The organism is Exiguobacterium sp. s150 (assembly GCF_018618435.1).
Lineage (GTDB): Bacteria > Bacillota > Bacilli > Exiguobacteriales > Exiguobacteriaceae > Exiguobacterium > Exiguobacterium alkaliphilum.
In genome coordinates, this window is record NZ_JACSMC010000017.1 from 1 (window position 1) to 54,233 (window position 54,233).

General features: G+C 53.4%; 62 protein-coding genes and 1 riboswitch. Of the genes, 33 read left to right on the top strand and 29 right to left on the bottom strand.

The window, feature by feature from the left end; genetic code table 11:
• Nucleotides 1-194 precede the first annotated feature (194 nt).
• On the top strand, nt 195-701 hold the full coding sequence (locus tag KNP76_RS09370) for a flavodoxin domain-containing protein (RefSeq protein WP_034816827.1): 507 nt from the start codon (nt 195-197) through the stop codon (nt 699-701).
• On the opposite strand, the gene KNP76_RS09375 is transcribed toward KNP76_RS09370, so the two are convergent.
• On the bottom strand, nt 665-2,260 hold the full coding sequence (locus tag KNP76_RS09375) for a glycoside hydrolase family 55 protein (RefSeq protein WP_211780108.1): 1,596 nt from the start codon (nt 2,258-2,260) through the stop codon (nt 665-667). The two genes, KNP76_RS09370 and KNP76_RS09375, sit on opposite strands and share 37 nt — an antisense overlap.
• A gap of 267 nt (nt 2,261-2,527) precedes the next feature.
• On the opposite strand from KNP76_RS09375, the gene KNP76_RS09380 reads away from it, so the two are divergent.
• From KNP76_RS09380 to KNP76_RS09395, 4 genes are all read left to right on the top strand, one after another.
• A complete protein-coding gene (locus tag KNP76_RS09380; protein WP_016507985.1) occupies nt 2,528-2,728 on the top strand; it encodes a cold-shock protein in 201 nt (66 codons plus the stop codon).
• 120 nt (nt 2,729-2,848) lie between these two features.
• Nucleotides 2,849-3,262: a pyridoxamine 5'-phosphate oxidase family protein gene (locus KNP76_RS09385; protein ID WP_034805259.1), complete on the top strand. Its 414-nt coding sequence runs from the start codon at nt 2,849-2,851 to the stop codon at nt 3,260-3,262.
• Between the two features lie 185 nt (nt 3,263-3,447).
• Nucleotides 3,448-3,951 (top strand): DoxX family membrane protein, encoded by a 504-nt coding sequence (locus KNP76_RS09390; RefSeq protein WP_034805257.1) that lies wholly within the window; start codon nt 3,448-3,450, stop codon nt 3,949-3,951.
• Nucleotides 3,952-4,033: 82 nt separating this feature from the next.
• Complete coding sequence (locus tag KNP76_RS09395) at nt 4,034-4,330, top strand: DUF3817 domain-containing protein (protein WP_034816822.1); 297 nt, start codon at nt 4,034-4,036, stop codon at nt 4,328-4,330.
• A gap of 22 nt (nt 4,331-4,352) precedes the next feature.
• Here the strand turns inward: KNP76_RS09395 and KNP76_RS09400 are convergent, their stop codons facing one another.
• Entirely contained in the window at nt 4,353-5,603 is a 1,251-nt protein-coding gene (locus tag KNP76_RS09400) for an MFS transporter (protein WP_246514280.1), read from the bottom strand.
• 61 nt (nt 5,604-5,664) lie between these two features.
• On the opposite strand from KNP76_RS09400, the gene KNP76_RS09405 reads away from it, so the two are divergent.
• Entirely contained in the window at nt 5,665-6,855 is a 1,191-nt protein-coding gene (locus tag KNP76_RS09405; RefSeq protein ID WP_211780107.1) for a helix-turn-helix domain-containing protein, read from the top strand.
• 4 nt (nt 6,856-6,859) lie between these two features.
• Here KNP76_RS09405 and KNP76_RS09410 read toward each other — a convergent pair whose 3' ends face one another.
• Both KNP76_RS09410 and KNP76_RS09415 read right to left on the bottom strand, forming a co-directional pair.
• Nucleotides 6,860-7,867, bottom strand: coding sequence for a S66 family peptidase (locus KNP76_RS09410; RefSeq protein WP_214844403.1), 1,008 nt, complete (start codon nt 7,865-7,867; stop codon nt 6,860-6,862).
• A 64-nt stretch (nt 7,868-7,931) separates the two neighbouring features.
• Nucleotides 7,932-8,258: a winged helix-turn-helix transcriptional regulator gene (locus KNP76_RS09415; RefSeq protein WP_034805242.1), complete on the bottom strand. Its 327-nt coding sequence runs from the start codon at nt 8,256-8,258 to the stop codon at nt 7,932-7,934.
• 104 nt (nt 8,259-8,362) lie between these two features.
• On the opposite strand from KNP76_RS09415, the gene KNP76_RS09420 reads away from it, so the two are divergent.
• The gene (locus KNP76_RS09420) at nt 8,363-9,163 is read left to right on the top strand and encodes a VOC family protein (protein ID WP_214844411.1); all 801 of its coding nucleotides are present in this window, start codon (nt 8,363-8,365) and stop codon (nt 9,161-9,163) included.
• Between the two features lie 12 nt (nt 9,164-9,175).
• Here the strand turns inward: KNP76_RS09420 and KNP76_RS09425 are convergent, their stop codons facing one another.
• On the bottom strand, nt 9,176-10,168 hold the full coding sequence (locus tag KNP76_RS09425; protein ID WP_034805239.1) for a 5'-3' exonuclease: 993 nt from the start codon (nt 10,166-10,168) through the stop codon (nt 9,176-9,178).
• A gap of 192 nt (nt 10,169-10,360) precedes the next feature.
• A complete protein-coding gene (locus tag KNP76_RS09430) occupies nt 10,361-11,683 on the bottom strand; it encodes a hemolysin family protein (RefSeq protein ID WP_251137425.1) in 1,323 nt (440 codons plus the stop codon).
• A 189-nt stretch (nt 11,684-11,872) separates the two neighbouring features.
• On the opposite strand from KNP76_RS09430, the gene KNP76_RS09435 reads away from it, so the two are divergent.
• Nucleotides 11,873-12,670, top strand: a complete 798-nt coding sequence (locus KNP76_RS09435; RefSeq protein WP_034816812.1) for a glucose 1-dehydrogenase — start codon at nt 11,873-11,875, stop codon at nt 12,668-12,670.
• A 39-nt stretch (nt 12,671-12,709) separates the two neighbouring features.
• On the opposite strand, the gene KNP76_RS09440 is transcribed toward KNP76_RS09435, so the two are convergent.
• Entirely contained in the window at nt 12,710-14,662 is a 1,953-nt protein-coding gene (locus tag KNP76_RS09440) for an ATP-binding protein (protein WP_214844415.1), read from the bottom strand.
• Between the two features lie 190 nt (nt 14,663-14,852).
• On the opposite strand from KNP76_RS09440, the gene KNP76_RS09445 reads away from it, so the two are divergent.
• A complete protein-coding gene (locus tag KNP76_RS09445) occupies nt 14,853-15,173 on the top strand; it encodes a PadR family transcriptional regulator (RefSeq protein WP_034805234.1) in 321 nt (106 codons plus the stop codon).
• On the top strand, nt 15,170-16,204 hold the full coding sequence (locus KNP76_RS09450) for a DUF4097 family beta strand repeat-containing protein (RefSeq protein ID WP_214844416.1): 1,035 nt from the start codon (nt 15,170-15,172) through the stop codon (nt 16,202-16,204). The genes KNP76_RS09445 and KNP76_RS09450 overlap by 4 nt, the downstream gene beginning before the upstream one ends.
• A gap of 42 nt (nt 16,205-16,246) precedes the next feature.
• Here KNP76_RS09450 and KNP76_RS09455 read toward each other — a convergent pair whose 3' ends face one another.
• The 4 genes from KNP76_RS09455 to KNP76_RS09470 form a co-directional block, all read right to left on the bottom strand.
• Entirely contained in the window at nt 16,247-16,942 is a 696-nt protein-coding gene (locus KNP76_RS09455) for a LutC/YkgG family protein (RefSeq protein ID WP_034816808.1), read from the bottom strand.
• The gene (locus tag KNP76_RS09460) at nt 16,939-18,342 is read right to left on the bottom strand and encodes a LutB/LldF family L-lactate oxidation iron-sulfur protein (RefSeq protein WP_371816206.1); all 1,404 of its coding nucleotides are present in this window, start codon (nt 18,340-18,342) and stop codon (nt 16,939-16,941) included. Before KNP76_RS09460 ends, KNP76_RS09455 begins: the two co-directional genes overlap by 4 nt.
• 2 nt (nt 18,343-18,344) lie before the next feature.
• Nucleotides 18,345-19,082 carry a (Fe-S)-binding protein gene (locus tag KNP76_RS09465; RefSeq protein WP_214844418.1) on the bottom strand — a complete coding sequence of 246 codons (738 nt, stop codon included), beginning with the start codon at nt 19,080-19,082 and terminating at the stop codon, nt 18,345-18,347.
• A 234-nt stretch (nt 19,083-19,316) separates the two neighbouring features.
• A complete protein-coding gene (locus KNP76_RS09470) occupies nt 19,317-20,606 on the bottom strand; it encodes an NCS2 family permease (protein ID WP_214844419.1) in 1,290 nt (429 codons plus the stop codon).
• Nucleotides 20,607-20,844: 238 nt separating this feature from the next.
• Between KNP76_RS09470 and KNP76_RS09475 the strand changes: the two genes are divergently transcribed.
• The 6 genes from KNP76_RS09475 to KNP76_RS09495 all read left to right on the top strand — a co-directional run bounded on the left by KNP76_RS09475 (nt 20,845) and on the right by KNP76_RS09495 (nt 24,262).
• Entirely contained in the window at nt 20,845-21,078 is a 234-nt protein-coding gene (locus KNP76_RS09475) for a hypothetical protein (protein WP_034805217.1), read from the top strand.
• Nucleotides 21,079-21,089: 11 nt separating this feature from the next.
• Entirely contained in the window at nt 21,090-22,049 is a 960-nt protein-coding gene (locus KNP76_RS09480; protein ID WP_214844420.1) for a LacI family DNA-binding transcriptional regulator, read from the top strand.
• A gap of 67 nt (nt 22,050-22,116) precedes the next feature.
• Nucleotides 22,117-22,398: a HesB/YadR/YfhF family protein gene (locus KNP76_RS09485; RefSeq protein ID WP_029333828.1), complete on the top strand. Its 282-nt coding sequence runs from the start codon at nt 22,117-22,119 to the stop codon at nt 22,396-22,398.
• Nucleotides 22,399-22,493: 95 nt separating this feature from the next.
• Nucleotides 22,494-22,628 carry a hypothetical protein gene (locus KNP76_RS15960; protein ID WP_255344253.1) on the top strand — a complete coding sequence of 45 codons (135 nt, stop codon included), beginning with the start codon at nt 22,494-22,496 and terminating at the stop codon, nt 22,626-22,628.
• Between the two features lie 94 nt (nt 22,629-22,722).
• Complete coding sequence (locus KNP76_RS09490) at nt 22,723-23,652, top strand: manganese-dependent inorganic pyrophosphatase (protein ID WP_034805211.1); 930 nt, start codon at nt 22,723-22,725, stop codon at nt 23,650-23,652.
• A 118-nt stretch (nt 23,653-23,770) separates the two neighbouring features.
• The gene (locus KNP76_RS09495; RefSeq protein WP_214844421.1) at nt 23,771-24,262 is read left to right on the top strand and encodes a hypothetical protein; all 492 of its coding nucleotides are present in this window, start codon (nt 23,771-23,773) and stop codon (nt 24,260-24,262) included.
• A gap of 46 nt (nt 24,263-24,308) precedes the next feature.
• Here KNP76_RS09495 and KNP76_RS09500 read toward each other — a convergent pair whose 3' ends face one another.
• Genes KNP76_RS09500 through KNP76_RS09510 form a run of 3 tightly spaced genes read right to left on the bottom strand, consistent with a single transcriptional unit; the run spans nt 24,309 to nt 27,675 of the window.
• Nucleotides 24,309-25,433, bottom strand: coding sequence for a DUF418 domain-containing protein (locus KNP76_RS09500; RefSeq protein ID WP_214844422.1), 1,125 nt, complete (start codon nt 25,431-25,433; stop codon nt 24,309-24,311).
• A 19-nt stretch (nt 25,434-25,452) separates the two neighbouring features.
• Nucleotides 25,453-27,006 carry an ABC-F family ATP-binding cassette domain-containing protein gene (locus KNP76_RS09505; protein ID WP_034805204.1) on the bottom strand — a complete coding sequence of 518 codons (1,554 nt, stop codon included), beginning with the start codon at nt 27,004-27,006 and terminating at the stop codon, nt 25,453-25,455.
• Between the two features lie 60 nt (nt 27,007-27,066).
• The gene (locus KNP76_RS09510) at nt 27,067-27,675 is read right to left on the bottom strand and encodes an NAD(P)-dependent oxidoreductase (protein WP_034816796.1); all 609 of its coding nucleotides are present in this window, start codon (nt 27,673-27,675) and stop codon (nt 27,067-27,069) included.
• Nucleotides 27,676-27,803: 128 nt separating this feature from the next.
• A riboswitch (purine riboswitch) is annotated at nt 27,804-27,905 on the top strand.
• Nucleotides 27,906-27,983: 78 nt separating this feature from the next.
• On the opposite strand from KNP76_RS09510, the gene KNP76_RS09515 reads away from it, so the two are divergent.
• From KNP76_RS09515 to KNP76_RS09530, 4 genes are read left to right on the top strand one after another with little or no spacing between them, the layout of a single operon-like run.
• A complete protein-coding gene (locus KNP76_RS09515; protein WP_034816795.1) occupies nt 27,984-28,565 on the top strand; it encodes a xanthine phosphoribosyltransferase in 582 nt (193 codons plus the stop codon).
• On the top strand, nt 28,562-29,866 hold the full coding sequence (locus tag KNP76_RS09520) for a nucleobase:cation symporter-2 family protein (protein ID WP_211780098.1): 1,305 nt from the start codon (nt 28,562-28,564) through the stop codon (nt 29,864-29,866). Before KNP76_RS09515 ends, KNP76_RS09520 begins: the two co-directional genes overlap by 4 nt.
• A 34-nt stretch (nt 29,867-29,900) precedes the next feature.
• Nucleotides 29,901-30,548, top strand: a complete 648-nt coding sequence (locus tag KNP76_RS09525; protein WP_214844423.1) for an NAD(P)H-binding protein — start codon at nt 29,901-29,903, stop codon at nt 30,546-30,548.
• On the top strand, nt 30,545-30,937 hold the full coding sequence (locus tag KNP76_RS09530; RefSeq protein WP_214844424.1) for an RDD family protein: 393 nt from the start codon (nt 30,545-30,547) through the stop codon (nt 30,935-30,937). Before KNP76_RS09525 ends, KNP76_RS09530 begins: the two co-directional genes overlap by 4 nt.
• A gap of 22 nt (nt 30,938-30,959) precedes the next feature.
• On the opposite strand, the gene KNP76_RS09535 is transcribed toward KNP76_RS09530, so the two are convergent.
• Complete coding sequence (locus tag KNP76_RS09535; protein WP_214844425.1) at nt 30,960-32,225, bottom strand: purine/pyrimidine permease; 1,266 nt, start codon at nt 32,223-32,225, stop codon at nt 30,960-30,962.
• Between the two features lie 76 nt (nt 32,226-32,301).
• Between KNP76_RS09535 and KNP76_RS09540 the strand changes: the two genes are divergently transcribed.
• On the top strand, nt 32,302-33,006 hold the full coding sequence (locus KNP76_RS09540; protein ID WP_214844426.1) for an alpha/beta hydrolase: 705 nt from the start codon (nt 32,302-32,304) through the stop codon (nt 33,004-33,006).
• Nucleotides 33,007-33,036: 30 nt separating this feature from the next.
• Here the strand turns inward: KNP76_RS09540 and KNP76_RS09545 are convergent, their stop codons facing one another.
• The 3 genes from KNP76_RS09545 to KNP76_RS09555 form a co-directional block, all read right to left on the bottom strand.
• Entirely contained in the window at nt 33,037-34,218 is a 1,182-nt protein-coding gene (locus KNP76_RS09545) for an MFS transporter (RefSeq protein ID WP_034805191.1), read from the bottom strand.
• Between the two features lie 114 nt (nt 34,219-34,332).
• Nucleotides 34,333-35,124, bottom strand: a complete 792-nt coding sequence (locus KNP76_RS09550; protein WP_034805189.1) for an endonuclease/exonuclease/phosphatase family protein — start codon at nt 35,122-35,124, stop codon at nt 34,333-34,335.
• 52 nt (nt 35,125-35,176) lie between these two features.
• Nucleotides 35,177-36,805 (bottom strand): PTS transporter subunit IIBC, encoded by a 1,629-nt coding sequence (locus KNP76_RS09555; RefSeq protein ID WP_034805186.1) that lies wholly within the window; start codon nt 36,803-36,805, stop codon nt 35,177-35,179.
• A gap of 220 nt (nt 36,806-37,025) precedes the next feature.
• On the opposite strand from KNP76_RS09555, the gene KNP76_RS09560 reads away from it, so the two are divergent.
• The 3 genes from KNP76_RS09560 to KNP76_RS09570 all read left to right on the top strand — a co-directional run bounded on the left by KNP76_RS09560 (nt 37,026) and on the right by KNP76_RS09570 (nt 38,893).
• Nucleotides 37,026-37,790 (top strand): TrmH family RNA methyltransferase, encoded by a 765-nt coding sequence (locus KNP76_RS09560; RefSeq protein ID WP_034816786.1) that lies wholly within the window; start codon nt 37,026-37,028, stop codon nt 37,788-37,790.
• Nucleotides 37,791-37,846: 56 nt separating this feature from the next.
• Nucleotides 37,847-38,302 (top strand): GNAT family N-acetyltransferase, encoded by a 456-nt coding sequence (locus KNP76_RS09565; RefSeq protein ID WP_246514274.1) that lies wholly within the window; start codon nt 37,847-37,849, stop codon nt 38,300-38,302.
• Between the two features lie 93 nt (nt 38,303-38,395).
• A complete protein-coding gene (locus KNP76_RS09570) occupies nt 38,396-38,893 on the top strand; it encodes a hypothetical protein (protein WP_214844427.1) in 498 nt (165 codons plus the stop codon).
• Between the two features lie 188 nt (nt 38,894-39,081).
• On the opposite strand, the gene KNP76_RS09575 is transcribed toward KNP76_RS09570, so the two are convergent.
• The gene (locus tag KNP76_RS09575) at nt 39,082-39,591 is read right to left on the bottom strand and encodes a hypothetical protein (protein WP_034805178.1); all 510 of its coding nucleotides are present in this window, start codon (nt 39,589-39,591) and stop codon (nt 39,082-39,084) included.
• Nucleotides 39,592-39,707: 116 nt separating this feature from the next.
• Here KNP76_RS09575 and KNP76_RS09580 point away from each other — a divergent pair, with 116 nt between their 5' ends.
• The gene (locus KNP76_RS09580) at nt 39,708-40,364 is read left to right on the top strand and encodes a TVP38/TMEM64 family protein (protein ID WP_214844428.1); all 657 of its coding nucleotides are present in this window, start codon (nt 39,708-39,710) and stop codon (nt 40,362-40,364) included.
• A 26-nt stretch (nt 40,365-40,390) separates the two neighbouring features.
• Here KNP76_RS09580 and queF read toward each other — a convergent pair whose 3' ends face one another.
• From queF to queC, 4 genes are read right to left on the bottom strand one after another with little or no spacing between them, the layout of a single operon-like run.
• Entirely contained in the window at nt 40,391-40,879 is a 489-nt protein-coding gene (gene queF, locus KNP76_RS09585; protein ID WP_029333812.1) for a preQ(1) synthase, read from the bottom strand.
• Nucleotides 40,880-40,890: 11 nt separating this feature from the next.
• Nucleotides 40,891-41,586: a 7-carboxy-7-deazaguanine synthase QueE gene (queE, locus tag KNP76_RS09590; RefSeq protein ID WP_214844429.1), complete on the bottom strand. Its 696-nt coding sequence runs from the start codon at nt 41,584-41,586 to the stop codon at nt 40,891-40,893.
• Nucleotides 41,586-42,041, bottom strand: a complete 456-nt coding sequence (gene queD / locus KNP76_RS09595) for a 6-carboxytetrahydropterin synthase QueD (RefSeq protein WP_029333810.1) — start codon at nt 42,039-42,041, stop codon at nt 41,586-41,588. The genes queE and queD overlap by 1 nt, the downstream gene beginning before the upstream one ends.
• Nucleotides 42,038-42,682 (bottom strand): 7-cyano-7-deazaguanine synthase QueC, encoded by a 645-nt coding sequence (queC, locus tag KNP76_RS09600; protein WP_034805173.1) that lies wholly within the window; start codon nt 42,680-42,682, stop codon nt 42,038-42,040. The genes queD and queC overlap by 4 nt, the downstream gene beginning before the upstream one ends.
• A 211-nt stretch (nt 42,683-42,893) precedes the next feature.
• On the opposite strand from queC, the gene nhaC reads away from it, so the two are divergent.
• The 5 genes from nhaC to KNP76_RS09625 all read left to right on the top strand — a co-directional run bounded on the left by nhaC (nt 42,894) and on the right by KNP76_RS09625 (nt 47,914).
• Entirely contained in the window at nt 42,894-44,270 is a 1,377-nt protein-coding gene (gene nhaC, locus KNP76_RS09605) for a Na+/H+ antiporter NhaC (RefSeq protein WP_214844430.1), read from the top strand.
• Nucleotides 44,271-44,528: 258 nt separating this feature from the next.
• The gene (locus KNP76_RS09610; protein ID WP_034816780.1) at nt 44,529-45,119 is read left to right on the top strand and encodes a DNA-3-methyladenine glycosylase; all 591 of its coding nucleotides are present in this window, start codon (nt 44,529-44,531) and stop codon (nt 45,117-45,119) included.
• A 70-nt stretch (nt 45,120-45,189) separates the two neighbouring features.
• A complete protein-coding gene (locus KNP76_RS09615) occupies nt 45,190-45,702 on the top strand; it encodes a type 1 glutamine amidotransferase domain-containing protein (protein ID WP_034816779.1) in 513 nt (170 codons plus the stop codon).
• A gap of 133 nt (nt 45,703-45,835) precedes the next feature.
• The gene (locus tag KNP76_RS09620) at nt 45,836-46,939 is read left to right on the top strand and encodes an MFS transporter (RefSeq protein ID WP_214844431.1); all 1,104 of its coding nucleotides are present in this window, start codon (nt 45,836-45,838) and stop codon (nt 46,937-46,939) included.
• A 144-nt stretch (nt 46,940-47,083) separates the two neighbouring features.
• The gene (locus KNP76_RS09625) at nt 47,084-47,914 is read left to right on the top strand and encodes an undecaprenyl-diphosphate phosphatase (protein WP_034816778.1); all 831 of its coding nucleotides are present in this window, start codon (nt 47,084-47,086) and stop codon (nt 47,912-47,914) included.
• A gap of 163 nt (nt 47,915-48,077) precedes the next feature.
• On the opposite strand, the gene bshB2 is transcribed toward KNP76_RS09625, so the two are convergent.
• The 3 genes from bshB2 to pdxK are packed head-to-tail and all read right to left on the bottom strand — an operon-like array spanning nt 48,078 to nt 49,979.
• On the bottom strand, nt 48,078-48,731 hold the full coding sequence (bshB2, locus tag KNP76_RS09630) for a bacillithiol biosynthesis deacetylase BshB2 (RefSeq protein WP_211780086.1): 654 nt from the start codon (nt 48,729-48,731) through the stop codon (nt 48,078-48,080).
• A complete protein-coding gene (locus KNP76_RS09635; RefSeq protein ID WP_034816776.1) occupies nt 48,728-49,099 on the bottom strand; it encodes a YojF family protein in 372 nt (123 codons plus the stop codon). Before KNP76_RS09635 ends, bshB2 begins: the two co-directional genes overlap by 4 nt.
• Nucleotides 49,100-49,154: 55 nt before the next feature.
• On the bottom strand, nt 49,155-49,979 hold the full coding sequence (gene pdxK / locus KNP76_RS09640; protein WP_034816775.1) for a pyridoxine/pyridoxal/pyridoxamine kinase: 825 nt from the start codon (nt 49,977-49,979) through the stop codon (nt 49,155-49,157).
• Between the two features lie 187 nt (nt 49,980-50,166).
• Here pdxK and cbpA point away from each other — a divergent pair, with 187 nt between their 5' ends.
• Nucleotides 50,167-50,802, top strand: coding sequence for a cyclic di-AMP binding protein CbpA (gene cbpA / locus KNP76_RS09645; protein WP_034805156.1), 636 nt, complete (start codon nt 50,167-50,169; stop codon nt 50,800-50,802).
• Between the two features lie 33 nt (nt 50,803-50,835).
• Here the strand turns inward: cbpA and KNP76_RS09650 are convergent, their stop codons facing one another.
• The 3 genes from KNP76_RS09650 to KNP76_RS09660 all read right to left on the bottom strand — a co-directional run bounded on the left by KNP76_RS09650 (nt 50,836) and on the right by KNP76_RS09660 (nt 52,772).
• Nucleotides 50,836-51,387, bottom strand: a complete 552-nt coding sequence (locus tag KNP76_RS09650; protein ID WP_251137427.1) for a GNAT family N-acetyltransferase — start codon at nt 51,385-51,387, stop codon at nt 50,836-50,838.
• 32 nt (nt 51,388-51,419) lie between these two features.
• A complete protein-coding gene (locus KNP76_RS09655) occupies nt 51,420-52,307 on the bottom strand; it encodes a diacylglycerol/lipid kinase family protein (RefSeq protein WP_034808629.1) in 888 nt (295 codons plus the stop codon).
• Nucleotides 52,308-52,397: 90 nt separating this feature from the next.
• Complete coding sequence (locus tag KNP76_RS09660; protein ID WP_034808627.1) at nt 52,398-52,772, bottom strand: hypothetical protein; 375 nt, start codon at nt 52,770-52,772, stop codon at nt 52,398-52,400.
• Between the two features lie 159 nt (nt 52,773-52,931).
• Here KNP76_RS09660 and KNP76_RS09665 point away from each other — a divergent pair, with 159 nt between their 5' ends.
• Together KNP76_RS09665 and KNP76_RS09670 are read left to right on the top strand one after the other, a co-directional pair.
• Nucleotides 52,932-53,363 (top strand): MarR family winged helix-turn-helix transcriptional regulator, encoded by a 432-nt coding sequence (locus tag KNP76_RS09665; protein ID WP_034816773.1) that lies wholly within the window; start codon nt 52,932-52,934, stop codon nt 53,361-53,363.
• A gap of 125 nt (nt 53,364-53,488) precedes the next feature.
• Nucleotides 53,489-54,124, top strand: a complete 636-nt coding sequence (locus KNP76_RS09670) for an FMN-dependent NADH-azoreductase (protein ID WP_034816771.1) — start codon at nt 53,489-53,491, stop codon at nt 54,122-54,124.
• The last annotated feature ends 109 nt before the right edge of the window (nt 54,125-54,233 follow it).

The following is a 54,233-nucleotide window of genomic DNA, read 5'->3' on the forward strand; positions in this document are numbered from 1 at the left end:
TCGCGATGCGGCTCCCTGCTTGCCCCCAGAAAAGCGAGCTGTGCCCGGTCGGGCAAATAAAAAAGACTGCAGACAATGTTTTGTCTACAGTCTGAAAAAACTCGCCTTTAGAGGCGAGTTTTTTTGATGCTGCTACGTCTCGCGCGTTCTTTCGGGAATAGGATACTATGACCTGACCGAAATGGGGAAACGAGATGAAGACATTGATCACCTATTCAAGCCGCTACGGGACGAGCGAAAAGGTCGCACGTCTATTGGCGGACCGATTACCGGGGGACGTCCACGTTCAGGATGTGGTCGAACGGCCTGACGTAGACTGGGCGGGCGTGGATCACGTCATCGTCGGCAGCTCAATCCGAATGGGGAAAATCCAAGACGAGATGACCGCTTGGCTTCACATCAACGAGTCGGAACTGTTGAAACGCCCGCTCGGACTCTATTTGTGTGCCGGCACCCCGACCGCCGCGGAACGCAAACGGGAACTTGAAGCGGCTTATCGGGACGCGTTACGGGCGCATGCCTATTTCGTCGAAGTCGTGGGCAGCGGGTATGACTTTGAACGCATGGGCTTCCTCGACAAGGCGATCGTCCGGATGATGGCGAAACAAACAGTAAGTTCGCTCAATTTGGACGAAGCGATGCTCGACGAGCTCGTCGAATCGGCTCAAGCGTCGCTCCGCACCCGTTCTGAGAATCCGTAAGCGAACACGTCGTGGGTGTCGAGTGGACTTTGGGAGGAGATGAGTGCATCTCCTCCTTTTTGTTCGCCCTCGATTCGATGAAGCGAGACCGTCGAAAGCCGTCCTCCGATTTTAATGGCGATCGGAGCCGAGTGACGGCAGGACACGTCTTCAATCGAGACACGGTCCGTATGGTTCGCCCCGCCGAACAGTTCGATGTCGGCACGGGCCGATGTGAATCCGCTCGCCGTGATCCGCTTCAAACGCACGTTACGCGATTTGTATTGAATCGCGAGTGCCGGTTGGGCCTCGTAGTCGTATGCCGTGTCTCCGAGTGCGGTGAACCCGTTGATGAACACATCTTGATAAGCGGAGATGACGAGACTGCGAGGCGAGGACTTTTCGTATAAGCCGGACCGGACCGGTTCAATGGAGACGAGGTTCGTCCCGGAGAGGAACCGGGCCGTCTTCGAGTCCGGGTCGTCCGCCAAATGGTGGCCGATGTGGCGGAAGTTATACGAACGGTTGTCGTGATACGACACGTGCCCGAAAATGTGGACGTCATGGGCGGCCGAGGACGTGGCGTGCGCCTTCACCTCGATCCCGCCGAAACAGCCTTCGGTCAAATTATTGACGAGGACGACGTGACGTGAGCCGTCATCGACCTCAATCCCGTTCGAATTCGAAAAACCGGCCGTGTGCGTTCGACCGTGCGGGTGGTGGCAATAACAGTTCGTGATATAGATGGCGTCGCTGTGATGGGTCGTGATCCCATCGTCCCCGTAATGGGTCGCCTCGCATCGGTCGAGCCAAACGTAACGGCTCCCGTTCGCCGCCCGTAGGCCGTCCCCGAGATAGTGGTAGTGGGGCGCCGTGATGTCGAACGCGTGCAAGCCGGCATTCTTCGCCGTCACATGGTGAATCCAGCCGAACGTGACATGGGCGAACGTCAACGCACTCGACGCCGTATCGCCGCTCGACGTCCGTTCGACGTCGCCGAGGCGATCGACGTTCCAATCGAGCGTGAGATGGGCGACTTCGATATGGTGGTTGCCACGGAACGGTGTCGCATTCCGGAGTAGACGTCGATGTTTCGGGGCCCCGTCGGCGAGCTTAATCACGGTCTTGTCCTGTCCGGCCCCTACGAGTACGCAGTTCGATGGCATTCGAATCCCTCGGACGACGTACGTCCCGGCTGGTACGTGGACGCGCCGATTTGAACGAAGGGCGAGCCGGAAGGCGAGCGTGCAGTCGGTCCTCCCGTCCCCGACGGCCCCGTACTCGGTCACATCGACTTGGTGTGTCGTTGCTTGTGTCAGATTCAAATATTCCGCGTCCAGTCGTCTCATCCAAACGGGACGCACCATATCGTCTGCCACTTCGAGGGGAAGGGCGTTCGTCACCGGTACGATTCGTTCGGTCAATGGAAGACGTGACGGTTCGGTATGATGTTGATGCGGATAGGACTCGCGGCGAGTCGCTTCATGCCAAGCGAGCGTATCCGTCCATAAAGATTCCTCCGCATAAGCAGAGTTGGCGCGAATCGTGGCGTGGGGATTCGATCGATTAATGGCCTCCATGGTCTGTCTCCTCCTCGTGATGACTTCCCTCTGACTGTACCCGATTTCGAAGTGTTTTTAGCAAACCGAAGTATTTAGTAGACAGAAGCATTTGTCCGTGGTATATTACGTATGTGCTTAATTAAGAATAGCTGGAAACATAATTCACAAACGCTTTGGATTATTTTTCGTTTTAAGATAATCCCAGAGGTTTGTGCTTTTTTTTGGTCAGTTTTTTCTAGTAAGGCACTACTATAACGCTCAGCGTTTATTTCAGGAGGGTTCATTATGAACACAGGTAAAGTAAAATGGTTTAACTCAGAAAAAGGTTATGGCTTCATCGAAATGGAAGGCGGAGACGACGTATTCGTACACTTCTCAGCAATCCAAGGCGACGGCTTCAAGACACTTGAAGAAGGCCAAGCAGTAACTTTCGAAATCACTGACGGAGCTCGTGGACCACAAGCTTCTAACGTTGAAAAAATCTAATCTTCCTTAACTTTAAGGAATTTTACAACCTGTCCGCATCTGCGGGCAGGTTTTTTTGTGTTTAATCGCGTGCCTCCGGGGAAGAGTATACGAGTGACAATCACAAGGAGGGTATTCGAAATGGATGCATTGCAAACGGCAAAAGATATTTTGAATCACAGCAACGTAGGGACGATGGCGACTGTCTATAAAGGAAAGCCGCATAGCCGCTACATGACATTTTTCCACGATGAATTGACGCTCTATACCGCGACCTCGAAAGACACAGATAAAGTCGACGAGTTGAAAAACAATCCGTATACACATATTTTAATCGGTTACGATGGCGACGGTGTCGGCGATACGTATTTAGAGATTTTAGGGGAGACGACCGTGTCGGACGACGAGTCGATGAAAGAAAAAGTGTGGAACGAGAAGCTCGAAGGTTGGTTCGACGGTCCGGATGATCCGAAACTTGTCATCTTGAAAGTGACGCCACAATCGATGCGGGTCATGAATAAGAAAGGGCAACCACCGCAAGAAGTTCAGTTATAAAGGTCGACGTGACGTCCAAACGGGCGTCTTTTTTGTGGAATTTCCAAAAAGTGACTGACTTATGACACACATATGGACGAACGGTGAACGATTGTCATAACGTATGTGAAAAACTGAACATGAGTGGTATATTGTGAATGTAATCACATATAAGTCATCATTCCACATAACAAGGAGGTATTATCATGTTCACAAAGTTTTGGCAAAACCACAACATCGCGACCGGCATCTTGACCGTACTTCGGATTTGGCTCGGTTATCACTGGCTCACGGCCGGGTGGGGAAAAATCACAGGCGACTTCGCATCTGGTGGCTATCTTCAAAACGCAGCGTCGCTCGCGACGGGCGACCATCCGGCGGTGGCCGGTTGGTGGGCCGCCTTCCTCGAAGGCTTCGCGATTCCGAACGCAGCGTTGTTTGACATCTTGATCCCGTATGGTGAGTTTTTGGTCGGTCTTGGCCTCTTGCTCGGAGCGTTGACTCGTAGCGCCGCTTTCTTCGGTCTCGTCATGAACATGGCGTTCTTGCTCTCAGGTACGGTCAGCACGAACCCGACGATGCTCATCGTTTCGGTCCTCATCCTCGTCGCCGGTTACAACGCTGGGAAAATCGGGATCGACGGGTTGTTCCTTCGCAAGTTCGTTGAAACGAAAGTCATGCATCGTTCACCAAATCGTCAAATAGCGTGACGACTTTCTGACATTCTCCTGTGACAAACCGTTCGTTGTTCGGCTACGATGAACATAGCATGGATTGCAAAGGAGAACAGAAATGAACGCTACACAGTTTAAATGGCTCGGATATACGGAAGGCATGTCGTTCTTATTGTTATTGTTTATCGCGATGCCGCTCAAGTATTTAGCGGGTATGCCGCTCGCCGTCAGCATCGTCGGTGCGGCGCACGGATTCTTGTTCGTCGCGTACGTCGCGGCTGCCGTCTACATGGCGTGGCGCTTCCGCTGGAGTTTCAAAGTGCTCGTCCTCGCGGTCATGGCGTCGGTCATCCCGTTCGGACCGTTCCTACTCGAAAAACGAATTTTACCTTCAACAGAGAAGACATCGAACTGAGCGGTTCGATGTCTTTTGGCGTTCATGCACTTTCCGCGTCTGCTGACACAGCTGCTTTTTCGGCAGCGATGTCGTGACGGATCCGATACATCGCAAGCAGCGTGATCGATAGCAGGCAGACCATGCAGACTGTATAGAGGAAAGTGACCGATACCCATTCACTCAAGGCGCCGAACAAGATGAAACCGAGCGGCGTGATGCCCATCGCGAGTGATTCGAGCACACCGATGACCCGACCGAGGTAGCTCGGTTCTGTATTCGTTTGTAAATACAGTTGCATCGGAATGTTGACCCGGATGATGAAAAAGCCGCTGAACAGCGTGAAAGCTGTTAAAAAAACGATGGCCGGTGTAATCGAGAAGTCAAAATAAACGGGCACGGCCGGTGCGATAAAGAGGCAACTCATGACGATGAGCGACGTTCGGACTGTCGCGAGGCGATACTTGATCGCAAATATCGGTAATGCATGGGCGAGCGAGGCGACTAAAAAGCCGACGGCGAACATGCTTTCTAATAAACCGAACTGGAGCGGGCTCGTTCCGATTTCTTGCAAGGCGACAATCGGAAATAACACTTGTGAAGCGACGAAGAAAAAGTTGAGCAGTGCGGCAAGGACGGTCAACGTCCACAGCACGCGCTGCCGTTTCAAATAGCGGAAACCGGAACGGACGTCTTCCCACGTCGAATGATCGGCGGAAGTTTTTTCATATGATTGAAAGGTGAGCCGGGAGGCGAAGAGAGCTGCGATGATAAAGAGCAGTGACGAGCTGAACAGAAACGCTGAGATCGGTAGAAGGAGGAACAACGCCCCGGCCAACAGTGGTGTACCGATACTCGAGATCGAGACGACGCTTTGAATGAGCGAGTTGGCACGTTGCAGTTCGTCTTTATCAAAAAGAAAAGGAATCGAACTCGACAGCGTGACCGACAAGAAAGTCGAGACGATAGAGAGCAGACATGTGATAATCAAGAAGACAGGGACGCCGAACGTCCAAACGAGACTCGCAGCGCCTGCGAGAAAGAACAAGGCCGCGCTCAACGATTCCATCGTGATGATGACACGCTTGCGGTTCAGTTTATCGGCATAGACACCGGCGAGCGGGGATAACAGGACGCGGGGCAACGTGCCAAAAAGAAGGACGAGCGCGAACTGGAGTCCGGAGCCTGACGTCGTCAGGACGGTCAAGCCGGCGACGAACGTGAACAGGCTCGAAGCGAACAGCGACATGAATTTCCCGAGCAACAAGACGTACAAGTTTGGTGATGTGTTCATCAGAATCATTCTCCTTTACTATAAAGTTCAATTTAATTTAACTTTTTTAAAGAGGTGCTCTATGATTGGACAACAGATTAAAGCGTTACGGAAAGAAAAAAAGTTGACCCAAAGCCAGCTCGCAGAAGGCATCATCACGAAATCGATGCTCAGTATGATTGAGAACGGCAAGGCGGAGGCGTCGATGCGCAGCCTACGCGAGATTGCGAAGCGACTAGACGTGCCGGTACAGTCGCTGCTTGTCGATGCGCGAGAAGCAGATTTACAGAAAATCGTCGAGGAGATTGAATCGACACAAGGGACGCTCCAATCATGGAAAGATGAAGACGTCCAACAAGCGCTTCGTCCTTATTTAGAAGACGAGATGAACTCGGTATGGCAAGGGAAAGCTTATACTTTATTCGCGGACACGATGTTCAATAATGGAGAGCAACAAAAACTGCTTGAGCTATACGATCGGGCAATTGCGGTGTTTGAGCGGTTCGAGGAGAAAGAGGAACTGATTATGGCGCGCATCAGCCAAGCCTTTTATCTGCTTATGTGGAATCGTTTTGACGAGGCGATTGAGCGCATTGATATGCTTGAATTGATTGATTTGAGGAGCATGAAAACGAAGACGCGTGTTGAGTTCAGTATGTTGATGGTGTTCCGGAATATGTTGTATGACGATGATTTGCCAGGTGCGATTCGTCGTCTTGAAGATACACTCGATTATATGACACGGACAAAGATATACTATCGTGTGGACGATGTATATCGTGTCATCGCGATATGTGCCCTGTATTTAAAAGATGAGGATTTAGTCTTAAGTGCGCTAGAGAAAGCGAAGCAATACACTGCCTTTACAGGGGATGTATCAATGAAAATACGTGTCGCGATGACCGAGGCGCTCTACGCAATTGATTATCGGAAAACAGACCTTCTAAAACAGCAAATTTCGGTTATGGACCAATTATTAGCGGGGAATGAAGAGTTCATTGCCGCATTCGAGATGAGTAAAGGTGTTTATTTCGCACTGACCGGTGAGACAGAAGTAGCTCGGAAGTCGTTTTTGAAGCTGTTGGAGCACCATGATCAGTGGGCGAAGCATGGTTTTGTCGACCAAGCCATTTACTTCGAGGGATTGTTAATTGGAACGAGTCACGGTTGTGGGGATGAGTGGATACCGTTGATTGAACGAGAAGTCGGTTTATTCCCGGAAGGTCGTTTCCGGAGCCACCTTACTTCGATGATGAAAAAAATCAAGGGCTGATGACTCAGCCCTTGAACGTTTGAATGAGTGTTCCTTTCCCATCCTCGACTTGAATCGAGGCGTGCGCGCCATTGACGAGCGTCAGTTGTGGCGGCACGTGCCCGCAGTCGATGTCATAGATGACGGGTACGTCGAGCATGTCTTGAAGCTCGGCGTAGACGTCTTCGGCCGTATAGCCTTGGATCGGTTGTTGCGCCTCGCTTCGGCCGAACAAAATTCCGCTCGTATGATCGAACCAACCGGCCCACTTCATTTGAAGGAGGGTCCGTTTGAGTGCAGGGACGTCGAACTCAGCGTTCTCGAAGTACCAAAGAATCGGCTCCCCGTTCAAATGCTCGCGTTGGAACGTGTGGATGTCGCCATAAGGCGTGCCGATTGTATGCAACAAGACGTCGATGCAACCGCCGAGCAGTCGCCCTGTCGCCTCGGTGCCGCCCATCGCTTTCCATTCGGTCGTCTCGGTCAAATGATAGATGTGCGGAGTCGGGTTCCCGTGTTGCCATTCCTTTTGATAATGCTCCGAAGCGCGTTGAATGACGGTCTCGCCTTCTTTTGCCGAGACGACATCGAGCCAACGTGAACTCGTCTCGTCCCACTCCTCGCCGCGAAGGTCGACGAGGTTCGTCCCATGCGCTGAGGCGATGCCGGTTTTTAACGTATAGACGAATAGAAATAAGCTGACGTCGGAATAACCGAGCATCCATTTCGCCGGTAGCGCGTCCCAAGCGATACGGTCTAGAATTTCAATCAATAGCGTCCCGCCCCACGGCGGGATAATCAAATCGATCGTCTCGTCTTGAAACAACGACGTCAGCTCACTCGCGCGGACGTCGGCAGGCGCCGACTTGGCGTTTGACTGCGTCCAACTCGACGGCTGGAAGCGTAACGTGAAACCATGACGGTTGAACGTCTTCTCCGCTTCATGGAGTAGATGGTGAAGTTCGGTCGGGATGCCGGATGAGGGCGCCGTGACACCGACCGTTCTGCCGGTCAGTTGGGGATAACGAATCATAAAGGCCTCCTGTGGATAAGTAGTGGAATGAAGTGTGGAATCGGATTATCCACATGTGGACAAGTCACTTTTGACGCATATGCTCCGCATGACGGATGCCCCACGCGTTCATCGTTTCGAGCACCGGGATGAGCGTCCGTCCGTATTCGCTTAATCGATAGTCGACGCGCGGCGGCACTTCCGGATAGACGGTCCGGATGATGATGTCGTGCTCTTCTAAATCACGGAGTTGGGCCGTCAGGATTTTTTGACTGATGTTCGGAAGCGCGCGTTTCAGTTCACTGAACCGGAGTGTGCCTCCGTTAATGAGGGCGAGTAAAATCGACGGCTTCCATTTGCCCGTAATCAGTTCGAGCGCCGTATCGACTTCACAACTTGAGATTTTCGTCACAACGTTCTCTCCTTCATAGTATCCTTTACGTAACTATACCACCTTTTTGTGCCGTCTTCTGTCGATTTCACTTAGCGGGTATACTCAAAAGAGAGGTGAAGAACATGAAACTAACAAATATCAAATTAGGTGCTGTCACGTTGCGCGTCAGCGACTTGAACACGATGCAAGCTTTTTATAAAGAAATCATCGGGATGGACGTTCTCGACACGAGAGACGGGTACGTGACGCTCGGCACGGAGACGACGCCGCTCGTCATCTTGCATGAAGTGAAAGGCGCGCGACCAAATCGTCAAGCGGCTGGCCTGTTCCATTTCGCCATCCTTCTACCGGACCGAATCGAGCTCGGCCGAGTGCTCCATCATTTAATCAGTCGTCACATCGAGGTCGGGCAAGGGGACCATTTGGTGAGCGAGGCGTTCTATTTGAGCGATCCAGAAGGGAACGGCATCGAACTGTATGCCGACCGACCTCGTGACCAGTGGGAATATGAGCCGAACGGGCACGTGAAGATGTCGACGGATCCTGTCGACTATCAATCGATGCTCGAAGCGGCGGCCGATCGCCCGTTCACGGGACTGCCGTCCGGGACGACGATGGGCCACGTGCATTTCAAAGTTCGTTCTCTCGAGATGGCGCGTTCATTTTATGCGGATCGCCTCGGTTTCACGGTGACGACGGACTCTTATCCGGGTGCCTTATTCTTGGCGGCCGACGGCTATCATCATCATGTCGGCACGAACGTTTGGGCGCGACCGAGCATGCCGATGGGCGAAGAAGCCGGCATCGAGGCGTGGACACTGCTCGTCGATGCGGCGACGAACGAAGCGCTCGGTGGGACGACGAGCGAATGGTCGCTCACCGATTCAGACGGCATTACGGTCAATATAAAAAGCGTGGACTGATGTCCGCGCTTTTTAACGTGCTGTCATTTTTTTCTGGCCTGAATCGAACGAGAGGCGAAGCCCGCGTTTTTTATACGCTTGCTCGACTCGTTTTGGGTTGATGCTAAGCTCGAGATGAGCGAGCTTCAAATGTTCAAGCTGTGGCACCGTGACATCGAGACGGACGAGCTCCATGTTGCGCTCGGCTTTCTTACGGGTGCGTCTCAAGTTACGGGGCACTTCCTCTGACGTCAGTGCCGCGATCGTTTCGTTGATTTGTTGTCGTTTGTCGCCTTTGACGCTCAGTGCCGTATACAATTTTTCGAGCGAACCGAATCGCTTAATCAATTTTACCGACTGGCTCTCGTCAAGTCCGGCCACAGGAGGAATCCCGTCAGAACGGTCTCCTGTCAACGCCTTGACGGCTGAGAGTTGTTTCGGCTTCAAGCCTTCATAGAGTGCTGCAATCTCCTCAGGGCGAATCTCGAGATGTCGCTTGAGCGGGAGCGGGCGGTTGTCTTTAATGTCGCAACGCGCCTGCATCTGTTGCAGTTCTTGAGTTTGAAGCCAAACCGTGATGCGTGGGCTCACGAGCTGAAGCAAATCTTTATCCTTCGTCATGATGACGACAGGTGCGCTACAGCTGAACTTCCGCGCGATGTGGGCGATCAAATCTTCTCCTTCATAGCCTTCGACTTGATATTGCGGGATGCCGCTCTCTTCAAGGAGTTGGCGCATGAGTTCCATTTGAGCCTTCAATTCGGGCGGTGTTTGGCGACGGCGGCGTTTATAACCGGGATAAAGTTCCCGACGCCACAATGTTTCACGTGATACGTCCCAAACGACGACAAAATGGGTCGGACGATGTCTGCGTAGAATCGTCCGGATGAGGCCGGTCATTCCGATGACGGCGCTCCGATCGTTTTTTGATACCTCGCGTCCTTTTTTCGTTCGGCTCGCGGCGGCACCATAGTAGGCACTGGCCAGCATGGAGTTACCGTCAATTAAAAATAGTTTACGTTCCATGCGTAACCTTCTTTCTGTAGTTGTTGGACCGAGCAATCGTGAATAACTCGGTGATGTTGTGTCAATGAGTGGCGTGCACTCAAATAAGCAACATATGTGCAGTATAGCACGACAGGACATGAAAATATAGCGACAGTTCTGAGCGCATAAGAAAAGCCTTCCCGACGTGGAGTGGGAAGGCAAGTGGAAGCGTCAATCGATTTCAGCTTGAATCTCGTCTCTATGGGCGAGAATCAAGTCGACGAAGACGATGCGGTGGTTATCGACTTCACGGACGATTAATTCGTGATCACCGGGCAGGACGAAGCGTTCGCCGGCTCGGGCGTTCGCTTTTTGTGACAAGACGAACCCGCCGACCGTGTCGACGTCGTCTTCAATCTCGATCCCGAACCGTTCCTCGACTTCCTGTGTGAGGACGAGGCCGGACAGGCGATAGTGCCCCGGGGTGACTTCCGTGATTTCGGCCTGTTCGTCGCGGTCGAACTCGTCACGAATCTCGCCGACGATTTCTTCTAAGATGTCCTCAATCGTGAGCAGGCCGGCCGTGCCGCCGTATTCATCGATGACGAGACACATCATCGTCCGTGCGTTTTGCATCTTCACCATCGCTTCTTGGAGCGGGGTGAACTCGGTCACGAGCGGCAGTTGATGGATGAACGTTGCGAACGGGGCATCACTGTTCGCGAGTTGGGCCGTGAACAACTGCTTCGCGTTCACAAAGCCGAGCACGTCGTCCCGGTCGCCGTCGCGTGTGACCGGATAGCGCGTATATTGGTGCTCTTGGACGGTGGCGATAATCGAGTCCATCGAATCTTCCTCGTCAATCGTGACCATGTTCATGCGCGGCACCATCGCGTCTTTCGCGACGCGCTCGTCGAACGAGAAGATGTTTTGCACGTAGGCGAGCTCGTTCTCGTTAATCTCCCCGCTCTTGAAGCTCTCCGTCATGATAATCTTCAGTTCTTCCTCGGAATGCGCCGTCTCTTGAGCGGTCGTCTGGACACCGAACAAGCGAAGCGTGAGCCGGGCCAAACTGTTCAACACACGGATGAACGGATACATAATCTTCGTGAACCAGTAAAGCGGACGTGCGACGAGGAGCGTCAACTTCTCGGCCTCGTGAACAGCGAGCGTCTTCGGGACGAGTTCACCGATAACTACATGTAAGAAGGCGATCAACAAGAAGGCGATTAAAAATGACAAGAACGTCGAAGTGGTCGCCGAGACGTTGAAGACGTTGATGAGCGGTTCCATCATCCCTTCGATTTGATCGGCGCCGATCCACCCAAGGCCGAGCGCGGACAAGGTGATGCCGAACTGAGACGCGGAAAGGGAATCATCGAGATTCTCAATCACTTTTTTTGCGACGATGGCGCGCTTGTTTCCTTCAAGAACGAGTTGGTCGAGTCGTGCGCCCCGCACTTTGACGATTGAAAATTCGGCAGCGACAAAGAACGCGGTCAAGAAGATGAGCAAGGCAACGATGATTAAACTGAGTAACGTGGGACTGTCCAAAAATTCCCCCAAAAATCGGGGAGTCACCTCCATTGAAGTAAGATTGTACGTCTTTCAGGCAATTCCTGAAAACGAGTAGTTTGTTTCAGTATAGTGGATTTACTTTAAATATTCAAAATCAAGGTCGGGAGGTTTCGACAAGAGGGGAATGAGGGAACTACAAAGCGAGAAGCTGAAGGAGGGAACAGTATGGCAAACTATCCAGAGTTAAAAGGGAAAGTCGCGGTCATCACGGGGAGTTCGAAAGGGATTGGGCGTGCCGTCGCCGAGCGCTATGCGAAAGAAGGCGTCCATGTCGTCTTGAACTATCGGAGTAGCGAAGACGAGATGAACGAAGTCATTCGTGGCATTGAGGCGAGTGGCGGGAAAGCGGTCGCGGTAAAAGGGGACGTCGCGGAAGAAGGGCTCGCCGAGAAGATGATCGAGAAAGCTGTCTCTGAGTTTGGGAAGATGGATATCTTCGTCAACAACGCCGGTGTCCAAGTCGAAGCGAAGACGCACGAGATGGAGCTCGACAATTGGAAGAAGATTATCGATACGAACTTGACGGGCACGTTCCTCGGTGTGCGTGCCGCGTTGAAATATTTCGTCGAACACGAGATTCAAGGAAATATCATCAACATGTCGTCGGTGCATGAAGTCATCCCCCGCCCAGGTTATACGCACTATGCGGCGAGTAAGGGTGGCGTCAAGATGTTCACAAAATCGGTCGCGCTTGAATACGCACCGAACAAGATTCGCGTGAACGCCATCGCACCAGGTGCGATCGATACACCGATCAACGAAGAGACGATGCAAGACCCGGAAGAGAAGAAAGGGCTCGAGGCGCTCATCCCGACGCATGAGATTGGTCGTCCGGAACAAATTTCGGCGGTCGCCGCATGGCTCGCGTCAGACGAGTCATCCTACGTGACTGGTACGACGATTTTCGCCGACGGTGGCCTTTCGCTTTATCCGTCGTTTGGCCCTGAAAACAAAGTCCAATGAAAAAGAGGGGTTCGCGCAATGCGGACCCCTTCTCTTTTGTTAACTACTCATCTTATCTTCGGCTACATATTTCGGTAAGGTGATGGTGAAGGTCGATCCATCCCCGACACTTGAATCGACATGAATCGATCCGCCATGACCTTCCGCAATCTCTTTACAGATGGCAAGACCGAGACCGGTGCCGCCGATTTTACGGCTGGCCGAGTTGTCGACACGATAGAATTTATCGAACAGTTTGGAAATCGCCGATTCAGGTATTCCGATGCCTTTGTCTTGAACCGAAATCTCAATCGTGTCCGTTTGATCATGCGTGACGCAGACGGCAACCTTCCCCCCGTCCGGCGAATATTTAATCGCGTTGTGCAGCAAGTTCGTGAACAGTTGACTCAACCGATTCCGGTCCCCATAAACGAGGAGATTCGTATCACATTCGAGCGTGAGCGCATGGTGTTGGCTCGCGCCTTGATGTAGCGCAATCGTTTCGGACAAAATGTCATGCAGGCGTTCGGGTTGGTACTCGTACGCCTGTTGACCAGACTCCATGCGCTGGACGTCGAGCAGATTCGAAATCAAGTCCTCAAGGCGAAGCGTCTCTTGATGAATCATCCCTAAATACTGATCGACGCGATCTGGCTGTAAGCTCCGATAGCGCAACAGTTCCGTGAAGCCGATGATGCTCGTGAGCGGTGTCCGCAACTCGTGGGACACCGTCGAGACGAGCTCGGTCTTCAGACGGTCGACTTCGGTCTCTTGTGTCACGTCACGGAAGACGAGCATCGTGCCGTGTCGCGTGCCCCGTAAATGAATCTTCTCGGCATACATTTGAATGAAGCGTGCTTCTTGGTTCATCGAGAACGTCACGCTCTCTTCCATGCCCTCACCTTCGAACGCATGGCGCATGAACGAGAAGAACGCGTCTTTTTGGTCGACTTGAAGTCCGAGCGCTTCTAAATCGGCGTCGAGTCGATATAAGTCCATCTCGTTTCGTTTTGTGATGGCTTGATTGAACATGACGAATAGCGCCTGGTTCGCCATCTTCTCGTTCGTCGTATGTTCGACATAAATGACAGCATCTCGAATCGAGTGAAGCAGACGGGCCGTCTTTTCACGTTCCTCTTCGACTTGATGACGCTGCATCGCGAGCGAAGAGGCCATTTGACGGAACGAGTCGGTCAATTGGCCGACCTCGTTTCGGGACGAGGCCCACTGCATCGGCACGGTTTGTTCATCCGCGAGTCGGCCGCTGTTGACGATCAAATCTTGGAGCTGACCGGTCAACCGCTGAACGTACGGACGGGCTGCGATGAAGAGGACGAGGAGGACGGCGAGGAGGGATAACAACCAGAGTACTTGCGCCCACTTCGTATGTGTCGCAAGTTGCTCACGAAGCATGTTCTCCTCATCGTTCAATGAGTTTCGATATTCCGTGAACACGGACTCCATGTCGACGATGCTCGCGCTCATATCCGCGGCGCTCTTCGAATTGATTTTAAACTTCCGGTCTGCCGGTGGTTCCGCTTGCGGCGTCACCTTGCCGAGTGTCGGCATCTGCAAAAACGGCTCGGTGACCGTACCGGTACGTTTCGCTACGACATAGCGCTCTAGGCTCGGCATGACACGTTCCTGATATGCCGAGAAGAGCGTCCGAGCGTCGCTCGCATACACTTTCTCTTTTTCAGTGACCGCATTCGCTTCAAACCAAGCGGTCTGCGTCTCAATCAACGCTTGTTTATCTTTGACGCGGGTGAGCATCTCCTCGTCACCGAGGATGACGTAGCCGCGCATCTCATATTGCATGGACTGCCACGTCTCGAATAACTCAGTCGCATTCGTTCTGCGTTCGCTGACATTCTCGAGCGAGGTCGTCGTCTGTTCAATTCGATTTTCCGTATAGACGTACACGGCAAGTGAGGTAAGGAGGATCAGTCCGATGAATAAATAGAAGACGAATAAAAACTGTCTTCCGATCCGTTGGTCAATCCATGCTTTCATAATAGACCGTTCCTTCCTGGAACTACGTGCATTCCATCTGTGACAAAATCCTGTCTGGTTCGTTCCTTCATTGTACAGATTTCAACCAGCCGTTGCCACCAATCAAGAAATTCTCGGAAGTTCACTATTATTCATTGACCAATAGTGAACTATGGGCTATTGTTTAATATATAGTAGAGGAGGCGGGATGATGAATCCTCAATTTAAGAAGGGCGTGCTCAACTTATGTGTGCTCGCGCTCGTCGAACAAGGCGACCGTTACGGCTATGAGCTCGTCCAAGCCATTTCGGCGAAAGTATCCATCTCGGAAGGTGCGGTCTATCCGCTCCTTCGGCGGCTAACGTCCGAAGGCTACTTCACGACGTACTTGAAAGAGTCGGCTGAAGGACCGCCGCGAAAGTATTACACGATCACGGACCAAGGGAAGATGCATTTAGAGGCGTTACGAAACGAGTGGGAATTGTTCACAACAGGCGTCAACGAATTGATTAAAGGGGGAGACGACGTATGACAGAAGAACAGTATTTGGGAGAGCTCGAACGATTACTTGCCGGGGTGAGCGTCATCGAACGAGTCGATATGTTGCGTGACGTGTCCGAGTACTTTGCGAACGGACGGGCAGACGGGAAGACGGACGCAGCGATGATTGAGGAGCTTGGGCGGCCAGAGACGTTAGCCGGTGAGCTGCTTGGATCGACTGAGTCCTCTTCTGAAGTCAGTCGTAAAGAGCCGACCGTCGTCAAAAGTCAGAACGTGGCGTTCCATAACGTCTCCATCGACGTCCTGCAAGCACACGTCCGCGTCGTTCCGTCGCATGACGGTTTTGCCTACGCCACGCTCGAGACGGAACGGGACCACGGGGTGACGATGAATATCGTCGGGGACACCTTGGAAATCCGAATCGAGTCCGAGCGTCGTTTCGGTCTATCGAATTTGTTTGCCTGGGCGGTGACGAAGGCCCCGGTGCTCCATATCGAGCTGCCGCGTCATGCGTATGAACAAGTCGTCTTGAAGAATCGTCACGGCTCGTGCGACGTGCGAAACCTAGATGCGGCATCGGTCGAAGTCGAGAGCGAGAACGGTAGCATCACGGTGAACACGGTGAATGCGAAGCGTGGCTCTTTCCGTTCCCCGAACGGGAAAGTCAGTCTCACGGCGATGAGCGGTCAGGCGTTACATGCCCATTCCTCGAACGGACGCGTGGAAGTCGCTGCCTCGAACGTCGATCGATTAGAGGTCCATTCCTCGAACGGGCGTCTCGATATCCACGACGTAAAAGGAGCGGTCGAGGCGAAGACCTCGAACGGACGCATCGACTATGCGATGGATGTGTTCGAGCACCCAGTCCGCCTGAAGACGAATAATGGGCGCATCGATGTTCGGTTGAAACGTGAGCCGCGTGATGCCGTCATCCGTGCGAAAACGAACAACGGCAAAGTCGAGCTGTTCGGCGATCGGGCGAATGAGCGGACGTATGGGGATGGGACGGTTGAACTTAGACTGACGAGCTCGAACGGAAGCATTACCGTTGAACAAGCATGAAAAAGACTCGCGCGTGAGCCCTTCACGTGCGAGTCTTGCTATTTATAAATCGTGCACGAGCACATAGGCGACACGGACCGGACCGTGTACCCCGACAATCAAGTTCATCTCGATATCGGCCGAGTTCGATGGGCCGGAGATAAAGTTGACGCCTTTCGGTGACGCGAGGTCTCCGTCCTTGTCTAATGCACTGAGCTGCTTGGCGGTTTGTGTCATCCGAGGGACAAGGACCGATTTCGGGATAATGGCGATATGGTCGTGCGGCAACAGGCTTATCGTCCGTGATTTTCCCGGTTTTGCGTATTGGACGATTGTCGCGCTCTCGGCGAACGCCGCGTCGGCGATTGTGATGCCGATATCGGCTTTGACGGCCAACGCCCGACTCTCATCCGGACGCGTGGCGTCCCACCAGTCGAACGATGCGCTCGTTTTTGGCGCCCACGACTTGATGCGCTCGTCATGCTCGGCGATGATTGCCTGTCCCCCGTACTGCTCAATCAAAAGGCGAAGTGTCTCGTCGAGATGAGCCGACTCGCATTCGATGACGTCTGTGTGGATACGTGTCGCAACCATCCGAAACGTCTCGAGGAGCTCCTCTTCAGACGCGTCCTTCAACACGTCATCTTGCGGACGGTGCTTGTACACACGTTTGGGCGGGGTCAAGTCGATGTCGCGTCCGAGTTGGTTGGCGATGCGTTTCAAAAAGTCTTCACGGTTCGTGATTGTACCTGGATTCACTCTGCATTCCCCCGTTTCTTGAACCAGTCCCGTACGGTCTGTTTACTCGGTTGCGGCAAGTCTTTCGAGTCCGTCCATGCCGGTAGCCCTTTCTCGATTTGTCCCGCCTTCGTGAACGGAGACGTGGCGAACGGTGCCATCTGCTCGGCCGCGCCGAACAAAAGCGGGCTCGAGGACGTGACGGCGAAGCCTTTCATGGCAATCCGTTCGACGAACGGCGACTGCTTCTTCTCTTCGACGATGACGCGGCGATGCTCAATCAACAGTTCGTGGAGCGGGATCTTGACCGGACACGCTTCCGTACAAGCACCGCATAAGCTCGATGCGTAAGGCAGTTCCTTATAATTCTCGTATCCGTCAAGGAGCGGGGCGAGCACAGCGCCGATCGGACCGGAATAAATCGAGCCGTAGGCGTGGCCGCCGATATGACGATACACCGGACAGACGTTGATGCAAGACGCACAGCGGATACATTGCAGCACCGATTGGAACTGGGTACCGAGAATCCCGGAGCGCTTGTTGTCGACGATGACGAGATGGAATTCTTCAGGACCATCGACCTCGCCGATAGACCTTGTCCCGGCGAACGTCGTGATGTATGAGGTGAGTCGTTGCCCGACGGCGCTTCGGCAGAGCATGTTGACGAGCACTTCGAACTCTTCGTACGACGGCACGAGCCGCTCCATCCCCATGACAGAGATGACCGTGTCCGGAAGGGACGTGACCATCCGTCCGTTTCCTTCATTCGTGACGAGCCCGACGGCACCGCTCTCGGCGATGGCGAAGTTACAGCCGGTGATGCCGACTTCCGCTTTCAAAAAATCTTTCCGTAGCTCCCGACGAGCATAACGACCGAGCTCGGTCGGGTCATTTGTCCCCTCGTACCCGTTCGCGGTGAACGTCTTATGGACGGCGTTCCGGTCTTTATGAAGTGCCGGGGCGATGATGTGCGACGGCGGATCGTTATCGAGTTGAAGAATCCATTCCCCGAGGTCTGACTCGACGACCGTACACCCTTCTTCTTTTAACGCCTCGTTCAGGCCGATTTCTTCTGTCACCATCGACTTGGCTTTGACGATATGTTTCGCGTCCTTCGACCGGACGACTTCCCGGATATACCGGTTCGCTTCTGCCGGCGTCTCGGCGAAGAAGACGTGGCCGCCGCGTTTTGAGATGTTTTCGCTCAATTGATACAAATAATAGTCGAGGTGTTCGAGTACGTGCTGACGAATCTCTTCCGAATGGTCACGGAACGCTTCCCAGTCGCCTAGTTCCTCAGCCGCGTACAGCCTGACGCCACGAAGACGGTCTTGGGCCGAACTGACGGCTTCCCGCATGAACGGGTTGTCAATCCCGTCTTTGCGACGCGCTTGAAACTTCTCATCTAATCGAATCCCCATGCTCATGCCTGTTTCACCCCTTCATTCAACAATTCGGCGATATGCATCACTTTGATTGGATGGCCTTGTTTATGTAGGCGTCCCCCGATATTCATCAGACACGAGGCGTCCGCCCCGATTAAGACGTCGGCTCCAGAATTCAAGATGGACGCGACCTTCTCGTCGACCATCTGCACCGACACGTCCGGCATCTTGACGGAGAACGTGCCACCAAACCCACAGCAGTTATGGACACCGTCGAGCGGGACCATCGTCAAGCCGTCGACATGTTTGAGCAGTTGCCCGGGTGCCGCCTCGATTCCGAGGAGGCGCGTCATATGGCACGAGGCGTGATACGTCGCTTTGGCAGGGAACTTCGCCCCGACGTCTTTCACCTCGAGCACGTCGACGATGAATTGCGTCAATTCGAACGTCTTCGCCGCATGGGCCTCGGCGCGCGTTTTCCAAGCCGGGTCATCCTTGAACAAATGTGCGTAATCGCGCATCATCATGACGCACGAGCCGGAAGGGCCGACGATGTAATCGGCGTCCGCCTTCTCGAACGTCTCGATCATATGCTTCGCAATCTTTTTCGTCTCTTCGTGATAGCCGCTGTTATAGGCCGGCTGACCGCAACACGTCTGCTCGAACGGGAAGCTGACGTCACAGCCGAGGTGTTCCAATAGTTCGACCGTCGCTTGACCTACCGATGGGAAGAGCGTATCGGAAAGGCAAGTGACGAATAGCGCCACTTTAGGCATGTCCATTCCTTCTTTCTTCAGCTGGTTTTCGTAAACGATTTCACCGCCATTATTTCATAACGGAACGACAACAATAAAGCAAAATGGGTTGAATCGCATAAAAAACTGTAAAATCCTGTCTAATTGAGAAGGGGATGAGAATGAATTGGAATTCAGGCATATCCTGCTATAAAACAGCATTCCCTTGCTTCGATACAGAAAAACCCTCGTCGAGGACGAGGGCACGAATCTAACTTATAAGAAAAACATTTCCAAGATAAAGAGTGCGCCGAACAAGTAGATGAGCGGGTGGACCGTCTCTTTGTTCATCGCTTTAAAGATCGGATAGAGGATGAACCCGAAGGCAATCCCGCGCTCGATGCTACCTGAGAGCGGCATGATAAGGATCGTCATAAAGGCCGGGAAGTATTCGCTAAAGTCCGACCAATCGATATAGCGGACGTTCGTCAACATGAGGGCCCCGACGATAATCAGTGCGGGCGCCGTGATGGCCGCGACACCGGAGATGGCGCCGATGAGCGGGCTAAAGAAGAGCGTGAGCCCGAACAATCCCGCGACGACAGCCGTCGTCAGGCCGGTCCGTCCGCCTTGAGCGACACCGGCGGCCGATTCAATATACGCCGTCGACGGGCTCGTTCCGACGAGCGAGCCGCCCATCGTTGCGAGCGAGTCAGCGAACAAGGCGCGGTGCCCGTTCTCAATTGTTCCGTCTTGCTTCAGTAACCCTGCCTGCTTTCCGACCCCGACGAGTGTGCCGGTCGTGTCAAAGAGCGTGACGAGGAAGAATGACAAGACGGCGCCAAACAGGCCGTATTGAATGACATCGGTGAACGCGGTGACCGGGTTTACCATCAGTCCTTCCGGCAACGTCGGCATCGCCGTCACCCCGTCAATTTTTAAGAGGTCCATAAAGTAGGCCGCAATCCCGGTGAGAATCATCCCGATGAGGAGTGACCCCGGGATGTTCCGTGAGAAAAGGAGTGCCGACACGATGAGCCCGCCGAGCACGAGGAGGACGCTCGGAGACGACAAGTCGCCGAGACGGACGAGGTTCGCCTCGTCTGACACGATGAGACCCGACAGTTTCAAACCGAGCGAAGCGATGAACAATCCGATGCCGGTCGTGATGGCATGCTTCAATGACGCCGGAATCGCTTGAATCAACTTCGTCCGAATCGGGGACAGCGATAAAATCAAAAAGAAGACAGACGAGACGAAGACGACGCCGAGCGCGGTCGACGGCGCGATTTGTTGCTGGGCGACGAGCGTATAGGCGAAGAAGGCGTTCAGCCCCATCCCGGGTGCGACGGCGATTGGCAGGTTCGCATAAAACGCCATCAATCCCGTCCCGATCAAGATGGCGATGATGGTCGCCGTGAACGCTTGCGCGAACGGGATGCCGGCATCAGACAGGATGGCCGGGTTAACGACCGAGATATACGCCATCGTGACGAACGTTGTGACGCCAGCGGTCACTTCTTGTTTAACATTCGTCCCATGTTGTTTCAAATAAAATAAGTTCATGAATAAGACTCCTTGTATTAATGAATTTCCGAACAATAACTACTCGAATAAGCTTAAATGCACGTTATCAACTTGATGACTATACAAAATGAATAAGGTATCGTCAATAACTTCGAGTGAAAAAACTATAAAAATTCAAATGAAAGCGTTAATCGTTCGGAAATCGATGAAATGAAAATAATGCTTGCTCTGAAACGCGTTTCAGCTTGTACGCTTGAACCAAAGGAGGGGAAATCCGATGAATGGATCGACATGGAAGACGTTTTGTAGCGGAATCGTCTATGAACTGGTAATCAATCAGTTGTACACACCGTTCGGAAGAATGTTGTGTAGCCATTTTCAAGATGAATTCCTTCAGTTGCCAATCGAGGAACGGTTTCGTCTCGTACAGGCGATTCGCGTGCAAGTGATCGACAAGGGTGGCAGTCCAGATGCAAACTGGGTACACTATATGCAAAGACTGACAAACTGAGGTGAGACGAGTTGGCGAACATTCGAGATATCGCGAAACATGCAGACGTGTCCGTGACGACGGTATCGCGCGTCATCAATGCGCATCCGTACGTGTCTGACGAGAAACGAAAGCGGGTGCAGCGTGCGATGAAAGAGCTCGGCTACTTGCGGAATCAACAAGCGTTGACGCTCTCGACCGGGCGGACACAGCGGTTCGTCGTCATCTTGCCGTATATGGACCATCCGTATTATGGCTTGTTCGTCAACGGGTTGGCCAAAGCCGCGCTAGCGAAAGACTATCGACTCGTCATGTGGCAAACCGAATATCGGCTCGACCAAGAACGTCAAGCGCTCGACTTGTTGAAACATCGGGAAGTTGACGGGGCGATCGTCCTATCGCATACGATGACGTTCGAGGAGATGGAGACGTATCGAGCCTATGGTCCGATTTCCGTCGCGACGGTCGGTGCACCGGAGACGATTTCGTCTGTGCACGTCGATCATTACACCGCATTCCAAACCGGCCTTCGTGTCTTGACAGAGGCAGGCTATGAAGACGTCGGCATCGTCTTGTCGAGGCCGGACAGTCCAAGCTCCATCGCGCGTCAGCAGGCATACTTCGATGAAGTGGCGTCCGCGCGTGAGCGATGGGTCTATAGCGGATACTTGACGAGTGAGGACGGGAAGCGGTTGGTCTCGGCTTTCCTCTCTGAACAGGAGCGCCCCCATGCGCTCTTTTTCTCGTCTGACTATGTCGCGCTCGGTTTTTTAGGGGAAGCGACCCGTAGCGGCCTTCAGGTGCCGCATGACATCGCTGTGCTCGGTTTTGACGGCCATCCGATTGGCCAGGCGTTCGGTTTATCGACGATGCGCTCCCCGAACGAAGACATCGGGCGCGCCTTGTTTGAGGCCACGTTCCAGGAAATGACGGGCGCGCCGGTCGTCCAGGAAAGTTTGACGGTCACGTACTTGTCAGGGACGACCCTCTAGGCAACTTCCTCGCTCGACTATTTCGAAACGATTAGAATGAAGACAGAAGTCGAGAGGAGGATGTCAGATGAAAATCAACGTGACAGAAGAAGCATTACAATTCTTTAAAGACGAGATGGAAGTGAAATCAGGCCAGACGGTGCGCTTGTTTGCTAAGTATGGGGGTTCGACGGACTTGACGCACGGTTTCTCGGTCGGCGTCATCACAGAAGACATCGATAACGCGGCGGTTGAGACTGAGGCGGACGGGATTCGCTTCGTCGTAGCCGAACAAGACGAGTGGTTATTCCAAGGGCAGGACGTCAACGTCGAGATTCGCGGCGACGAAGTCGTGTTCGTGCAAGCGTAACATCACAATTCGTTAACAGATGGGTGACATCTGTTTGAATCAAACATCCGCGGGGAACAGTCTATGACATGACAAAACCGAAAGGGTGAAGACGCATGTCAGACAAAGACAAACGCGAACAAGAAGAACGTGAGAAGTTGAAACGCGATCAGCCCGACATCTCGCACGAGGAAGACTCAAAAGGGGATCATTCGGACCTCGAAGAGACGGACGAAGACGAACAAGCATAAAGAGCCCGCGGGCTCTTTTTGTTTTGCAATTGAAAGAACGGGCATAGACGTTATAATGAATGAGGGAAAACTAATTCAGTGAGGAGAATGAACTATGAGTACAGTACTTGTCTTCGGACACAAAAATCCGGATACGGACACGATTTGTTCAGCGATCGCCTACGCGGAGCTGAAGAAGAAATTAGGGATGGACGCAGAGGCTGTCCGTCTCGGTGAAGTGAGCAACGAGACACAATACGCACTCGACCACTTCCGCGTCAAAGCGCCACGTCTTGTCGAACGCGTCTCAGACGAAGCGAACGCGGTCATCTTGGTCGACCATAACGAGTTCCAACAGAGTGCCGTCGACATCGAAGACGTGCGCATTCTCGAAGTCATCGATCACCACCGCATCGCGAACTTCCAAACGGCAGACCCGCTTTACTACCGGGCCGAGCCAGTCGGTTGCACGGCGACGATTTTACTTAAACTCTACAAAGAGCACGGGATTGAGATCGCTCCGGACATGGCTGGTTTGATGCTCTCGGCCATCATCTCGGACTCGCTCCTCTTCAAATCACCAACGTGCACGGACGAGGACATCAAAGCAGCGAAAGAGCTTGCTGAGATCTCTGGGACAGACGTCGAGGCGTACGGTCTTGAGATGCTAAAAGCGGGGGCTGACTTGAGCCAAAAGACCGTGCCTGAACTCATCACGCTCGACTCGAAAGAGTTCGCGATGGGCGACTACCGTGTGGAAATCGCACAAGTGAACACGGTCGACGCGAACGACGTATTGAACCGTAAAGCGGACGTCGAAGCAGCGATGGCGGTGAAGTTGTTGGACAAAGAGCTCGACCTGTTCGTTCTTGCCATCACGAACATTTTGACGAACGACTCAGAAGCGCTCGTCGTCGGTGAGAAAAAGGACTTGTTCGAGAAGGCGTTCAACGTTGAACTTCAAGAAGGGTTGGCGACACTTCCTGGCGTCGTGTCACGGAAAAAACAGATCGTCCCTGTGTTGACAGAGACGGCGACGAACTGACGTATGAATGAACATCCTGGAGACGGGATGTTCATTTTTTATGGAGAATTTGGAAAATTAGCCTTATATTGAAAGAGGAAGATTGTATTATGAATCGAACGATGAATGGGGAGCACAGATGAAAAAGAAGCGAATCGGCTGGATGATGGGATTCGGGTTTGGGGTGTGTATCGGAATTTTCTATCTAGGTAACGTGATGACCGTTCAACCGGAGAAGATATCCGGAAACGGGAATCCGGCGCTCATCGGCCTGTTTTTTCTTTTCTTTTTCATCCTGCTTTTTATGCTCGGCTGGATGGAACTGATGACGAACGTGCGCCCACGCTTACTATGGGGCGGCTTCTTCTTTCTCCCGATATTGCTTGTTGCGGGGTATCGCTATCAGATGAATGCATTCGACCGATACCGGACGTACGTGACGGAAATCGTCTTAAATCAGCCGGGGCGTGGAGACTTAAACTACGCGAACAGCATCACGAGCGATGTCTTTTCCATTTACATGAACAATCAACTGTTCAACGTCAATACGTTCTTCATGTACGTCGGGTTGACACTGTGGATCGGAATCGCCCTGATGTTGTTGAACACGAAGGCAAAACCGGACCGTTAACGTAAACAAGGCTCGAAGCGTCTGCTTCGAGCCTTTATGATGCTTGTTAAGATTTTCGTTGCAACCCATACGTCCCGATGCGCCACAACTTCTCGAACGGTCCGTAACGGTGTGACTTCAGCCACCACATCGAGAAGAACGCTTGGGCAATCAAAATCGCGATGCTCAAGAACAAACCTTCCGTCAACGACAGGCGACCGTAGTAGCCGAGGGCGATAACGGGCAAAACGACGACGAGGGTGTGCGTCAAATAGTTTGTCAGCGCCATCCGACCGAGCGCTTGGAGCGGACGGAATGCGCGCCCGTTGCGGACGGCGATCGTGAATAGACAGACGTACGTCGTCGCGAGTAACTTCCCAGAGACGAGGACGGCAATCAAGTTCATCCAGTAATAGGCGTCGCCGCCACCGTAATGGTGCCACAAGATGACACCGAAAAACGGCAAGGCGAGCATGGCGCAGACGATGGCCGTCCGTGTCAGTCCTTGAATGGTCCACGTGAGTAGCTTTCGCTCCCGTCCGATATAGAGCCCGAACAAGAAGATACTTAAAATTTCAATCCCGACGAGAAGGGAGTTTGAGATAGCAGCAAAGATTTCGACGTTCAGACGATAATCGAACCAAACACTGAACCCGCCATTGAAGACGGTCGGGAACGGAACACCGGAGTTAAACAATCCGCCGTTGGTCCATTCCACTAGCGCGGATGAGACGTAAAGCAAGAAGAAACTTCCGAGCAATAAACTCCACGCCCACGTCAAGATGGCCCGATTACTCAAGCGATAAAACAAGGGAAGCAGTAAGCCCCACATCGCATACGTATGTAAGATGTCACCCGACCAGATGGCCAGGTGAGCGAGTCCGAACAAAAATAGAATGACGATACGTCGGACGTAGCGGCTCGCCGACTCGCCCCGAGCGTACGAACGCTCGAGGAAAATCGAGAAGCCGATGCCGAACAACAGCGAGAAAATCGTGTAAAACTTCGTCTGGACGAACATGTCGAACAGCGTCCGGACGAGCAAGTCACTTCCGGTGTAGTCGGGGCGACCGAACATCCAGTCGCTCCCGAGCATGCTCGGGATATTGACGAGAAAAATGCCGCATAAGGCAAATCCTCGAATGATGTCGTAAAGAACGATCCGTTCGTTCAATTGGATTGGGCCAGTCATGCGACACTTCCTCTACAAGTTAGAATACTTTCGTCGTCCACGACTCACAGTTCCAGACGTCTGTGACGATGTCTTGATAGAACTCTGGTTCGTGACTGATGAGTAGGATACTGCCTTTATATTCTTTCAACGCACGCTTCAACTCTTCCTTCGCATCGACGTCCAAGTGGTTCGTCGGCTCATCGAGGAGGAGAAGGTTCGACTCGTTGTTTTGAAGCTTACAGAGGCGGACTTTCGCCTTCTCGCCACCACTGAGCACCGCGATTTTACTCTCGATATGCTTCGTCATGAGCCCACATTTCGCGAGCATGGCTCGGACTTGTTGTTGGTTGAGCGATGGGAACTCGCTCCAAATTTCTTCGATACACGTGTTGTTGCTGACGGCCGCCTCTTGTTCGAAGTAACCAATCTCCAAGAACTCACCGCGTTCGACCGTGCCTTCGAGCGGATTGATCAACCCGAGAAGACTCTTCAACAGCGTCGTCTTCCCGATTCCGTTCGCTCCGACGAGCGCGATTTTCTGACCGCGTTCCATTTGCAGGTCGAGCGGACGTGAAAGCGGCTCATCGTACCCGATGACGAGGCCTTTGGCGTCGAAGATGAGACGGCCTGACGTGCGGGCCTGAAGGAAGCGGAACTCTGGCTTCGGACGTTCCGCACTCAGTTCGATGACGTCCATCTTGTCGAGTTTTTTCTGACGTGACATCGCCATGTTCCGAGTCGAGACGCGTGCCTTGTTCCGGGCGACAAAGTCTTTCAAGTCGGCGATTTCCGCCTGCTGGCGTTTGTAGGCCGACTCGAGCTGCGAGCGCTTCATCTCGTACACTTCCATGAACTTATCGTAGTCGCCGACGTAGCGCGACAAGTCTTGGTTTTCCATGTGGTAGACCAAGTTGATGACGCTATTCAAGAACGGGATATCGTGGGAGATCAAAATGAACGCGTTGTCGTAGTTTTGAAGATAACGCTTCAACCACTCGATGTGGACCTCGTCCAAATAGTTCGTCGGCTCATCGAGGAGGAGGATGTCCGGCTTCTCGAGAAGCAACTTCGCGAGCAACACCTTTGTCCGTTGCCCACCGGAGAGGTCCGTGACGTCACGGTCGAGCCCGACGTCTAGAATACCGAGACCACGCGCGACTTCCTCGACTTTCGCATCGATGATGTAAAAGTCGTTCGAGTCGAGCGTCTCTTGGAGCTCACCGACTTCTGCGAGCATGTCTTCCATTTGCTCCGGTGTCGCGTCACCCATCTCCATGTAGAGTTCGCCGATGCGTGTCTCCATGTCGATCAAGTATTGGAACGCGCTCTTTAAGACGTCCCGGATGGTCATGCCGCGCTCGAGGACCGCGTGCTGGTCGAGGTAGCCGACACGGACGTTTTTCGCCCATTCGATTTTTCCTTCATCCGGTTGCAATTTACGCGTGATGATGTTCATGAACGTCGATTTTCCTTCACCGTTCGCCCCGACGAGGCCGATGTGTTCGCCTTTCAAAAGGCGGAAAGAGACGTCGTTTAAAATAGCGCGGTCACCGAAGCCGTGGCTCAAGTTTTGTACCGATAATATACTCATGTGTTGTATTCGTTCCTTTCAAATTTAACTATCCGATATTGTAGCATGAATTGAAAAAAATTAGTACGCCAGTCCAATCGATTGGCGGATGAACAGCTGGTCTTCAGCGGCATTCAACATGAACTGGGCAACGTCGGCCCGGGAGATTTGCTTCCCGTTCTCTGGAATGCCATCGACGGACACGCGATACACCGACGTCCGAGGGCCATCCGTCAGTTGCATCGGCCGCACGATTGTATAATCGAATGACGAATTGCGCCACAGGTCAACTGCGGCCCGGTGATCACGGAGCGGCTTTCGGAGCATGAACGTGACGACTTTTCCGGCCAGCCCGGGAATCTCCTGATCGATTCCGGCCGAGGCGAGATAGATGATGCGCGTCACGCCGTTCGCTTTCATCGCCGGGACGAGTGCGTCGGTCACGCGGGCGAGGAAGTCTTCATCCGAAAGGTCGGTCCCGAGACAGCTGACGACCGCGTCATGACCATTCATCGCGTCCGTCAATGCAGACACGTCCGTCACGTCGCCCTCGATGATTTCAAGTTGTGGCGTCGGGATCAATTTTTTCTGTTCCCGGACGAAAGCCGTGACGTGATGGCCATGTTCGGTCGCTTGGTCGACGAACTGGTGACCGGTCCGGCCGGTCGCGCCTAATACAAATAGCTTCATCGCATAATCGCTCCCATCCTGATTCGTATACGTTCAGTATACAGCAGTTTCAGAAAAATCGAACTTTTAGCTATCCGTTCAGAAAGTGTTGCTTTTCCAAAGATATCGTCTACAATAAGTTCTATCTTATAAATAAATAGATTCGCACTCGTATATCCGTGAGAATATGGCTCACAAGTCTCTACCGAACCACCGTAAATGGTTCGACTACGGGTGGCGCTAGTCGTGTGTATTCGTCATGTCTCCATGCGGTTCGTTGCCTCCCGAGTTGGGGTGACGAATCGCATTTTTTTGTTGGAGGGAATAAGATGAAACGATTAGAAGACAAGATTAGAGAAGAAGGACAAGCCTTGTCCGAACACGTATTGAAAGTCGATGCGTTCTTAAACCATCAAGTCGACCCGGTCTTGATGCAAGACATCGGGAAAGCGTTCGCTGAGCGGTTCGCCGATCTCGACATCGACCGCATCGTCACGCTCGAGTCGAGCGGAATCGCTCCGGCGATGATGACGGCACTCGAGATGAACGTCCCGTTCGTCTTCGCCCGAAAACGTAAGTCACTGACACTCCAAGACGACCTCGTCGAAGCGGACGTCTACTCGTTCACGAAGCAAGAGACGAACCGCATCAGTTTGAGCCGACGCTTCGTAAAACCCGGAGAACGCATACTCGTCATCGACGACTTTCTCGCGAACGGGGAAGCGGCACTCGGGTTGACTGAACTCGTCGAGTCAGCTGGGGCGACGGTCGCCGGTATCGGCATCGTCATCGAGAAGTCGTTCCAACCAGGACGCGAGAAGTTACTCGCACGCGGTTATCGTGTCGAGTCGCTCGCACGAATCAGTAAGCTTGAAGCGGGACACATCTCGTTTGTGGAGGCTGTGCGATGAATACGTTCAAGACGGCCAGTCTCGGTTTCCAACATTTACTTGCGATGTACACGGGCGCGGCCATCGTCCCGCTCATCGTCGGCGGTGCCATCGGGCTCGGTCCGACGGAACTCGCATACCTCGTCGCGATTGATTTATTCATGTGCGGCGTCGCGACGCTGTTACAAGTATGGACGACCCGTTTCACTGGTGTCGGTCTCCCGGTCGTGCTCGGCTGTACGTTCACCGCGGTCGGCCCGATGATTGCGATCGGGAGCTCGAGCGGCATCACCGCTATTTACGGCGCACTCATCGCGAGCGGTATCATCGTCATTCTGATTTCTGGTTTCGTCGGAAAACTGGCTCGTTTCTTCCCGCCGGTCGTGCTCGGTTCGGTCGTGACGGTCATCGGCTTGTCGCTCATCCCGGTCGCCATCAACGATATCGGCGGCGGCGCGGCAGGGGAGCCTGGATTCGCCTCGATGCAAAACTTGGCGCTCGGTGGACTCACAATCGGTCTCATCATCGTCTTGAATCGGGTCGGGACGGTATTCACCCGTGCGGCAGCGGTTTTGTTTGCCGTCTTGATTGGGACCGGTGTGGCCGCCATGCTCGGACTCGTCGACTTCAGCCCTGTCCGAGAGGCGAGCTGGTTCCAGATGGTGCAACCGTTTTATTTCGGGATGCCGACGTTCAACGTCTCGGCTATCCTCGTCATGACGCTCGTTGCCATCATTTCCATGATTGAATCGACAGGCGTGTTCTTCGCGCTCAGTGACATCACGAAAAAACCGATTGGCTCGAACGAATTGACGAAAGGCTACCGGGCTGAAGGGGTCGCGACGATTCTCGGTGGCATCTTCAACAGCTTCCCGTACACGACGTTCAGCCAAAACGTCGGACTCGTGCAACTGTCGGGCGTCAAATCCCGTCGTGTCATCTTTTGGACGAGTGGGCTCTTGATTTTACTCGGTTTCTTACCGAAAGTGGCGACGTTCACGACACTCATCCCGAAACCAGTGCTCGGCGGGGCGATGCTCGTCATGTTCGGGACGGTCGCCGCATCCGGGATTCGTATCTTGAGCCAAGTCGATTTCTCGAAGAACGAGAACCTCGTTACAATCGCGCTCTCGATTGGCATCGGGCTCGGCATCACGGCCAACCCAGGAATCGTGGCCAACATGCCGGAACCGATTCAATTGTTCACTGATAGTGCGATCGTCGCTGGTTCGTTCACCGCATTGTTCTTGAACGGATTCTTCCGTCTCGTCGACCGCTTCCGTCCGGTCGAAGTCGTTGCCGAGGAACGGCAAGTCAGCTAGACTGAAAGCAACTACGAATCAAGGGGGAACGAGGATGGGGAAAACAGCACTTGTGGTCGGCGCGACCGGCTTAATCGGACGCGAGCTCGTCGAGCAGTTGCTTGAAGAGGAACGATATGATGCGGTATGGATGGTAGTCCGCCGCTCGACCCGTTGGCAGCATCCGAAATTACATGAAGTCGTCGGATTTGAAGGGATGGACGAGGCGTTACCTCACGTCGATGACGTTTACTGTGCGCTCGGGACGACGATTGCTGTCGCTGGTTCGCAAGATGCGTTCAAACACGTCGACCTCGACTTGCCGCTCGAGACGGCGCGCATCGCCAAACAACATGGCGCGACACGTTACGCTGTCGTCTCGGCGCAAGGGGCGTCGCTCCGCTCACCGTTCTTCTACAACCGAGTCAAAGGGGAACTCGAGAACGGCCTGAAAGTGTTCGGGTTCGACCATTTGATTATCGCCCGTCCGTCGCTATTGCTCGGGGATCGGAAGGAGTTCCGTCTTGGCGAGAAGGTAGCAGAGGTCGTTAGCCGTCCGCTCCAACCGTTTTTACTCGATAAGTTACCGGACGCCGCGCCGATTCAAGCGCTCCATGTGGCGCGCGCCTTGATTATGGCCGCCGAAGAAGGACAAGACACGGAAGTGTTGACGTCAGGCATGATGCAGAGGATGAGCCGATGAGATCGTTGACGAAAAAACGGACGCAAGCGGTGTTGATCGACAGCGTCATCGCCGGACTCGTCAGTTACGGTGTCGAGCAAATCGTCCGGAAGAAAGTGAAGAGCGAGTTCGTCCATACGGTCATCACCCCGACGCTTGTCGCCTATGCGCTCGAGGCGTGCCAGATGAGCCGTGGCGGCCAGACGCTCGGGTATAAACTGATGGGGCTCGAGTTACGAAACGACGATGGGAGCCCGGTCACGGCCGAGCAGGCGTTCAGACGCGCGCTTCACCGTGACACGCGCTCGATTGCAACCTATGTCAAAGACCGTACCCATTTCGAGCTTGAAGACGGTGCCGTCTTGCCGCACGACAGGGCATTCCATATGCACGTCACGAAAAAGAACTGACCTCGCGCCGAGGTCAGTTCTTTTAGTCTCTAATGCGGCTCAGGATGGCCGTCGTCAAGGCGACGATCGTCCCAAGGACGAGTCCGTTCGAGAATACGGTCGCAAGGAGCGGCGGCAAATCGTTCATCGCGCCAGGCGGGAGGAGCATCGCTCCGGCCCCGATGACGAGCGGGAGGCCGACGGTGAGCGAGGCCGTCTTCTGATTCAACTCGAACGCCGCCTCGTTAATCCCGATGATGATCATCGTCGCGATGAGCGGGGTGACGATGGCATAGCCGACCGCGGCTGGAATGCTCGCGATGAGCGAGACGAACGGACCGACCAAGGCGAGCACCATCATGAGCGTATGGGCGACGAGGTGCGGTGCCCGGTGCACGCTCTCGGTCGAAGACAAGAAGCCGGCCGTTCCTGAAATCGCGACCGGGCCCGGTGTACCGAACAATCCGGCCACGATTTGGCTGAAGCCGCTGACGATGCCTGACGCCGGGACGTTGCCTTCGACTTGTTGCTTCGTCCGCGAACTGACAATCCGTTCAATCAGTTTGATGTTGGCGAGCACGTTCGTCATAAGGAGGAGCGTGATGACGAACGCGGTCGGCAGCAAGTTCCAATCCCATACCCAAGCCCCGAACGGGAACAACTCAGGGACGAGGAAGAACGACTCCGAACGGACAATTGGATTGCCGAGCCCGAGCAGATTGAACAGCCCGAATCCGACAAGGAGCGTCATGACAAGACCGTACTGTTTGAAGCGGCTCCGTTCGAGCGTGAGGGCGAACAAGACGAGACCGGCCGTCGCGACAGCCTGAATCGTATTGATACCGCTCTCGCTCACGCCAAATCCGCCTTTGATGACGGCGCCTGACAACTGGAGGACGAGGAGAATCATATAGACGCCAAGCACTTGCGGCGTAAAGAGCGACAGCATCCGACGTAAAATCCCGGTGACGGTCATGAGCACACCGAGCACACCGCTCAAGAACAACATGAATCCGAGCGCTTGGAGTGTCTCTTGGCCGCTTCCGTATAGCGCAGGACCGATGGAGGCGTAGAGCGTGAACACGCCCCACCAAATGCCGGCCGGTCCTTCTAAAATCGGCAAACGGTGGCCGAGCAGCGTCTGGATGATGCTAAACAGCGCGAAGACGAACAGCGAACGTGAGATGAACGTCATCGTATCGGCCGGCGACAGTTCGAATAAGGCAGCGATCGAAAGCGGTGGTACAATATTTGTAGCTAAAATAAAAATGAACCACTGAATCGTCGTGGTTACAGTACTCTTGGTCATGGTGTCCCCCTGGTATTTCCCTTTTTTACTACTAGTGTACCGTGACCTTGAAACGGATGCAAATGGAGGTCTTATAATGAAGAAAAAGTTGAAGTGGATCGGCCTTGGTCTAGTTGGCCTCATTTTGGTCGCCGTCATCGGCTTCCTCGTGTGGACGCAACTGACGTATGGGCCGACGGATGAAGCGCTCGGTTACGCGGCCGAGGCGACGGAAGTGGACAATCGTCTCGAATTTGGTGATCCGGATAGCGAGGTTGGAATCATCCTCTATCCGGGTGCGAAAGTCGAGAAAGAAGCATACGCCTACTACGGCTCAAGACTCGCGGAAGAAGGAGTCTTTGTCGCCATCCCGTCGCTGCGCTTGAATCTCGGCATCGCAGATATCGATGCGGCGGAGACGATTATCGCCGCTCATCCAGGCATCGAACGTTGGATCGTCGGCGGACACTCGCTCGGCGGTTCGGCCGCGTCCGGTTCTGCGCTCGAGAACGAGAGCCGAGTCGAAGGGGTCATCTTCCTCGCTTCATACCCGATCAGCTCGATGGTGGAGAGCGAGCTACGTGTCTTGTCCATCTCTGGAGAAGTCGATGGGCTCGCGACGCAAACTGACATCGAGGCGAGCCGAGAAAACGTCCCGGACGATGCCGTCTTTTATGAGATTGTAGACGGCAACCATGCCAACTTCGGCATGTACGGACCGCAAGACGGCGATAACGACAGTCCGCTCAGCGCGAAAGAGCAGCTCGACGAGACGATTGAACAGATTTTAAATTGGTTATGAAAACAGCGTGCCCGAGGTGGGCACGCTGTTTTAGCGTCGGTCGAGCGTATAGCTGACCGTGGTGAGTAAAGCCGTCAAGAGCGCGACGGCACCTCCGACGAGGGCGAGCGTCATGACGGGTGTGTTCGCGTAGACGAGTCCACCGAGCGCAGACCCGAAGCCAATCCCGACGTTGCTCGCGACAGGCATGAGCGATGAGGCGAGCCCTTTGGCGTCCGGATTGAACTTCTCGGCCAAGTCGATTAAATACAGTTGCGTCGACGTCGTGAGCAAGATCGCCATGAACGACATGAGCGCGATATTGAGGAGGCCGAGCGTCACGTTCGACGTCGTCACGTACAAGGCGGCCAAGACGAACGCCTGGATGAGAAAGACGAAACGCAGTCGGCCGATCGGATTGTGACTCGCGATTTTCCCGGCCGCCATGTTGCTGAAAATCGAGATGAATCCGTACGCCAATAGAATCGGACTGACCCAAGCGACCGGCACACCGAGCACACCTTTTAAAATCGGGACGAGATACGTGTAGACGACGTACGTCGCGCCGAAACCGAACGCCGGGATGAAGAAGGCGATTAAAATACGTGGGTTCGTCAACAGGCGCAACTGGTCGGCAATCGACGTCCGCACACTCGTCAACTGACTCGGGACGACGCGGTACACAGCGAGAAATGCGACGACACCTAAGACGGTCGTCAAGATGAACGTCGTTTCCCAGCCGCTTCGTTGCCCGATGAACGTACCGAGTGGGACCCCGAACACGTTCGCCATCGTGAACCCGCCGAAGATGAACGAGATGGCGATGCCACGTTTTCCCGTCGGTACCGATTCACTTGCGACGAGCATGGCGAGCGAGATGAGAACCCCGGTCACGACGGCGGTCAACATGCGAAGGACGAGCAAGATGCCATACGTCGGCGCGAGGCTACTGAATAAGTTAAATAGGATAAAGAGAGCGGTCAGCGTGAGCATGAGCTTACGTTTCGGCAAATGGCTCGTGAATGACATCGTGAGCGGGGTCCCGATGGCGAACGTGATGGCGAAGGCGGATACGAGTGTTCCGGCCGTCGCGATTGAGATGGAGAGCCCGTCGGCGATGTCAGGCAAGATGCCGACAATGACGAACTCGCTCGTCCCGAGCACGAATGTCAGCAGGGCGAGCGATAAGATGAGCGTCCAGTCGGTACGGCTGAGCGATGGGGTAGTCGTCAAAATAAAATCACTTCTTTCGTTCAAAGTTGTTAGACTTCAGTCGTCTCCAACCATACCGAATTTACGACGAAAGAAAAACCCTTTTCTCTCACAATCGTGAAAGAAAAGGATTCCTTAGCGCCAAAAGGCGGTCGCTTCGACGCCAGCGTGGTCGGAGACGATCGGTCCGTTCTCACCGTCAAAGACGACGGCGTGGCGTGACACGTGAATCGGTGCGTTCGTCAGCATCAAATCGATTCGGAGCGCTTTCTTGTTCTCGTCCCAGCCGGCGATTTTGCCTTGGACGGTCGCATCGCCTTCACGTTCGGTCGCCAAATGAAACAAGTCTTGGAGACCGTGATCGATCAAGTAATCATACCCTTCCCCGCGGAGAAAGGCGTCGTTGTTGAAGTCACCGAGGAGAAGGGCACGATCATCCTCTTCGGCACGGCGCAGCAACTCATCAAGCTGATGGCGGACCGGTTCTTCCTCGTCATGCCACCAACCGAGATGGCACGAGTAAACGGCCGTCGGCGCATCGACGCCGTCGACGATCGCCTTGACGATCTTTCGGGACTTGTAGTTGTTCGGGTCCGTCGTCTTCGAGACGAAGAACGACTCGGTCGATAAAAACGGGGTACGCGACAAAATGGCGACACCTTCTTCGTAGACGTCATAGCCGTAATGGGCGAAGTCCCACGTCATGTGATACGTGACCCCGAGCTCCTTCAATCGTTCGACGAGCACGTAGGCGAAGTTGTTCTCCCGGATCAACCCCTCGACGATCGGGGCCTCTTTGTGTTGATTCACTTCTTGGAGCGCGATGATGTCATAATCCTCGCTCGCGATCCGTTCGACGATGAAGTCGATTTTTTCTTGTTGGCGGTCCTCTAACCAGGCGTGGCAGTTGAGCGTCAAAATATTCACGATAGTCCTCCTTTAGAAAAAACAGGCCAACTCGAGCGAGCTGGCCTGTTGATTATGCTCCGATGACGTCTTGAATGTCTGACTTCAATACGTCGGCTTTCGGGCCGTAGATTGCTTGGACACCGCGGTCTTTCAAGATGAGACCCATGGCGCCGTTCTTTTTCCATTCGCTCTCTTCCGAGACGAGCGACATATCTTTAACCGTGACGCGTAGACGTGTCATGCACGCATCGACGTCTTCAATATTTTCTTCCCCACCGAGAAGGGCGATAATCCCCATGACCTGCTCGTTGCCTGTCACAGTCGATTTCTCGGTCGTTTCTTCCATGTAGTTTCCGTTACGTCCAGGCGTCGGCAAGTTCATCTTCTTGATGAAGAAATTGAACACACCGAAGTTGATGAAGAAGAACGCGATGGCGACGAGGAAGAAGTTAATCAAGTCTTGCAGGAGACCCGCTTTGACAATCATCGGGATGCGTGTGAGCAACTCGATCGCACCGAACGCGTGCACACGAAGGTCGATGATGTCCGCCAAGGCGAAGGCGGCACCTGCCATGAGTGCGTAAACGACATAAAGGACTGGTGCGACAAACATGAACATGAACTCGATTGGTTCTGTGACTCCTGTCAAGAAGACCGCGAGACCAGCAGATAAGAACATTGGTTTGTATTGTGCTTTCTTGTCCGCATCGACGTTACGGTACATGGCGTAAGCGGCACCGATGAGCGCTGCGAACGACAAGAGCACTTGTCCGACTTTGAAACGGGCCGGGACGACATCCGCGAGGAGCGCGTTGTAGGCAGCCGTATCACCAGCAGCACGGAGGTTGACGAGGTCCGTCACCCATGCCAACCAGAGCGGGTCTTGTCCGGCGACGACCGAACCAGCTGTCGCACCTGTCAAAATCGTATATGTGCCACCGAGCTCCGTATAGTTCATCGGGACGGTGAGCATGTGGTGGAGACCAAACGGCAAGAGCAAACGCTCGAGTGCCCCGTAGATGAACGGTGCAAGGACAGGCGCCGTGTTGCGTGACGTGGCGATCCACTCACCGAAGCTGTTGAGTGCCCCTTGAATCGTCGGCCAGACAATCGAGAGCGCGATGGCCGCGACGACTGAACCGAGGATGACGACGAATGGGACGAAACGCTTCCCGTTGAAGAACGAGAGGGCGTTCGGCAATTTGTTGAAGTTGTAGAACTTATTATAGAGAGCACCGCCGAGGAAACCGGCGATAATCCCGACGAACACGCCCATGTTGAGGGCTGGCGAACCGAGGACAGATGTGAAGTAGTCGGCAACGACGAGATCGGCACCGAAGAGCGACTTCACGGTCGCTTCTGAATCTTGGAGCATGGCACCGTTGACGTTAAAGATGGCACCGGTGACGCGGTTGATTAAGATGAAAGCGATCAGGGCAGCGAAAGCGCCGCCTGCTTTATCTTTTGCCCATGAGCCACCGATGGCGACTGCGAACAAGATATGTAGGTTGACGATGATGCCCCAACCTAAATCTTCAATGATGCGAGCCGTCGTCAGTAAAATCCCGACGTCGCCGGCTGACATGCCGATGAGTTTACCGATTGAAATCATAAGACCGGCAGCAGGCATGACGGCGATGACGACCATTAAGGCCTTCCCGAGCTTCTGCCAAAAATCGAACGAGATAAGTTGTTTCATATAATACGCTTCCTTCCTGTACGGAACTTTTTATCTGTCTATGGCGACTGTCTATGCAATCGCTTGCATTAATGATTGTAATCGATTGCATAAGTTTGTGCAACCGGTTTCCTGATTTTCATTTATTTTCATAAAATGACTGAAACAGCGGGATGCGACGTTAACTTGTCAGCACAATCGAATCCCGCTACAATACTAGAGGTTGAAAGGGGCGAGAATCATGGGTTGGAGACAGACGACATCGGCATTATCAAAAGAAGAGCAAGCGGCATTGCTTGAGGAGTTATTGCAGTCGGGCCTTCTATTAGAAGAGGATCGACTACTGTATAGTATGTTGATGCCTGACCGTGTCAAACGGATGCAGGAGGTATTGGCGTTACGGACGAACCATATCACGATTTTGACGGAAGGGGTCGATGACCCGCACAACCAGTCGGCGGTGCTTCGCTCAGCGGATGCGTTCGGTGTGCAGACGCTTCACGTCGTCGAAGGTCGGGCCAAGTTTAAACCGAACTCGATTATCGCGAAGAGCGCAGATCGTTGGGTCGACGTGGTCGAACATCCTTCTATTGAAGATGCAATTGATCGATTGAAGGCGGATGGCTATCAAGTGCTCGCGACGGCACTGAGCGAGGAAGCGGTCCCGCTTGAAGACATCGACGTATCGAAACCGACCGTGCTCTTGTTCGGGAATGAGCATCACGGTGTATCGGATCAAGCGCTCGCCAAAGCGGACGGCAATTACATGATTCCGATGCAAGGGTACGTCCAAAGTTTGAACATCTCGGTCGCCGCGGCGATCTCGTTATACGACGTGACGACACGGGCGCGCCATGTCGTGACGGAAGGCTATGGATTGAAGGTAGAAGACAAACAGCGCATCTTGAAGAATTGGATGGTCAAGAGCTTGCCGAAGCGTTCGCTCGGCGTGTATAAACAAAAAGGTCTATCCGCATTTGAACGCGAAACAGGAAAATCCGAGTAAACGGCGAAGTGTACAGACGTACGAGCACTGTTCACACGTTGAAAGGGGATGGAACGATGAGTACGACCAGTTCATTTATCGTGAAAGATGTCACGACGCACTTTAACGAATTTGAAGAGGAGTTCTTTAATCTGTACCGCAGCCTGTACGGCGACATCGATCAACTGCGCTTTAAGGAGAGACTGTATCGACATGCCAATCCGCTCGTATTGCTCGCTTTCTCAGAAGAGCGGCTCGTCGGATTCAAGATTGGATATGAGGCCGAGCCGTACCGATATTACAGCTGGGCCGGAGGCGTGCATCCGGAGTTTCAAAAACATGGCATCGGCCGCAAGCTGATGGACACGCAGCTCGAATGGGTGAAGGCGCAAGGCTTCCACTCGATTCGAACGAAAGCACGGAACACGAATAAAGGCGTCATCATCTTGAACCTGTTGTGTGGCTACGACATCATGGGGGCATACACAGAAGACGGAGCGCCACGCATCATGATGGAGAAACAATTGAACTGAAAATTGAGCCGTGGCGAGTGCCGCGGCTTTTTTTCGTGGGCATGAAACCAAATGAATGGGCGTCCGTATATTAGGAAAAAAGGGGGAGATGTCATGGTCAACACGTTCGCATTCGGGGAAGAGGTATACATTGATTCGACGGGGATGGGGGATTCGTTGTTCACGGGAATGTTCAGTATCTTTCCGATTTTTATGATTGGGTTCATCGCACTGATTGTGTTCGCCGTTGTTACAGGTGTCGGTAAGCAAGTGAAGACGAACGGTCTCTTGAAAGACATGCAGCAGTTCGCGTCCGACTTGGCCGACCATCCGAGTGACGAGTCGGCGAACCGGCTTGCTGACTATTTGCGTGACGTGACTTCGTTCCCGGTCGAACGGACGCAGATGGAACCGTTCCGGGTCGCGCTCGGTAGCTATCAATTGGTCATGGAGTCACCGCACGTGCACGACGAGACGAAGGAGCGGATCGACCGCCAATACAAGCGGCTCGGCATCTTGGACGGGGAAAAGTTTGCCGACGAGCCGGCACCGCGACGTAGTTCGAGTTCGCACCACCATCACCATCACAACGACCATCATCACCACACGTGAAAAAACGCGCCAGGGAGTGTTCCCCGGCGCGTTTTCGGCGCACTTGAATGGTGTCTGGTTAGGAACGAGTGACAGGTGAACGTGTCATCGGTCATCGGTGATTGGTTGGTCCATGGCCGTGTTCGCATCCAGTCGCATTGGAGAGAGTTTGGCGCCAATCCTTGACCCGGAGTCTCACCGGGCCAAGGTCACATGTATCGACTCGGGTCAAAGTCGATCTCCGTCCGATAGTTGGCCGCGTTGATGGCATTCGAGATGCGATTCGCCCGTTTCTCGACGTCAATCGCCTTCAAGCGATATAGCTCCGGGTCATAGAGCGCATGCTTGATGACGGCCGTCCCTTCACCAAAACCGTATTGAAACTCGCGCTTCGGTCGCTCGGATAGGTCTTGATACATGCGGGCCTGAGCACGCAATTGGATGGCGAACTCAATCGCCTCGACGAGCGGGAGCGGGCCGTCGTGCGTCTCAATCACCGTCTTCAAGTTGGCCTCGTAGACGAGGCGGTCGAGACGGCGCATATCACGCCGAATCGACTCGAGTTCGACTTCGATGTCTTCGAGCGAACGCGACTGGATCGTCGGGAGCGGTTCGTCTTTTTCGAGCTCGATGAACGCGACGCGCTCGACTTCTTCTAACAGCTTATCAATCTGCTTATGGAGCAGGCTCTTCAGTTTGATGGCATCAGCCAAGTACATAGGGAGTCCTCCTTCTGCTTTTTCTTACCGTACCATAACGGGATTGCCGAAAAAAGGAAGACGTTACTTTTTTGGGGCGAGACGATATGATGGAAGAAAGAGAGGAGGTCGTTTCGGTGAAAAAGTGGAAGACGCAGTGGGTCATCGCCATCGTGTTGCTCATCTTTGGGACGGCGACGCTCCTTTATCAATGGATTGACTTGAACCCGGGCGTGATTAGGGACTATATCGTAGCGTTCGGCTGGATGGCACCGGTCGTGTTCATCATCCTCTATACGTTCCGTCCGCTCATCCTCTTCCCCGCGTCCGTCCTGTCGATTGCAGGGGGGCTCGCGTTCGGGACGTTGCCGGGTATGTTATACACGATTATCGGGGCGACGCTCAGTGCGCTCGTCGCCTTTTACGTGGCGACCCGGTTCGGGGAACGCTTCTTGAACCACTTTGAATCGACCGATTATAAAAAACTACAACAAAAAATCGAGGAGGACGGTTTCTTCTACGTCCTCATCTTACGGCTCATCCCGCTCGTCAACTTCGACTTGGTGAGCTACGTCTCGGGCCTTGCGAAAGTGAAGCTGCCAGCGTTCGTCCTCGCGACCGTCGTCGGCATGATCCCGGGCGCGTTCGCGAACAACTTTCTCGGCAGCAGCATTGCGACCGGGGACTTCAAGATGATTGTCCTCGCGTTGATCGTCTTCGCCGTCTTGACGCTCGTCGCGACCGTGTTTCGCGAGCCGATTAAACGAAAAATCCATCGCTACCAAAAAAAGTAGGCGCCCCGTGGGCACCTACTTTTCGTTTAGCGGTTATCGACCGTCTCTGGATAGAGGTCGTGGTTGAAGAGGCGATGTTCCGCCATTTTTTCGTATTTCGTGCCCGGCTTCCCATAGTTGTAGTACGGGTCGATCGAGATGCCGCCGCGTGGTGTGAACTTGCCCCACACTTCGAGGTAGCGCGGCTCCATTAACTTGACGAGGTCCTTCCCGATGACGTTGATGCAGTTCTCGTGGAAGTCTCCGTGGTTACGGAAGCTGAACAAATAGAGTTTGAGCGATTTCGACTCGACGAGCTTCTCGTCCGGGATGTACGAGATGTAAATCGTCGCGAAGTCCGGTTGGTTCGTGATCGGGCAGAGCGACGTGAACTCCGGGGCGTTGAACTTCACGAAGTAATCGTTCTCCGGGTGACGGTTCGGGAACGCCTCGAGGACGTCCGGTGCGTATTCAAAAATGTATGGGACGCTCTTCTGTCCGAGGAGCGACAAGTCTTGTAAGTCTTCTGGTCTCATATTCATTCTCCTTAGACGCCACGTTCGTTGGCGTACAGTAATGTGTGTAGCTGCGGCAAGACACGGACGCTTTGCCACGAAGGGTCGCGCGCGACGTCTTCCCATAATTGTTTCAAGCGACGGAGCTGGGCGTCGGTGATGTCGCCGTCCGCACCAGGCTCTGGGTTGCCGGCCGACAAATACATGACGTCCGGCGTATAGCGCGTCTGGACTTGTTTTGCGTAGGCGAGATCGATTTCATCGAACACGGCGACTTTGAACGTCGTCTGTTCCGGACGGAGTCGCTCGACGATGGCGTCGAGTTTCTCCCAATCGGTCGACATGCCGGACGAGGGCGGTTTTGGGCTGAGTGTCACGTCGTCGATTTGCGTGAGCCAGTCTTGATAGCGGCTCCCTTGCGTCTCGACGGCGAGCTTGACGCCACGTGCCTTCAACTTCTCGACCAAGTCTTTCATGCCGGCGATAAGCAGAGGATTTCCGCCAGAGATCGTGACGTAGTCATACATCCCAAGTGCGTCAAGTCGTTCGATGATGGCGTCGGCCGACAGCATGTCTGGTTTTTCCGAGCCGTCCCATGTGAAGGCGGAGTCACACCACGAACAGCGATAATCGCAACCGGCGGTCCGGACGAACATCGTCTTCTGTCCGATGGCGCGGCCTTCCCCTTGGAACGTCGGGCCGAATACTTCGAGGACCGGGATTTTCATCAGTCCACCAACCATTCGCGGCGGAACTCGGCGTATGACGTCGGCGTCTCATACAGTTTGACGAACTCGACACGGACGTCGCGCTCGTCAGGCAAGTGTTTGGCGAGCTGCTCGAAAATCCAATAGCACATGTTTTCGGCCGTCGTGTTCATATATGGCAACGATTCGTTCAAATAGCGATGGTCGAGATACGGTTCGAGCTCTTCTTTGAAGATGGCTTTCAAGTCACCGAAGTCGAGCGTCATCCCGCGGTTGTCTAAAAAGCCGCTGATGCCCATTTGCAGTTTATACGTATGGCCATGGAGCGCACGGCACTTGCCGTCGTAATCGAACAAGTGGTGGGCGGCGTCAAACGTCACTTCTTTGACGATTTGGACGCGGTGTTTACAGTAGATGAGCGAGCCGTCTTGTTTGGCTTCGACGCTCGTCGGGGCGAGGAACGGGGCGTTCTTCATACACGCACCCCCTCGTACGCGTCAAGGCCGTTTTGACGAAGCACACACGCTGGGCACTCGCCGCAGCCTGAGCCAAGGATGCCGTTGTAGCACGTGAGCGTCCGCTCTTTGACGTAGTCGAACGCACCGAGACGGTCGGCAAGTTCCCACGTCTGTTTCTTATCGAGCCACATGAGTGGCGTATCGATGACGAACGGATAGTCCATCGCTAAGTTGAGTGTCACGTTGAGTGATTTGATGAATTGGTCGCGGCAGTCCGGATAGCCTGAAAAGTCAGTTTCGCACACACCGGTCACGATGTGGTGCATACCGAGCTGTTTCGCCATGACGGCTGCGAACGACAAGAAGAGATGATTGCGTCCATCGACGAACGTATTTGGGACGTCCGCATTATCGATGTCGAGATCGTGTCGCGTGAGCGCGTTCGATGTGAGTTGCCCGAGTAAGGACAAGTCGAGGATGTGGTGCGGCACATCGAGTTCGGCCGCAATCTCTTTTGCGACCTCGATTTCCGCGTCGTGGCGTTGCCCATAGGCGAACGTCACAGCTTCCACGTGAGAGAATTGTTGTTTTGCCCAAAATAGGCAAGTGGTTGAATCTTGACCGCCACTGAAGACGACCAATGCTTTTTCGTGTTGCATGATGCACACTTCCTTTTTCGCTAGTTTTGATGTCGGAGGAGGTTACGAACTCCGGAGGTCACCCTCGAGCGTTTACTTTACCATAAAAAGTTGTTTGACAGGGTAAAGAGAAGCAGGTATAGTAAAGAACATCACTGACATGCTTTCGTGCATAAAAGCGTTTAAGCGGTTAGGCAAAATAAAAAGATGGAACTGAAAGGAGGGGACGTCGATGCAGATGAAAGGAAAAGAGGCTGTATTCGTCGTGCTGTTGAGCGGGATTTCCTTGCTCGCACTGATGTTTTTGGCCAAAGCGACGCCACATATGGCGATCTTTGGCACAATGGTACTAGTAGGGGTGTACGCGTACTATCGCACGCGTGACTTCAAGACAATCGAGACGGCGATGATCAACGGGATTCGCGAAGCAATCATGCCGGTTATGATCTTATTATTGATTGGGATGCTGATTGGCGTATGGCAGATGTCCGGCACGGTGGCGACGATCCTCTCCATCGGTTTAAATACAATTTCAGCACAATGGTTCTTACCGAGCGTCTTGCTCATCACGATGATCGTCTCGACGTTCACAGGGAGCGCGTTCACGACGGTCGGTACCGTCGGGGTCGCCTTGTTTGGAATCGGGATGGCGCTTGGCATCTCACCGGCGCTCGCCGCCGGGGCCATCGTCTCGGGTGCACTCTTTGGAGACAAGATGAGCCCACTCTCGGATACGACGAACTTCGCACCGGCTGTCGCTGGTGTCAAACTGTTCGACCACATCCGCTTCATGATGGGGACGACGGTGCCAGCCTTTTTAATTACACTCGTCTTGTTCACGATTCTCGGTCGGAGCGGTCAAGCCGCGGACACGGCCCAAATCGCGGAAGCACAAGCCGCGCTCGCAGGCCGGTTCAACTTGTCTTGGGTGACACTTCTCGCGCCGATTCTCGTCGCCGTGCTCGCATTCCGCCGCATGCCGGTGTTGCCGACGATGCTCGTCGGGATGTTTGTCGGTGTGTTGACGGCTGGATTTGTACAAGGGAACTGGAACATCTCGAACTGGTTCGGTGTCATGCAAGGCGGTTTCCAGTCAGGTGTTGAAAACGAAACGATTGCGGCCGTGCTCGACCGCGGCGGTCTCGAGTCGATGCTCTGGTCGGTCAGCCTCGTCTTGATCGCGCTCGCGTTCGGTGGCTTGCTCCGAGAACTCGGTGTGTTCCAAGCAATCGTCGATGCGTTGCTCCGACGCTTGAAGTCACCGGGTAGCTCGGTGTTGTCGGTCGTCTTGAGCTCGATTGGCGTCAACTTGCTCGCCGGCGAACAGTACTTGTCGATCTTGCTCCCAGGGCAGGCGTTCAAACAAGGGTTCGTCGACCGTGGCATCGATCCGCGTTACTTGTCGCGTGCGCTCGAAGACGGCGGGACGGTCATTAACCCGCTCATTCCATGGGGCGTGTCGGGTGCGTTCTTCGCCGCGACACTCGGCGTACCGGTGCTCGAATACGCACCGTTCGCGTTCTTCCTCTGGCTCAGCCCGATTTTCTCGGTCATTCTCGGCTACGTGAAGTTGGGAAAGCAACGTGATGCGATGAAGCTCGCATCGTAAGTACACAAAACGATCCAGGACCAATCGAGGTCCTGGATCGTTTTACGTTTCATCGTGTCGTTTAGGTAATCGGCTTATAAGAGCTCTCAAGTTCCCACAACGTATCTCCGAACTGTTCGAGGAGCGCGTTCGCCTCACTTTCTACTACAATACAGTTTCTCGCTTGCTCATGAAAAACCTGCGCATCGCGACCGGATTGTGAAACGGGCATCTTCTTTGTGCGCCCCGTCGTCATTTGAGAAACTAAAGTGAGGAGGGATGAGGATGAAACGACTGCCTAAAGACTTTTACGAACAACCGACACTCGAACTCGCCCGTTCGCTACTCGGGCACTATCTCGTCCATCAGCATCCGACAGGCGAAATCATCGCCAAGATTGTCGAGACCGAGGCGTATCTCGGTGCTATCGATCGGGCGGCGCATAGCTTTGGCGGCAGACGGACGAATCGAACCGAGGTGATGTTCGGCCTGCCGGGTCACGTCTACACGTATCAGATGCACACGCATACGCTCTTGAACGTCGTCAGCGGACCGGTCGGGACACCGGAGGCCGTCTTGATTCGCGCGGTCGAACCGATACAAGGTCAGGCGTTGATTGACCAGCACCGTCCCGGTTTGAAGCCGGTCGACCAGACGAACGGGCCGGGTAAGTTGACGAAAGCGCTCGGTATCACGATGGACTTATACGGACATTCGCTTCAACACGAGCCGCTCTTCATTGTCGAAGGGGAAGCCGTGACGGATGTCGAGGCCGGGCCTCGCGTCGGTATCCCGAACACCGGGGAGGCGCGAGACTACCCGTACCGATTCTTCGAACGGACGAACCCGTACGTCTCAAAGTATCGCTGAAGGTTTAACGGAGAAGGTCGAGTGGAACACTCCCTATGTGTGAAAAAACAAATTGAGGGAGTGTTTCAACATGGCAAAAGTAGCAACGCTAATTACAGACATGTTTGAGGACGTAGAGTTTACAGAGCCACGCGACGCGTTGGTGGAAGCGGGCCACGAAGTCGTCACGATTGAAAAATCGGCAGGGAACACGATTGAAGGGAAGCAAGGCGAAGCAAAAGTGACGATCGATAAAGCGATCGATGACGTCTCGCCAGAAGATTTCGATGCCCTGCTCTTACCGGGCGGCTTCTCGCCAGACTTGCTTCGTGAAGACGACCGTTTCGTCCAATTCGCGAAAGCGTTCATGGATGCGAAAAAACCGGTGTTCGCGATTTGTCACGGACCACAGTTGTTGATTACGGCGAAAACATTAGAAGGACGCGACGCAACGGGCTACAAGTCGATTAAAGTCGACATGGAGTACGCCGGTGCGAAGTACGCCGACAAGGAAGTCGTCGTTTGCCAAGAACAGCTCGTCACGAGCCGTCAACCGGATGACATCCCGGCGTTCAATCGCGAGATGCTCAATCTGTTAAAATAATCGCTCAGCCACGGACACGTTCCGTGGCTTTTTTCGTGAAATCGGGAATAGAGAATTAAGGAGGAGATGAGATATGAAGCGAAGAGCACGATCACCTAGTTAAGTTCGTCGAAATATCGGGTTACTCAGTGGGATGCGTTGGTTTGAAGCGTTGATTCCGGCCTATACGATTGAACGGCTGTTTTGGGAATCTCGTGGCATTACGATTCAAGAAGTCGTCTATATCGAGTTCCTTTACGCCATCATCGTGGTGTTGCTTGAAGTTCCGGCCGGTGTGTTAGCCGATCATATGGAACGTCGTCGTCTGCTTCAACTCGGAATCGCACTGGAATGGTGCTCGTTTGTCGTGTTGCTATGGTCGTTTTCATTTCTTGGTTTCGCGATTACCATCAGTTTGTCCGCGGTCGGTGCGGTCTGTCGGAGTGGGACGGAACATGCACTTTTGTATGAAACACTCGAACAAGGCGGAATGGAATCCACGTTCGAACGATGGGTTGGCCGCTTAAACGCAATCGGACTAGTTGCTGCTGTCGTGGCAGCCTTTAGCGGAAGTCTACTTGCGACAATGTTCTCGTTTGAGTTGAATTATATCGTGTCGATTGGTAGCCTTTTCTTTGCCACGAGCTGTAGTTTGTTGCTCGTTGAACCGACTCGGACCACACACGACGAGGTGATGACATGGCGTCAGCTACGGGCCGGTTTCTATTTTCTATGGAGCGACCGATTGCTTCTCACGTTGACCGTATCGTTTGTCCTCGTCCTCGGTGCGTTCAACTTTGTCGAAGAGTTTTGGCAACTGTATGCACGAGACGTTCGCGTCCCAATCTATTGGTTCGGGGCCATCTCGACTGGCTTGTTGCTCATCCAAATCCCGGGACAACTGCTCGCCCCGCATCTACTACGAGTCGCCTCGGCCGAGCGTTGGCATCGTATCATCGGGTGGGGAATCGGGATTGGCTTTCTCCTACTCGGCAGTGTTCCAAGCCCATTCGGTCTCATATGGATGACCATAATGGCATGCTTCGCAGGCGTGATTGAGCCAATTTATTTAGGGGTGCTACATCACCGCGTCCCTTCTGCCATCCGTGCGACGACCGAATCGTCGGTTTCGGTCTTGTTGCATGGAAGCATCATTGCACTCGGTCTATTGTTTGTCGTGGGAGCTGAACGTACTTTATTTAGCGCATTTCTGATGATCGGTGCTGTCGTGTGTCTCTACCACGCAAAAAAAATGTAAATCGATGAAGCACATTGAACCGCTTGTTTTTTTAAAACAAGGGGAAAGGGGGCGTAACGCCCTCTTTTTTACGTCTTAAGACCGAGGGCGGGACGACTCATCCCGATGTATGATTAGACCCAATACAGAAGCAGGAGAAACATTATGTCATGGTATGAGTTGTTCATCGGTTTTTTGTTAGGTGTCGTCGAAGGGTTGACCGAGTTCGCACCGGTGTCGTCTACGGGACATATGATTGTCGTCGATGACCTGTGGCTCAATTCGAGCGCATTTTTAGGACAGGAAGTCGCGAACACGTTCAAGATTGTGATTCAACTTGGCTCGATTTTAGCGGTCATCGTCGTGTTTCGGAATCGGTTTAAACAATTATTGAATCCGAAGGAGCTGGTCTCGTTCCGACGCGGTCAGACCGACAAGTTGAATCTGCTACATATCTTGATTGGCCTGTTGCCGGCAGCGGTGCTCGGCCTACTGTTTGAAGACTATATCGATACGCATCTCTTTTCGGTCAAGACGGTATTGATCGGGCTCGTCATCGGGGCGTTCTTCATGATTGCGGCTGATTTGTCGGGCGTGAAGCGTCAGACGACGGCGACGCTCGATGAAATTTCGTACAAACAAGCGCTCGGTGTCGGATTGATTCAATGCTTTTCACTTTGGCCAGGTTTTTCACGGTCGGGCTCGACGATTTCAGGTGGTGTCCTCCTCGGGATGAGTCACCGCGCAGCAGCGGATTTCACGTTCATCATGGCCGTGCCGATCATGTTCGGGGCGAGTGCGCTATCGCTTTACAGCAAGTGGAACTACTTCACGATGGAGACGTTACCGGTATTCCTTGTCGGCTTCGTCAGCGCTTTCTTGTTCGCGCTGTTGTCGATTCAATTTTTCTTGAAGTTAATCAATAAAGTGAAACTGACACCGTTCGCGATTTATCGGATCGTGTTGGCGGCTGTCATTTATTTCTTGTATTTCTAAAAAAACGCGTGCAAGCTGCACGCGTCGTTGAAACCTATTGTTCAGACAGTTCGTAAAACCAAGTAGAGGTGAGAACATGGAACATATCGTTGTCGTATTAGGAACGTTGATTGGTCTTGGGACGGTCGGTACATTGCTGTACGTGACGCGTCTCGCATATGAATCATGAGAACGGATAGTGATAAAAGCGCTCACGTTGGAGTAACTCCATGACGTGGGCGTTTTCTGCGTGATCGATGGCACGCAGGAGACCTTCTGTCTGCGAGCGGTGGGCGAAGAGTGCTTCTCGCTTCGCCGCGCTCTCATCGCCGACCTCGATGATGACGTGTGGCTTTCCGAGATCGGCTTCGGTACGATGGTCGAACGCGACGCCTAAAAATTCAGGTCGCACGGACGCGTCCATCTCTTGGAGGGCACGCACGACGGCGCGTGCCGTTGCCTCGTGGTCCGGATGGACGGCATATCCCGGATAAAACGAGATGACCCGTGCCGGCTTGACTTCATCAATCAAGGCGCGGAACCGGGCGGCAAGCTCGGCCTCGTCCTCGAATTCGACAGTCTTGTCCCGGAGTCCCCACATTTGAAGGTCCGAGATGCCCATGACGGCACAGGCCTCCTCAAGTTCGTGTTTGCGGATTTTTGGAAGCTCTTCACGCGTCGTGAAAATCGGGGAGCCCATGTTTCGTCCCATCTCACCGAGCGTCAAGCAGACGTACGTGACAGGAAATCCTTGCTTTTGATGTTGGATAATCGTCCCGGCGGAGCTGAACGCTTCGTCGTCGGGATGCGGGAAAATGACGAGTAACGGTCCGGTCATTGGTCTTCCACCTCCGTGGCTCCTTGTGGGAGCGGTTTCGGGTCGAGATGCAGCGCGCAGGCGAGACGGCCGAGGCGGTCGTGTCCGGCGAGCAGTAGTTGATCCCCATGCAACTCGAAGTCGGTCAGACCTTCTACATAAAGCCAGCCGTGGTCGAGCTTTAATCCGACGCGGTAAGGTCCATGGCCTTTGATTTGTCCGATGCTATATTCGATGACGACATTTCGGATGAACATGCCGGCGTTATGGAAATCAGGGTCGTTATGAGTGGCGTAAGCGCCGTTCGTCGTCTCGACGTGCGCGTAGAGCGGAGTCGTCACGTGTTTGTTTAAATAAGCTTGAATCACTTCAGGTTGAATCGTGTTCACACTTCTCTCCTCCAATGGAAACGATGACCCGAAGCATGCGCCCCGGGTCACCCGTTCAGGATTGTGTTGCTAGTTTTTTACGGTAGCCCGTGTGGTTCGTCGGTCCGACGTACTGATTGAGTCGGAATGAATGACGGACCGCCTCTGTGATGAACGCTTTGCCGATTTCGATGGCCTCGTCGACCGAATGGCCGTTTGCGAGTGACGCCGCGATGGCAGACGAGAATGTGCAACCGCCGCCGTGTGTGAAGGCGGGTTCGATTTTCTCGCTCTCGAGGAGACGGTATTCATTGCCGTCATAGAGCACATCGAACGCCGTATCGAAACCGAGCTTGCCACCGACTTTGACGATGACGATCTCAGCGCCGAGCTCATGAATCAAACGAGCCGCTTCTTTGATTTCTTCCATCGTCGAAGGTGTCTTGTCGAGACCAGCGAGCATGCGTGCCTCAAACAAGTTCGGTGTGATGATTTTGGCGACCGGGACGAGATGCTCGCGCATAGCGATAGCGACGTCCGGGTTCAAGATTTCATCGGCACCTTTACATGCCATGACCGGGTCGACGACGGCGTTTTCGATGCCGTACTCTTTGATTTTACGTGACGCGAGTTCGATAATCTCAGGCGTCGGCAACATGCCTGTCTTGACCGCATCGACCCCGATTCCGGCGAGGACGGTGTCGATTTGCTTCTCAATCAACGTCGTGTCGATTGGGAACACCTCGTGGTGCCAGGCGTTATGCGGGTCTTGGGCCACGATGACCGTGAGCGCCGTCATACCGTACACACCGAGCTCTTCCATCGTCTTCAAATCCGCTTGAATCCCTGCACCGCCGCTCGTGTCCGAACCGGCGATCGTTAAAGCTTTTTTCATCGTCATAGTCGTTCAATCCCCTTTGTCTGTTTGGATAGTTTCACTATAACGACTTTTTGACGTTACGACAAATCCCATGTTTAGAAAGTGACGGACCAACTTTCCAAAAAACGAGAGGAGGATTTCAATCATATTTGGGGAATAGTAATGAATAGGGTGTAGACCACTTTCAATTGGGTAGGAGGAAAATCGCATGTTAGTGCACAGCTTATGCATTCCGAAAAAAGATGTCGTCACCATCAGTGAAACGGCGACATTACGGGAAGCGCTCGACACGCTCGAGAAAACGGGGTATCGCTGCGTACCTGTCCTGGATGAGACGGGAACGTTTTTCCGCGGTAACATTTATAAAATGCACATTTATCGTCACGGCATGAACGAGGGGAGCCTAGACGATAATGTCTTGACGCTCATCAAAAATACGCAAAAATATGTCCACGAGTCGGACGGGTTCTTCAAAGTGTTCTTCTCCATCAAAGAACTGCCGTACATCGCGGTGTTGAAAGACGAGAGCAACGAGTTTTACGGCATCTTGCCGCACGGGAAGATGCTCGGGATGCTCGAAGAAGCGTGGAGCCGTGATACGGGGAGTTACGTCGTCACGATCGCACTCAGTGAACAAGCCGGAGCGCTTGAGAAGATTACGAAAATCGTCAGCAAGTACTCGTCCATTGCGAGCTTGATGACACTCGACGCGAAGAGCAAAGTGCTTCGCCGCGTGTTGATCACGTTACCACCGGACGTCGAGGAGCCGACGAAAGATAAGATTGTCGCGAAACTCGAACAAAAAGGGTTCCGTGTCGTCGAAGTCGAGAATTTAAACAACTGAGACAAGACCTCCTTCACGCGAAGGAGGTCTTGTTCATGTCAGTCGTTTTTCCATTCGGATGTCGTCGTGAAACGTTCCGTTCCAATACGTGAATCCTTTGATTCGGGCAATTTCGACGTAGCCGAGCTTTTCATAGAGGTGCCGGGCCGCTTCATTGAACGCAAATACACCGAGCTCGATGCGCGGGGTGCCTTGGGACCTGAGCCGTGCTTCTAAGAGGGTGAGCGCATATGTCCCTACGCCTTTGCCACGGCCGACCATTTCGCCGATGACGAGTCCGAGCCAGGCGCTTCCAGGCTCTTGGCTGTAAAGGTGGGCGGCGTCATACATCACGTTCACTTCACCGACGAGGCGGTCGTCCGCGTAAATCAAAAAGATATCGTGTGTCTGGAGTCGTTCTGCTAACGACTCGACCGTCAAGTTGTGCTCGACGGTGAGTTCTTCTTCCGAGCGGGCCGGTCGAATCAAATGAACGATTTCGGGATCGTTGTTCCAGCGGTTGAACGTCTTGACGATGTCCTGTGACGATTCTTTCAAAGGAACGAGCGAGATTGTCATCCCATCCACTCCTTTCTGGTACCCCATTTGCTTCTAGATAGAACGGTAAACTCCTGTCATCACGTCAACGGTTTTAAAACGTTTAGATGACTTGGTAACACTTCGAACGTGAGCGGGAGTGTTCCACCCGTGTCGCCGTCCGCGTTGACCGGGAGCGACTCAGGCGAGTCGACATGGACTCGTTTCGTCTTGAACGAGGTGACGCTGTCCGTCTCTTTCAACTTGCCCGTGAACAGGGCCGGGGCAAGTTGGAGCGCATCTTTGAAGCCGAGGCTTTCGAACAAATAGACGTGCAACAAGCCGTCATTCACCTCGGCGTCGGGCTCAAAGTTCTCAAACCCGCCGACCGAGTTCGTGAGGGCGACGACGACAAGGTACGCGTCCCCGTCAAACGTCTTCTCGTCCGCTTGAACGGAAAGGGAATACGGGCTGTGCTCGCGGAACGCCTTCACGCCTTCGATAAGGTAGGCGAACGGTCCCCATTTCGTCTTCTCCTCGACACTCACCTCATCGACCGCTTCGGCGATGAGACCGATGGCGATGACGTTCATGAAATAACCGTTCTCGTATTTTCCGATATCCATCGGGGTCGGTTCAGCCGTCTTGAGCGCCTCGATCGCGTCTTCCGGATCGCTCGGTACACCGAGGGCGCGAGCCAAATCGTTCACCGTACCGAGCGGGATAATCCCGAAGTCCGGCCGGTGCGGGGCTTCGGCGAGTCCAGTGACCGTCTCGTTTAGCGTCCCGTCCCCGCCCATGGCGATGACGGCGCGATAACCGCGTTGTGCCGCTTCACGTGCGAAGTGGGTGGCGTCATCCGCTTTTTCTGTGAAGCGGACGTCGACGTTGCCGTATCGCTCTTTCAGCACTGCCTCGGCATGCGGCGCATGTTCTTTTCCTAACTCTTTTCCAGATGACGGATTGACGATTAACATGACAGGTTCCATTCAGACATTCCCCTTTTACGTTTAGATACTGTGCTATATTCCCGTCTGTCGGAAAAGCTAGTCATAAAAAAAGCAACGGTTTCCCGTTGCTCAGTAGTGGCGAAACGCCGACATATCGAGATGGCTCGCATCCGACTCATCGACGGCGAGCTCAATCTTCAAATGCTCATGAAACGGAGAATCGAACGCCCCCATGCAGGCGACCGGCTCATGGTCAGGGACGGGCGATTTACGTTTCGTTTTGACGAACAAGTAGTCCGTGCGCGGGAGCGTGAGCAAGAAGCGCTCGACCGCATGCGGTTCACGTGTGACGTTCGACCAAGGCAAGTGATTGAACAGCAAAAAGACCGCACCTTCTTTTCGAAGCGCATAATCCGGGGCGATGCCTTCCCGATTCAACAACTCGATGACCGAACCCAAGTAATCTTGTTTGATCGTCAATGAAATCTCGTAATACTCACGCATACCGTCCACCCTTTCTAAAAATCACAATACCTCCATTCTAAACGTTTCGTCAGAAGGGGACAATGAAGAAGTTTCTTGACGAAGCGTTTTCCTGCCCGTATACTGCTCATGTCCTGCTATACTAAAGATAAACGAAGAACGAATTGAGGTGAAACCGACATGATTGAATCCCTTGAGTTAAAGGCGTGGGTCGTCTTGGCACGGACGATGGACGCAATCAGTGACCGTGTGAAAGATGATTTGAGACGCCACCAATTGAATTCAACAGAGTTCGGTGTGCTGTCGGTCCTGTATAAACGAGGAGACACTCCGTTACAACAAATTGGTGATCAAATTTTGATTACGAGCGGAAGCGTCACGTATGTAATTGACAAGCTCGAGAAACGAGGGCTCATCGAGCGCGTCGCCTGCCCGTCTGACCGGCGTGTGACATACGCTTCGTTGACAGAGACAGGCAAGCACTTGATGGATGTTGTCTACCCCGAGCATATCGAGATTTTCAAAGACATTTACGGTCCGCTCAGTGAGTCGGAGACCGAGACGCTCATCGAATTGTTGAAGCGCGTCGGCTACAACGCGGCAGGCAAATGAAGCCTGCTGTGTTTTTTATGCACTTTTATCTTGAAATCAAAATAATTGACGATGAGATATACAGCTGGTATAGTTCTAACTGTTGTTATAAAAAATAGAGATTTGAATAGATGGAGGAAGCCATTATGAAAAAAGTACTTTACGTATCTGCTAACCCGAAACCGACGGAATTGTCATATAGCAAGCAAGTCGCTGAGACGTTCATGACGACACTCAAAGAAGAGAACGCATCGCTCGACATCGAGGCGATCGAACTTTACGACGTAGACGTTCAAGAAATCGACGGTGACGTCCTCAGCGCATGGGGCAAATTCGCTTCAGGCGAAGCGCTCACGGACGTAGAAGCGAAGAAAGTCGCGACGATGAACGGCATGCTCGAGAAGTTCATGGAAGCGGACGTTTACGTCTTCGCGACACCAATGTGGAACTTCTTCTTCCCGGCCCGCATGAAAATGTTCCTCGACAGCGTTCTTTCGGCTGGTAAGACGTTCCGTTACACAGAGCAAGGCCCGGTCGGTCTTCTCGAGAACAAACAAGCGATCCACATTCAAGGGACAGGCGGCGTCTACACGGGCACTGACCTTAACTTCGCTGACGCATACCTTCGTCAAGCGCTCGCGTTCGTTGGCGTGACAGACGTGACGACGCTTGCGGTTGAAGGAATGAACCAATTCCCAGACAAGATTGAAGAAATCGTCGCTGACGCGAAAGCGAAAGCCGAGACACTCGCGAAAGAAGTCGCTGGTGCGGTAACCGTCTAATGATTGAAGGCGAGTCCATGTGATATGCTCCCCAATAGGTAGACAGATAAAATAACAAATCTGTTTATCTGATTGGGGAGTGTTTTTTTTATGGCGAGAAGTCGGCATT

What these genes read in the sequence shown, in the direction of transcription:
- KNP76_RS09385 (WP_034805259.1), top strand. Translation starts at nt 2,849, where the DNA reads ATGGATGCATTGCAAACGGCAAAAGATATTTTGAATCACAGCAACGTA.
- cbpA (WP_034805156.1), top strand. Translation starts at nt 50,167, where the DNA reads ATGTTAGTGCACAGCTTATGCATTCCGAAAAAAGATGTCGTCACCATC.
- KNP76_RS09530 (WP_214844424.1), top strand. Translation starts at nt 30,545, where the DNA reads ATGAGATCGTTGACGAAAAAACGGACGCAAGCGGTGTTGATCGACAGC.
- KNP76_RS09395 (WP_034816822.1), top strand. Translation starts at nt 4,034, where the DNA reads ATGAACGCTACACAGTTTAAATGGCTCGGATATACGGAAGGCATGTCG.
- KNP76_RS09465 (WP_214844418.1), bottom strand. Translation starts at nt 19,082, where the DNA reads ATGCCTAAAGTGGCGCTATTCGTCACTTGCCTTTCCGATACGCTCTTC.
- KNP76_RS09440 (WP_214844415.1), bottom strand. Translation starts at nt 14,662, where the DNA reads ATGAAAGCATGGATTGACCAACGGATCGGAAGACAGTTTTTATTCGTC.
- KNP76_RS09435 (WP_034816812.1), top strand. Translation starts at nt 11,873, where the DNA reads ATGGCAAACTATCCAGAGTTAAAAGGGAAAGTCGCGGTCATCACGGGG.
- KNP76_RS15960 (WP_255344253.1), top strand. Translation starts at nt 22,494, where the DNA reads ATGTCAGACAAAGACAAACGCGAACAAGAAGAACGTGAGAAGTTGAAA.
- KNP76_RS09620 (WP_214844431.1), top strand. Translation starts at nt 45,836, where the DNA reads ATGCGTTGGTTTGAAGCGTTGATTCCGGCCTATACGATTGAACGGCTG.
- KNP76_RS09670 (WP_034816771.1), top strand. Translation starts at nt 53,489, where the DNA reads ATGAAAAAAGTACTTTACGTATCTGCTAACCCGAAACCGACGGAATTG.
- KNP76_RS09495 (WP_214844421.1), top strand. Translation starts at nt 23,771, where the DNA reads ATGAAAAAGAAGCGAATCGGCTGGATGATGGGATTCGGGTTTGGGGTG.
- KNP76_RS09460 (WP_371816206.1), bottom strand. Translation starts at nt 18,342, where the DNA reads ATGGGGATTCGATTAGATGAGAAGTTTCAAGCGCGTCGCAAAGACGGG.
- KNP76_RS09560 (WP_034816786.1), top strand. Translation starts at nt 37,026, where the DNA reads ATGGGTTGGAGACAGACGACATCGGCATTATCAAAAGAAGAGCAAGCG.
- KNP76_RS09570 (WP_214844427.1), top strand. Translation starts at nt 38,396, where the DNA reads ATGGTCAACACGTTCGCATTCGGGGAAGAGGTATACATTGATTCGACG.
- KNP76_RS09380 (WP_016507985.1), top strand. Translation starts at nt 2,528, where the DNA reads ATGAACACAGGTAAAGTAAAATGGTTTAACTCAGAAAAAGGTTATGGC.
- KNP76_RS09615 (WP_034816779.1), top strand. Translation starts at nt 45,190, where the DNA reads ATGGCAAAAGTAGCAACGCTAATTACAGACATGTTTGAGGACGTAGAG.
- KNP76_RS09405 (WP_211780107.1), top strand. Translation starts at nt 5,665, where the DNA reads ATGATTGGACAACAGATTAAAGCGTTACGGAAAGAAAAAAAGTTGACC.
- KNP76_RS09515 (WP_034816795.1), top strand. Translation starts at nt 27,984, where the DNA reads ATGAAACGATTAGAAGACAAGATTAGAGAAGAAGGACAAGCCTTGTCC.
- nhaC (WP_214844430.1), top strand. Translation starts at nt 42,894, where the DNA reads ATGCAGATGAAAGGAAAAGAGGCTGTATTCGTCGTGCTGTTGAGCGGG.
- queF (WP_029333812.1), bottom strand. Translation starts at nt 40,879, where the DNA reads ATGAGACCAGAAGACTTACAAGACTTGTCGCTCCTCGGACAGAAGAGC.
- KNP76_RS09650 (WP_251137427.1), bottom strand. Translation starts at nt 51,387, where the DNA reads ATGGGGTACCAGAAAGGAGTGGATGGGATGACAATCTCGCTCGTTCCT.
- KNP76_RS09450 (WP_214844416.1), top strand. Translation starts at nt 15,170, where the DNA reads ATGACAGAAGAACAGTATTTGGGAGAGCTCGAACGATTACTTGCCGGG.
- KNP76_RS09565 (WP_246514274.1), top strand. Translation starts at nt 37,847, where the DNA reads ATGAGTACGACCAGTTCATTTATCGTGAAAGATGTCACGACGCACTTT.
- KNP76_RS09610 (WP_034816780.1), top strand. Translation starts at nt 44,529, where the DNA reads ATGAGGATGAAACGACTGCCTAAAGACTTTTACGAACAACCGACACTC.
- queE (WP_214844429.1), bottom strand. Translation starts at nt 41,586, where the DNA reads ATGAAAATCCCGGTCCTCGAAGTATTCGGCCCGACGTTCCAAGGGGAA.
- KNP76_RS09490 (WP_034805211.1), top strand. Translation starts at nt 22,723, where the DNA reads ATGAGTACAGTACTTGTCTTCGGACACAAAAATCCGGATACGGACACG.
- KNP76_RS09400 (WP_246514280.1), bottom strand. Translation starts at nt 5,603, where the DNA reads ATGAACACATCACCAAACTTGTACGTCTTGTTGCTCGGGAAATTCATG.
- KNP76_RS09505 (WP_034805204.1), bottom strand. Translation starts at nt 27,006, where the DNA reads ATGAGTATATTATCGGTACAAAACTTGAGCCACGGCTTCGGTGACCGC.
- KNP76_RS09655 (WP_034808629.1), bottom strand. Translation starts at nt 52,307, where the DNA reads ATGGAACCTGTCATGTTAATCGTCAATCCGTCATCTGGAAAAGAGTTA.
- KNP76_RS09420 (WP_214844411.1), top strand. Translation starts at nt 8,363, where the DNA reads ATGAAACTAACAAATATCAAATTAGGTGCTGTCACGTTGCGCGTCAGC.
- queC (WP_034805173.1), bottom strand. Translation starts at nt 42,682, where the DNA reads ATGCAACACGAAAAAGCATTGGTCGTCTTCAGTGGCGGTCAAGATTCA.
- KNP76_RS09445 (WP_034805234.1), top strand. Translation starts at nt 14,853, where the DNA reads ATGAATCCTCAATTTAAGAAGGGCGTGCTCAACTTATGTGTGCTCGCG.
- KNP76_RS09575 (WP_034805178.1), bottom strand. Translation starts at nt 39,591, where the DNA reads ATGTACTTGGCTGATGCCATCAAACTGAAGAGCCTGCTCCATAAGCAG.
- KNP76_RS09470 (WP_214844419.1), bottom strand. Translation starts at nt 20,606, where the DNA reads ATGAACTTATTTTATTTGAAACAACATGGGACGAATGTTAAACAAGAA.
- KNP76_RS09665 (WP_034816773.1), top strand. Translation starts at nt 52,932, where the DNA reads ATGATTGAATCCCTTGAGTTAAAGGCGTGGGTCGTCTTGGCACGGACG.
- KNP76_RS09475 (WP_034805217.1), top strand. Translation starts at nt 20,845, where the DNA reads ATGAATGGATCGACATGGAAGACGTTTTGTAGCGGAATCGTCTATGAA.
- KNP76_RS09660 (WP_034808627.1), bottom strand. Translation starts at nt 52,772, where the DNA reads ATGCGTGAGTATTACGAGATTTCATTGACGATCAAACAAGATTACTTG.
- KNP76_RS09410 (WP_214844403.1), bottom strand. Translation starts at nt 7,867, where the DNA reads ATGATTCGTTATCCCCAACTGACCGGCAGAACGGTCGGTGTCACGGCG.
- KNP76_RS09370 (WP_034816827.1), top strand. Translation starts at nt 195, where the DNA reads ATGAAGACATTGATCACCTATTCAAGCCGCTACGGGACGAGCGAAAAG.
- KNP76_RS09510 (WP_034816796.1), bottom strand. Translation starts at nt 27,675, where the DNA reads ATGAAGCTATTTGTATTAGGCGCGACCGGCCGGACCGGTCACCAGTTC.
- KNP76_RS09375 (WP_211780108.1), bottom strand. Translation starts at nt 2,260, where the DNA reads ATGGAGGCCATTAATCGATCGAATCCCCACGCCACGATTCGCGCCAAC.
- pdxK (WP_034816775.1), bottom strand. Translation starts at nt 49,979, where the DNA reads ATGACGATGAAAAAAGCTTTAACGATCGCCGGTTCGGACACGAGCGGC.
- KNP76_RS09390 (WP_034805257.1), top strand. Translation starts at nt 3,448, where the DNA reads ATGTTCACAAAGTTTTGGCAAAACCACAACATCGCGACCGGCATCTTG.
- bshB2 (WP_211780086.1), bottom strand. Translation starts at nt 48,731, where the DNA reads ATGACCGGACCGTTACTCGTCATTTTCCCGCATCCCGACGACGAAGCG.
- KNP76_RS09500 (WP_214844422.1), bottom strand. Translation starts at nt 25,433, where the DNA reads ATGACTGGCCCAATCCAATTGAACGAACGGATCGTTCTTTACGACATC.
- queD (WP_029333810.1), bottom strand. Translation starts at nt 42,041, where the DNA reads ATGAAGAACGCCCCGTTCCTCGCCCCGACGAGCGTCGAAGCCAAACAA.
- KNP76_RS09485 (WP_029333828.1), top strand. Translation starts at nt 22,117, where the DNA reads ATGAAAATCAACGTGACAGAAGAAGCATTACAATTCTTTAAAGACGAG.
- KNP76_RS09525 (WP_214844423.1), top strand. Translation starts at nt 29,901, where the DNA reads ATGGGGAAAACAGCACTTGTGGTCGGCGCGACCGGCTTAATCGGACGC.
- KNP76_RS09425 (WP_034805239.1), bottom strand. Translation starts at nt 10,168, where the DNA reads ATGGAACGTAAACTATTTTTAATTGACGGTAACTCCATGCTGGCCAGT.
- KNP76_RS09535 (WP_214844425.1), bottom strand. Translation starts at nt 32,225, where the DNA reads ATGACCAAGAGTACTGTAACCACGACGATTCAGTGGTTCATTTTTATT.
- KNP76_RS09555 (WP_034805186.1), bottom strand. Translation starts at nt 36,805, where the DNA reads ATGAAACAACTTATCTCGTTCGATTTTTGGCAGAAGCTCGGGAAGGCC.
- KNP76_RS09520 (WP_211780098.1), top strand. Translation starts at nt 28,562, where the DNA reads ATGAATACGTTCAAGACGGCCAGTCTCGGTTTCCAACATTTACTTGCG.
- KNP76_RS09540 (WP_214844426.1), top strand. Translation starts at nt 32,302, where the DNA reads ATGAAGAAAAAGTTGAAGTGGATCGGCCTTGGTCTAGTTGGCCTCATT.
- KNP76_RS09625 (WP_034816778.1), top strand. Translation starts at nt 47,084, where the DNA reads ATGTCATGGTATGAGTTGTTCATCGGTTTTTTGTTAGGTGTCGTCGAA.